The 57671-nt window shown below is 37.5% G+C and carries 62 protein-coding genes and 7 pseudogenes (2 of these 69 only partly in view); 13 read left to right on the forward strand and 56 right to left on the reverse strand.

Annotated elements, in window-relative coordinates:
- From RCG17_RS01545 to RCG17_RS01605, 13 genes and pseudogenes are all read right to left on the reverse strand, one after another.
- Positions 1 to 497, reverse strand: the 5' portion of a protein-coding gene (locus RCG17_RS01545; RefSeq protein ID WP_308173545.1) for a beta-keto acid cleavage family enzyme. It extends 337 nt beyond the left edge of the window; only the first 497 of its 834 coding nucleotides appear in the window; the start codon lies at positions 495 to 497; its stop codon lies beyond the left edge, outside the window.
- On the reverse strand, positions 485 to 688 hold the full coding sequence (locus RCG17_RS01550) for a hypothetical protein (RefSeq protein WP_308173546.1): 204 nt from the start codon (positions 686 to 688) through the stop codon (positions 485 to 487). The genes RCG17_RS01545 and RCG17_RS01550 overlap by 13 nt, the downstream gene beginning before the upstream one ends.
- Positions 689 to 958: 270 nt before the next feature.
- A pseudogene (locus tag RCG17_RS01555) lies at positions 959 to 1087 on the reverse strand (malonate transporter subunit MadM); the annotation flags it as partial.
- A 122-nt stretch (positions 1088 to 1209) separates the two neighbouring features.
- Positions 1210 to 1515 (reverse strand): thiolase C-terminal domain-containing protein, encoded by a 306-nt coding sequence (locus tag RCG17_RS01560; RefSeq protein WP_308173547.1) that lies wholly within the window; start codon positions 1513 to 1515, stop codon positions 1210 to 1212.
- Between the two features lie 44 nt (positions 1516 to 1559).
- Entirely contained in the window at positions 1560 to 2450 is an 891-nt protein-coding gene (locus RCG17_RS01565; RefSeq protein ID WP_308173548.1) for a thiolase family protein, read from the reverse strand.
- A gap of 99 nt (positions 2451 to 2549) precedes the next feature.
- Positions 2550 to 4106 carry a long-chain-fatty-acid--CoA ligase gene (locus RCG17_RS01570; RefSeq protein ID WP_308173549.1) on the reverse strand — a complete coding sequence of 519 codons (1557 nt, stop codon included), beginning with the start codon at positions 4104 to 4106 and terminating at the stop codon, positions 2550 to 2552.
- Between the two features lie 54 nt (positions 4107 to 4160).
- Complete coding sequence (locus RCG17_RS01575; protein ID WP_308173550.1) at positions 4161 to 4391, reverse strand: hypothetical protein; 231 nt, start codon at positions 4389 to 4391, stop codon at positions 4161 to 4163.
- On the reverse strand, positions 4388 to 4873 hold the full coding sequence (locus RCG17_RS01580; RefSeq protein WP_308173551.1) for a hypothetical protein: 486 nt from the start codon (positions 4871 to 4873) through the stop codon (positions 4388 to 4390). The genes RCG17_RS01575 and RCG17_RS01580 overlap by 4 nt, the downstream gene beginning before the upstream one ends.
- A gap of 137 nt (positions 4874 to 5010) precedes the next feature.
- Positions 5011 to 5145 carry a hypothetical protein gene (locus RCG17_RS01585; protein ID WP_308173552.1) on the reverse strand — a complete coding sequence of 45 codons (135 nt, stop codon included), beginning with the start codon at positions 5143 to 5145 and terminating at the stop codon, positions 5011 to 5013.
- Positions 5146 to 5156: 11 nt separating this feature from the next.
- The gene (locus RCG17_RS01590; protein WP_308173553.1) at positions 5157 to 7379 is read right to left on the reverse strand and encodes a hydantoinase B/oxoprolinase family protein; all 2223 of its coding nucleotides are present in this window, start codon (positions 7377 to 7379) and stop codon (positions 5157 to 5159) included.
- A 19-nt stretch (positions 7380 to 7398) separates the two neighbouring features.
- A complete protein-coding gene (locus tag RCG17_RS01595) occupies positions 7399 to 9576 on the reverse strand; it encodes a hydantoinase/oxoprolinase family protein (protein WP_308173554.1) in 2178 nt (725 codons plus the stop codon).
- A 4-nt stretch (positions 9577 to 9580) separates the two neighbouring features.
- Positions 9581 to 9928: an acetone carboxylase subunit gamma gene (locus tag RCG17_RS01600; protein ID WP_308173555.1), complete on the reverse strand. Its 348-nt coding sequence runs from the start codon at positions 9926 to 9928 to the stop codon at positions 9581 to 9583.
- A 96-nt stretch (positions 9929 to 10024) separates the two neighbouring features.
- The gene (locus tag RCG17_RS01605) at positions 10025 to 11866 is read right to left on the reverse strand and encodes a hydantoinase/oxoprolinase family protein (RefSeq protein ID WP_308173556.1); all 1842 of its coding nucleotides are present in this window, start codon (positions 11864 to 11866) and stop codon (positions 10025 to 10027) included.
- Between the two features lie 878 nt (positions 11867 to 12744).
- On the opposite strand from RCG17_RS01605, the gene RCG17_RS01610 reads away from it, so the two are divergent.
- A complete protein-coding gene (locus RCG17_RS01610; protein WP_308173557.1) occupies positions 12745 to 13002 on the forward strand; it encodes a helix-turn-helix domain-containing protein in 258 nt (85 codons plus the stop codon).
- 89 nt (positions 13003 to 13091) lie between these two features.
- Here RCG17_RS01610 and RCG17_RS01615 read toward each other — a convergent pair whose 3' ends face one another.
- The 16 genes and pseudogenes from RCG17_RS01615 to RCG17_RS01685 form a co-directional block, all read right to left on the reverse strand.
- Entirely contained in the window at positions 13092 to 13352 is a 261-nt protein-coding gene (locus RCG17_RS01615; protein ID WP_308173558.1) for a DUF5348 domain-containing protein, read from the reverse strand.
- A 214-nt stretch (positions 13353 to 13566) separates the two neighbouring features.
- The gene (locus RCG17_RS01620) at positions 13567 to 13824 is read right to left on the reverse strand and encodes an HPr family phosphocarrier protein (RefSeq protein ID WP_308173559.1); all 258 of its coding nucleotides are present in this window, start codon (positions 13822 to 13824) and stop codon (positions 13567 to 13569) included.
- Between the two features lie 230 nt (positions 13825 to 14054).
- Entirely contained in the window at positions 14055 to 14228 is a 174-nt protein-coding gene (locus RCG17_RS01625; RefSeq protein ID WP_308173560.1) for a hypothetical protein, read from the reverse strand.
- A 328-nt stretch (positions 14229 to 14556) separates the two neighbouring features.
- Positions 14557 to 16641, reverse strand: a pseudogene (locus tag RCG17_RS01630) (heterodisulfide reductase-related iron-sulfur binding cluster).
- Between the two features lie 212 nt (positions 16642 to 16853).
- A complete protein-coding gene (locus tag RCG17_RS01635) occupies positions 16854 to 17237 on the reverse strand; it encodes a MaoC/PaaZ C-terminal domain-containing protein (protein WP_308173561.1) in 384 nt (127 codons plus the stop codon).
- Positions 17238 to 17247: 10 nt separating this feature from the next.
- Entirely contained in the window at positions 17248 to 17655 is a 408-nt protein-coding gene (locus RCG17_RS01640) for an FAS1-like dehydratase domain-containing protein (protein ID WP_308173562.1), read from the reverse strand.
- Between the two features lie 99 nt (positions 17656 to 17754).
- On the reverse strand, positions 17755 to 17976 hold the full coding sequence (gene yhfH, locus RCG17_RS28215; RefSeq protein ID WP_374120889.1) for a protein YhfH: 222 nt from the start codon (positions 17974 to 17976) through the stop codon (positions 17755 to 17757).
- Positions 17977 to 18104: 128 nt separating this feature from the next.
- Positions 18105 to 18658: pseudogene (locus RCG17_RS01650) on the reverse strand (acyl-CoA dehydrogenase family protein); the annotation flags it as partial.
- A complete protein-coding gene (locus RCG17_RS01655) occupies positions 18648 to 18917 on the reverse strand; it encodes a hypothetical protein (protein WP_308175744.1) in 270 nt (89 codons plus the stop codon). The gene RCG17_RS01655 and the pseudogene RCG17_RS01650, both read right to left, overlap by 11 nt.
- Positions 18918 to 18952: 35 nt before the next feature.
- Positions 18953 to 19272 (reverse strand): annotated as a pseudogene (locus RCG17_RS01660) (acetyl-CoA C-acyltransferase); the annotation flags it as partial.
- A 491-nt stretch (positions 19273 to 19763) separates the two neighbouring features.
- Positions 19764 to 21323 (reverse strand): sigma-54-dependent Fis family transcriptional regulator, encoded by a 1560-nt coding sequence (locus RCG17_RS01665; RefSeq protein WP_308173563.1) that lies wholly within the window; start codon positions 21321 to 21323, stop codon positions 19764 to 19766.
- Positions 21287 to 21727, reverse strand: coding sequence for a hypothetical protein (locus RCG17_RS01670; RefSeq protein ID WP_308173564.1), 441 nt, complete (start codon positions 21725 to 21727; stop codon positions 21287 to 21289). The genes RCG17_RS01665 and RCG17_RS01670 overlap by 37 nt, the downstream gene beginning before the upstream one ends.
- A 741-nt stretch (positions 21728 to 22468) precedes the next feature.
- Positions 22469 to 23028, reverse strand: a pseudogene (locus RCG17_RS01675) (transposase); the annotation flags it as partial.
- Positions 22989 to 23132, reverse strand: a complete 144-nt coding sequence (gene tnpB / locus RCG17_RS28220) for an IS66 family insertion sequence element accessory protein TnpB (protein WP_374120890.1) — start codon at positions 23130 to 23132, stop codon at positions 22989 to 22991. The gene tnpB and the pseudogene RCG17_RS01675, both read right to left, overlap by 40 nt.
- The gene (locus RCG17_RS01680) at positions 23126 to 23350 is read right to left on the reverse strand and encodes a hypothetical protein (protein ID WP_308173565.1); all 225 of its coding nucleotides are present in this window, start codon (positions 23348 to 23350) and stop codon (positions 23126 to 23128) included. Before RCG17_RS01680 ends, tnpB begins: the two co-directional genes overlap by 7 nt.
- A gap of 719 nt (positions 23351 to 24069) precedes the next feature.
- Positions 24070 to 25755, reverse strand: coding sequence for an SWIM zinc finger family protein (locus RCG17_RS01685; protein ID WP_308173566.1), 1686 nt, complete (start codon positions 25753 to 25755; stop codon positions 24070 to 24072).
- Between the two features lie 886 nt (positions 25756 to 26641).
- Between RCG17_RS01685 and RCG17_RS01690 the strand changes: the two genes are divergently transcribed.
- Positions 26642 to 27358 carry a hypothetical protein gene (locus RCG17_RS01690; protein WP_308173567.1) on the forward strand — a complete coding sequence of 239 codons (717 nt, stop codon included), beginning with the start codon at positions 26642 to 26644 and terminating at the stop codon, positions 27356 to 27358.
- Between the two features lie 169 nt (positions 27359 to 27527).
- On the opposite strand, the gene RCG17_RS01695 is transcribed toward RCG17_RS01690, so the two are convergent.
- The 4 genes from RCG17_RS01695 to RCG17_RS01710 form a co-directional block, all read right to left on the reverse strand.
- Positions 27528 to 28079, reverse strand: a complete 552-nt coding sequence (locus tag RCG17_RS01695) for a CBO0543 family protein (protein WP_308173568.1) — start codon at positions 28077 to 28079, stop codon at positions 27528 to 27530.
- A 76-nt stretch (positions 28080 to 28155) separates the two neighbouring features.
- A complete protein-coding gene (locus RCG17_RS01700) occupies positions 28156 to 28698 on the reverse strand; it encodes a MarR family transcriptional regulator (protein WP_308173569.1) in 543 nt (180 codons plus the stop codon).
- A 215-nt stretch (positions 28699 to 28913) separates the two neighbouring features.
- The gene (locus RCG17_RS01705) at positions 28914 to 29675 is read right to left on the reverse strand and encodes an ABC transporter permease (RefSeq protein WP_308173570.1); all 762 of its coding nucleotides are present in this window, start codon (positions 29673 to 29675) and stop codon (positions 28914 to 28916) included.
- Positions 29672 to 30523, reverse strand: a complete 852-nt coding sequence (locus RCG17_RS01710) for an ABC transporter ATP-binding protein (RefSeq protein ID WP_308175745.1) — start codon at positions 30521 to 30523, stop codon at positions 29672 to 29674. The genes RCG17_RS01705 and RCG17_RS01710 overlap by 4 nt, the downstream gene beginning before the upstream one ends.
- Before the next feature lie 358 nt (positions 30524 to 30881).
- Here RCG17_RS01710 and RCG17_RS01715 point away from each other — a divergent pair, with 358 nt between their 5' ends.
- Positions 30882 to 32264, forward strand: coding sequence for an L-cystine transporter (locus RCG17_RS01715; protein ID WP_308173571.1), 1383 nt, complete (start codon positions 30882 to 30884; stop codon positions 32262 to 32264).
- Between the two features lie 140 nt (positions 32265 to 32404).
- Here RCG17_RS01715 and RCG17_RS01720 read toward each other — a convergent pair whose 3' ends face one another.
- A complete protein-coding gene (locus RCG17_RS01720; protein ID WP_308173572.1) occupies positions 32405 to 33073 on the reverse strand; it encodes a hypothetical protein in 669 nt (222 codons plus the stop codon).
- Positions 33074 to 33309: 236 nt separating this feature from the next.
- On the opposite strand from RCG17_RS01720, the gene RCG17_RS01725 reads away from it, so the two are divergent.
- Both RCG17_RS01725 and RCG17_RS01730 read left to right on the forward strand, forming a co-directional pair.
- Complete coding sequence (locus RCG17_RS01725) at positions 33310 to 34053, forward strand: metallophosphoesterase family protein (RefSeq protein WP_308173573.1); 744 nt, start codon at positions 33310 to 33312, stop codon at positions 34051 to 34053.
- Between the two features lie 92 nt (positions 34054 to 34145).
- The gene (locus RCG17_RS01730; RefSeq protein WP_308173574.1) at positions 34146 to 34427 is read left to right on the forward strand and encodes a YggT family protein; all 282 of its coding nucleotides are present in this window, start codon (positions 34146 to 34148) and stop codon (positions 34425 to 34427) included.
- Positions 34428 to 34633: 206 nt separating this feature from the next.
- Here RCG17_RS01730 and RCG17_RS01735 read toward each other — a convergent pair whose 3' ends face one another.
- The gene (locus RCG17_RS01735; protein ID WP_308173575.1) at positions 34634 to 35041 is read right to left on the reverse strand and encodes a hypothetical protein; all 408 of its coding nucleotides are present in this window, start codon (positions 35039 to 35041) and stop codon (positions 34634 to 34636) included.
- A 389-nt stretch (positions 35042 to 35430) separates the two neighbouring features.
- Here RCG17_RS01735 and RCG17_RS01740 point away from each other — a divergent pair, with 389 nt between their 5' ends.
- Positions 35431 to 35913 (forward strand): CBO0543 family protein, encoded by a 483-nt coding sequence (locus tag RCG17_RS01740; protein ID WP_308173576.1) that lies wholly within the window; start codon positions 35431 to 35433, stop codon positions 35911 to 35913.
- Positions 35914 to 36350: 437 nt separating this feature from the next.
- On the opposite strand, the gene RCG17_RS01745 is transcribed toward RCG17_RS01740, so the two are convergent.
- Complete coding sequence (locus RCG17_RS01745; protein ID WP_308173577.1) at positions 36351 to 37436, reverse strand: patatin-like phospholipase family protein; 1086 nt, start codon at positions 37434 to 37436, stop codon at positions 36351 to 36353.
- Positions 37437 to 37820: 384 nt separating this feature from the next.
- On the opposite strand from RCG17_RS01745, the gene RCG17_RS01750 reads away from it, so the two are divergent.
- Both RCG17_RS01750 and RCG17_RS01755 read left to right on the forward strand, forming a co-directional pair.
- Positions 37821 to 37988, forward strand: a complete 168-nt coding sequence (locus tag RCG17_RS01750; protein ID WP_308173578.1) for a hypothetical protein — start codon at positions 37821 to 37823, stop codon at positions 37986 to 37988.
- Between the two features lie 450 nt (positions 37989 to 38438).
- A complete protein-coding gene (locus RCG17_RS01755; RefSeq protein ID WP_308173579.1) occupies positions 38439 to 38852 on the forward strand; it encodes a VOC family protein in 414 nt (137 codons plus the stop codon).
- 128 nt (positions 38853 to 38980) lie between these two features.
- Here RCG17_RS01755 and RCG17_RS01760 read toward each other — a convergent pair whose 3' ends face one another.
- Complete coding sequence (locus RCG17_RS01760) at positions 38981 to 40186, reverse strand: multidrug efflux MFS transporter (protein ID WP_308173580.1); 1206 nt, start codon at positions 40184 to 40186, stop codon at positions 38981 to 38983.
- A gap of 139 nt (positions 40187 to 40325) precedes the next feature.
- Complete coding sequence (locus RCG17_RS01765) at positions 40326 to 40898, reverse strand: cysteine hydrolase family protein (RefSeq protein WP_308173581.1); 573 nt, start codon at positions 40896 to 40898, stop codon at positions 40326 to 40328.
- A 110-nt stretch (positions 40899 to 41008) separates the two neighbouring features.
- On the opposite strand from RCG17_RS01765, the gene RCG17_RS01770 reads away from it, so the two are divergent.
- Positions 41009 to 41617 (forward strand): TetR/AcrR family transcriptional regulator, encoded by a 609-nt coding sequence (locus RCG17_RS01770; RefSeq protein WP_308173582.1) that lies wholly within the window; start codon positions 41009 to 41011, stop codon positions 41615 to 41617.
- Between the two features lie 340 nt (positions 41618 to 41957).
- Here the strand turns inward: RCG17_RS01770 and RCG17_RS01775 are convergent, their stop codons facing one another.
- From RCG17_RS01775 to RCG17_RS01825, 11 genes and pseudogenes are all read right to left on the reverse strand, one after another.
- Positions 41958 to 42854, reverse strand: a complete 897-nt coding sequence (locus RCG17_RS01775; protein ID WP_308173583.1) for a GNAT family N-acetyltransferase — start codon at positions 42852 to 42854, stop codon at positions 41958 to 41960.
- Between the two features lie 130 nt (positions 42855 to 42984).
- Positions 42985 to 43143, reverse strand: a pseudogene (locus RCG17_RS01780) (MerR family transcriptional regulator); the annotation flags it as partial.
- A 19-nt stretch (positions 43144 to 43162) separates the two neighbouring features.
- Positions 43163 to 43315 (reverse strand): annotated as a pseudogene (locus RCG17_RS01785) (short-chain dehydrogenase); the annotation flags it as partial.
- A gap of 20 nt (positions 43316 to 43335) precedes the next feature.
- Positions 43336 to 43857, reverse strand: coding sequence for an NAD(P)H-dependent oxidoreductase (locus RCG17_RS01790; protein ID WP_308173584.1), 522 nt, complete (start codon positions 43855 to 43857; stop codon positions 43336 to 43338).
- A 166-nt stretch (positions 43858 to 44023) separates the two neighbouring features.
- Positions 44024 to 44671, reverse strand: coding sequence for an SDR family oxidoreductase (locus tag RCG17_RS01795; RefSeq protein ID WP_308173585.1), 648 nt, complete (start codon positions 44669 to 44671; stop codon positions 44024 to 44026).
- A gap of 50 nt (positions 44672 to 44721) precedes the next feature.
- Positions 44722 to 45156: a MarR family winged helix-turn-helix transcriptional regulator gene (locus tag RCG17_RS01800; protein ID WP_308173586.1), complete on the reverse strand. Its 435-nt coding sequence runs from the start codon at positions 45154 to 45156 to the stop codon at positions 44722 to 44724.
- Between the two features lie 248 nt (positions 45157 to 45404).
- Entirely contained in the window at positions 45405 to 45830 is a 426-nt protein-coding gene (locus RCG17_RS01805; protein WP_308173587.1) for a hypothetical protein, read from the reverse strand.
- 13 nt (positions 45831 to 45843) lie between these two features.
- Positions 45844 to 46272, reverse strand: coding sequence for an EndoU domain-containing protein (locus RCG17_RS01810; protein WP_308173588.1), 429 nt, complete (start codon positions 46270 to 46272; stop codon positions 45844 to 45846).
- 87 nt (positions 46273 to 46359) lie between these two features.
- The gene (locus RCG17_RS01815) at positions 46360 to 46866 is read right to left on the reverse strand and encodes a hypothetical protein (protein ID WP_308173589.1); all 507 of its coding nucleotides are present in this window, start codon (positions 46864 to 46866) and stop codon (positions 46360 to 46362) included.
- Positions 46867 to 47121: 255 nt separating this feature from the next.
- Positions 47122 to 47658: a YczE/YyaS/YitT family protein gene (locus RCG17_RS01820; protein ID WP_308173590.1), complete on the reverse strand. Its 537-nt coding sequence runs from the start codon at positions 47656 to 47658 to the stop codon at positions 47122 to 47124.
- A gap of 117 nt (positions 47659 to 47775) precedes the next feature.
- Positions 47776 to 48258, reverse strand: coding sequence for a helix-turn-helix domain-containing protein (locus RCG17_RS01825; RefSeq protein WP_308175746.1), 483 nt, complete (start codon positions 48256 to 48258; stop codon positions 47776 to 47778).
- A gap of 255 nt (positions 48259 to 48513) precedes the next feature.
- Here RCG17_RS01825 and RCG17_RS01830 point away from each other — a divergent pair, with 255 nt between their 5' ends.
- A complete protein-coding gene (locus RCG17_RS01830) occupies positions 48514 to 49287 on the forward strand; it encodes an alpha/beta hydrolase (protein WP_308173591.1) in 774 nt (257 codons plus the stop codon).
- Between the two features lie 249 nt (positions 49288 to 49536).
- On the opposite strand, the gene RCG17_RS01835 is transcribed toward RCG17_RS01830, so the two are convergent.
- Positions 49537 to 50541 carry a DUF3231 family protein gene (locus RCG17_RS01835; protein WP_308173592.1) on the reverse strand — a complete coding sequence of 335 codons (1005 nt, stop codon included), beginning with the start codon at positions 50539 to 50541 and terminating at the stop codon, positions 49537 to 49539.
- A 428-nt stretch (positions 50542 to 50969) separates the two neighbouring features.
- Here RCG17_RS01835 and RCG17_RS01840 point away from each other — a divergent pair, with 428 nt between their 5' ends.
- Positions 50970 to 51392, forward strand: coding sequence for a CBS domain-containing protein (locus RCG17_RS01840; protein WP_308173593.1), 423 nt, complete (start codon positions 50970 to 50972; stop codon positions 51390 to 51392).
- Between the two features lie 93 nt (positions 51393 to 51485).
- Here the strand turns inward: RCG17_RS01840 and RCG17_RS01845 are convergent, their stop codons facing one another.
- Both RCG17_RS01845 and RCG17_RS01850 read right to left on the reverse strand, forming a co-directional pair.
- On the reverse strand, positions 51486 to 51932 hold the full coding sequence (locus RCG17_RS01845) for a hypothetical protein (RefSeq protein ID WP_308173594.1): 447 nt from the start codon (positions 51930 to 51932) through the stop codon (positions 51486 to 51488).
- 33 nt (positions 51933 to 51965) lie between these two features.
- Positions 51966 to 52991: a DUF3231 family protein gene (locus RCG17_RS01850; RefSeq protein ID WP_308173595.1), complete on the reverse strand. Its 1026-nt coding sequence runs from the start codon at positions 52989 to 52991 to the stop codon at positions 51966 to 51968.
- Between the two features lie 421 nt (positions 52992 to 53412).
- Between RCG17_RS01850 and RCG17_RS01855 the strand changes: the two genes are divergently transcribed.
- Together RCG17_RS01855 and RCG17_RS01860 are read left to right on the forward strand one after the other, a co-directional pair.
- Positions 53413 to 53628, forward strand: coding sequence for a hypothetical protein (locus RCG17_RS01855; RefSeq protein WP_308173596.1), 216 nt, complete (start codon positions 53413 to 53415; stop codon positions 53626 to 53628).
- 325 nt (positions 53629 to 53953) lie between these two features.
- On the forward strand, positions 53954 to 54331 hold the full coding sequence (locus tag RCG17_RS01860; RefSeq protein ID WP_308173597.1) for a DUF2179 domain-containing protein: 378 nt from the start codon (positions 53954 to 53956) through the stop codon (positions 54329 to 54331).
- 23 nt (positions 54332 to 54354) lie between these two features.
- Here RCG17_RS01860 and RCG17_RS01865 read toward each other — a convergent pair whose 3' ends face one another.
- The 4 genes from RCG17_RS01865 to RCG17_RS01880 all read right to left on the reverse strand — a co-directional run.
- Positions 54355 to 55125 carry a TatD family hydrolase gene (locus RCG17_RS01865; RefSeq protein WP_308173598.1) on the reverse strand — a complete coding sequence of 257 codons (771 nt, stop codon included), beginning with the start codon at positions 55123 to 55125 and terminating at the stop codon, positions 54355 to 54357.
- 233 nt (positions 55126 to 55358) lie between these two features.
- Positions 55359 to 55925 (reverse strand): hypothetical protein, encoded by a 567-nt coding sequence (locus RCG17_RS01870; protein ID WP_308173599.1) that lies wholly within the window; start codon positions 55923 to 55925, stop codon positions 55359 to 55361.
- Positions 55926 to 56043: 118 nt separating this feature from the next.
- Positions 56044 to 56862 carry a gamma-glutamylcyclotransferase family protein gene (locus RCG17_RS01875; RefSeq protein WP_308173600.1) on the reverse strand — a complete coding sequence of 273 codons (819 nt, stop codon included), beginning with the start codon at positions 56860 to 56862 and terminating at the stop codon, positions 56044 to 56046.
- A 71-nt stretch (positions 56863 to 56933) separates the two neighbouring features.
- Positions 56934 to 57671 carry the 3' portion of a tetratricopeptide repeat protein gene (locus tag RCG17_RS01880; protein WP_308173601.1) on the reverse strand. 279 nt of this gene lie beyond the right edge of the window, so only the last 738 of its 1017 coding nucleotides appear in the window; the start codon falls outside the window, past its right edge; it ends in the stop codon at positions 56934 to 56936.

Here is a 57671-nt window from a genome sequence, read left to right on the forward strand (position 1 = left end):
AAATATGGTGGTTTAATTAATTCTTTTTTTGCAACATCTAAGGCATTGTGAATCATCCCAATATCAAACACTTCAATTTCCGGTTTTACTTGATATTCCTGCATTTTACTGGCCAATCTCTCTAGCATTTGAGGAGAGTTCTCAAATACCGCAGATCCAAAGTTCATGGAACCTGCATCGTATGAAGCAAGCTCAGGGCTTAGTTCACACACCCGGATCCGATCCTCTTCATGAAGATCCAGTCCTCCTGCCGTAGTTAAATTGAGAATGATATCGCATTTGTCTTGTATTCGTTTGACTACTTCACGATAGGTATTTAAATCCAGGGTTGGGTTTCCTTCTTTATCCCTCACATGTATATGAGCGATAGCTGCCCCTGCTTGCCACGCTTCATATACAGAGTCTGCAATTTCTTCTGGAGTTATCGGTACATAAGGAGTATGCTCGCGGCTAGTAAAAGCCCCTGTTGTAGCAACAGAAATAATTAATTTTTCCAAAACAATCCCACCTTGTTATTATTGTTGATGTTTAAAAAACGAAGGTATGGCCCGTCCATAGAAGATACTGCAGGTCCATTGAGATAAAGGATGATCCCACCAATAATTGGACCAATTATCGAGTTAGCCTTCCCTAAAGCCCAACCTACACCAGCAGAACGGACACCTGTCGGATAGATAGGCAAGGCCATTTAGTAAAACCTTTTAAGCTGTAACGTAGATCGTAGTGGGACACCACTACGAGGCCTCTTTTTTTCGAATGGGTTTAATAGATATACTTGCTCTCCCCCTGTATTTTCATCTACTACGATATAAAGGATTTCATGAGAATCACCATCTAGATTATCTAGGGTCGGAATAAACAGTTTTAAAGAATAAAAGAGCAAAAGAGTAAAAGATCTTAACAATGTTTTTATTAGCTTTTTCATATCCTTTATTATTTGGTTTGCGAAGCTGACTAATTATCCCAATAAAAGCTTTGTTTCCAAGAATAATATGGATGGACAAAGCAGACATCCTACATAAGTTTGAAAAGTAGCCTCCATAGCGCCAGATGGCACCATTTTAGTATTTTTTGCAGCTAGTTCACCTGCAACTCCTCTAGTTTAATGTTTCTAAATCTAACATTAGCTTTTAATACCATTTGGACAAAAGAATCTTCTAAAGGGCTCTAAAAGTGGTGGCATGCACGTCATTAATTTTGGTATGCTTTTTATTTCGATAGAATCGTAATACTGCAAACAGCTTCTTCAATACCATACAGTCCGCCACCATTTTCAGCAATTGCTAATGATGCATTTTCCACCTGTCTTGCTCCTGCTTCCCCACGAAGCTGTCCGACCAGTTCATAGACCTGCGCCAGTCCTGTTGCACCTAGGGGATGCCCTTTTGACTCCAATCCACCAGATGGATTGACAGGAATGCGACCACCTATCTTGGTATCTCCCCGAATTGCTAAGACCCCTCCTTCACCAAACTCACAAAACCCGAGATTTTCTACTTGAATAATTTCGCCCACTGCCGTAGCATCGTGAACTTCCGCAACAGATATATCTTTTGGTCCTACACGGCCCTCTCATATGCTTTTTTGGCTGCAAGACGACTAATATGGCGACCTACATCTTCCGGATTCCGCTCACTTCCTGACTGGATCACGCTGGCAAGTACTTCCACTGCTCGATTCCTATTTAGTCCATAGCGCTTTATCGCACCTTCTGTACAGAGGATTACAGCTGATGCCCCGTCACTCACTGGTGAACACATAGGAATTGTTAGAGGGTAAGCAATGGGTGGCGCTGCCAAAATCTCATCAATGGTAAAAGCCCTTTGATACTGGGCAAGTGAATTATAAACGGAATGTTGATGGTTTTTAGCTGCAACAGCTGCAATTTGCTCTTGAGTAGTACCATATTTTTGCATATGGAAACGGGCAAATGCAGCATACACATCCATAAATGCGCTATAAGGTTCGTTAGATGTTGTTCCCACAGGCACTTCCACTCCTTGAACAAGGTTTAGGAGCGCATTCTTGTTTTCTTCAACCGTATGAATATCCCATGCTGAATCAAAAATACCAAAGGTTTTTAGTTTATCTTTCGAGTACATTTTATCCGTTCCCACAGCCAGGGCTATCTCCCCTTCGCCAGCACGTAAAAATTGGACAGCTAAATTCAGAGCTGTACTACCGCTGGCACAAGCATTTTCGACCGTAATGATTGGAATTTCCTGAAAGCCCATGGCTCTTAGAGCAATCGGGCCCCGAATAAAATGTTGTCCCTCTAGATACCCCTGCGTCGTGTTCGAATAAAACGCTGCATGAATATCATTCAATTTACAGCCTGCATCCACTAGCGCACCACTAATAGCTTGACGCGTAAGATCTTTTACGGTTAAACTTTGATGTCGTCCGAATGGTGTCATGCTGACACCCACAATATATACTTTTTCCGCCACGAAAACGCCTCCCAAACAAAATCTAAATATTGAAACTCCTGTACAACCAACATTCTCATCATAAAAGGGAAAAATATATTATTTTATAATTATAAAAATTCAGTTTACTTGGCGGATAAGGTTAGCCCAGAATGGTGCCCGAAGAGCCTTTTTATCAATTTTCCCATACGCGGTTACAGGGAGTGAATCCACAAACTCCACCGACTTAGGTACTTCGTATTTAGCCAGGCGGCTTTTGCAGAACTGAATGAGTTCATCTTCGTTTGGCTGGTTACTTGGATCTGCCACCACAAAGGCTTTAACCGCTTCCCCCATCTTTCGTTCCGGAACTCCAATCACCGTTGCCTGACGTATTGCTGGATGCTCGAATAAAGCCTTCTCCACCATGGTCGTGTAAATATTGAAGCCCCCACTAATTACCATATCTTTTTGACGGTCTACCATATAAATGTAACCCAACTTATCCTGGTAGGCTATGTCCCCCGTATGCAGCCAACCGTTTTTGATCGTATTGCAAGTTTCCTTTTCCATCCGCCAATACCCTTTCATCATGTGCGGCCCTCGAGTAATGATTTCTCCAACTTCTCCCTGGGGAACCTCTTTGCCTTCATCATCCACGATTTTTATCTGAGACATGATGATTGCACAGCCGCAGGAGGACAATCTTTTTTCATCGTCCTCCGCAGCCCTAATTTGATGATCTTCCTTAGATAAAATTGTCGATTGATTGGCCACTTCCATCTGCGAATAGACCTGTATCAAAATCGGTCCCCAAGTTTCTAAAGCCTGTTTAATCCTTGCTGGAGCCATCGGGGCTGCTCCGTATGTCAAAGTTCGAAGGCTAGACAAATCATACATATGAAGATCAGGTAAGTCCAAGAGAGCATAAATCATAGTAGGAACAAGGAAAGTAAAAGTTATCTTTTCACGCTCCACCGTCTCACAGAACGTTTTTGGAAGAAAAACTTGCTCAAGTATATGACAACCTCCACGAAGCAAACCGGGCAAAATCATGAAACCGGCTGCATGCGGCAGTGGTGCCACATGCAGCATCACCACTCCACGTTCTATTTCAAATTCGATAATTTCACTATACATTAAGGAAATTATTGATTTGTGGGTATGCATAACCCCCTTAGAACGACCGGTCGTTCCCCCTGTATACATAATCGCTGCCAGATCTTCATACCCAGCCACAACCTGAGGAGAATCGGGAGAGGACTTCTGGATCAAAGACTCCAAGCTGTTTTCCTCTTCACCTCTCACCGTTATCACCAGAGGTTGGATAGAAATCTGCTGTAAGGTATTTCGCACAGAATCAAGATATTCTTTCCCGCATATCACCGCTTTGACTTCGGCATCCTCCAGACGATAAGCCACTTCCGCTTCACTCAGAAAGGTATTCATCGGGACGCGGACTGCCCCAAGTTTGGCAATAGCAAATTCACAAACAATGTATTCAATGCAGTTTTGCATCCACAAGGATATACAGTCTCCGGGCTGTATCCCTAGTTGAAAAAGGGCGTTTGCGCATCGATTGACTTCTTCCCCCAATTTCGCATATGTGATGCTTCGGCGGTAGTCTTTTACTGCAATCTTGTCTGCATACTGATTAACCGCTTTATCGAATAATTCACCAAGAGTTGTTTCAAGCATTTTTATCCCTCCACAGCCTAATTGATATGGCGGCCTGCATTTTCCCAATATGGTTTACGCAAGACTTAAAAAGAGGTTTGACCCCACGGACCATTCCACCGTGAGGGCATTCCACCTACAACATTTATTTCCCTTTAATGTGCGGCTACTTGGCGCAGTTCCTTCAAATGCTCCAGCACCATTTCCGGAATTAGCTTCTTCTGGAATAGTGCCGAATAAGAGAGCTTCAAGAGGAAGTTTAAATCCAGCCACTTTCTCATTGCTCATCCAAAACGCTTGGTTCAACCCTCCGCCAATTGCCTTCCCTTGTTGCCAATATGGAAACAAGGGGGGATTGTGCTTTCGCCGAAAAGGGTGAAATCGACATGCTCGTTTATCCCGGTCCATTGATTTGATTCTCCCGTCAAGGAAAGTCCAACAGACCACTGGTAATGACCAGCCAAATTCAGGATAGGTTGATAAAGTTCTATCGCTTCAGCCAAACCAATAGGTGGATGAACGGCCTCTTCCAGTACAATGGCGGATATGCCTGTCGTGGAGTAAGTGCGCAGATAATCCGCAAGATACATCGACGCACTGTCCACATCATCATGACTGATGGATGGATCCTCTCCAGGACGAACTATTTCGCTCATCCATTGCAGCCATTTCTGGGGAGACCCAAGACTCAGGACCAAGGGTTTGGAATCGCGATTCACAATCGTCATCCCTTTTAACACATCAATAACAATGTTCCGCGTTACCTCTGAAGCCAGCAGTTTTTTCAAAGCAAAAGTGGGTCTCTTACCTATCCATCGCTCTACTTCCTGTGATTGAGTTTCGACCCAGGCAGCGTAGACCTGATGCAGAGGAAAGTGGATGACATCCGATTGGAGCAACCCTTGAGCCTGACTTAAAACGGAGATTAGGGATGTAGGATCCCGCCAAAGCTCCTGCTTTCCCCGGCAAACAAACGGTTTGCATACGCGATTGAATCCAACCAAATCCTAGGTATATTCCTGTTTCCAGATTGAAACAAAGTTTGGAACTGGCTGTTCATGTTCCCCCTCCTTATTTCCTTGTTACTTGCTTTAACTGAGCTTCTAATTGGGCGATTCGGACATCCTTCGGATCAGGAAGAATGACGGATTCAAGATTATCAGAAGGCATTTTAGTATACGGCGATCCTGCATAGACCACATTGGTGTCTCCCCAGCAACCATACCATGGCAGATGGGCAGGTGGCTCGCTGGTAACCCATTGCTTTACGAATTCCTTGTAAGAAACCCCCCTCTTTTTGCGAGCTTCCTTTTCCTTTCGACGTTTCTCTTCTGTCGCTTTCTTGTCTAGTACCAAGGTCTCCGGATTATACACCACGTGATAAATGTTCTGAGCGACATAATCTGAGATCAATTCATCTTCCAAGTCCTTCATTACCAGTTGCGGATCGCGGTCCAATACATCTCCGTAACCGCCACCGGTCCCTTGTGTAACAATGTATAGTTCTCCCTCTTTCACAGGCTCAAACTGAAGCCCACGATGGTGTGTGGTATAACTGGCTCCTTCAAACGGACGATTGTTCATAACTTCTTCCATTGTGTATTGGAATTGCTCCGGATTTTCTTCAAGGGTTTTAAACACATTTATTCCCTTCACTTTAGCAAGAGGGTACGATGGGCTACCATATCCTCCAAACAGACCGTAAACGGTTGGGTATTTGGAGCCGATAGTTGTTGCCATTAGGCCCCAGAAAGGACTGTCCTTAACAGCCACCATCATTTGATAGCCCTGACCTCCACGGAATTTCCCAAATCCTTGATTGTCTTTCACAAGCCTGCGCGAAAGGTGCATCATCGGAACTTCTTCTTCTAAGAGCTCTTGTTCCCCTTGTTCCGCCATAGCAGCAAAGATTGGAGCGATAGCATGCTCTCCGTCCATATCCTCACGGGCTCCACCAGGCATTCCGTTTAAATCGGTTCCGATGTTCCCCACGGTCTCCCCGTTCTGGGTAATCCCCCCATAAAGGAAAGTAGCAATCATGTTGTACCAGGGTGCCAGAATCTTGGTATGACGTTCGGGCGCACTATATAGAAATTTAGTAATAGCCATTTGTGCAGCTGTAAACAACGGGAAGATCGTCATCATACCTTGAGCATTCGGTGTCTCATAGGCTGGATCAAAGATTGATTTGTGTGTCACAGAAAACTTCATTGGCGCTACCACCGCCTGATTACGAGGCATGTCCGGCCAGATGAACTGCAGGAACAATTGGGAAATCATCCCTTTAAACGCAACGTTGGTGCAATTGTTGGAGCGATTCGCAAACTCGGGCGAGGACCCACTCAAATCGAAATGAAGTTCATCCCCTTTTTTGGTCACTTCCAACTGCGTTTTGATCAAAATATTTTCCCGTAATGTCCCATCTGCTACCGCTATCGTCCGGACAGTCCCATCCTGCCACTTAGAGATTCTGCGCTTGACTTCCGATACTGTACCGTCAAGTGTTTTTCGCAGTGTGGCAACGACTGCATCTACACCAAATTCTTCAAGGGCTTCTTCAATCCGCTCCTTCATCCTTATGGCGCCGAAAAGCTTAGCCTTCATATCCTGAAGTTGAAGTTTTGGCTCTCGAACAGAGTTCTGCATAAAAGTAAGCAAATCTTTCTTGAGCGTATAATTCTCCGCTACCTTAATCGGAGACAACATTAACCCTTCCATAAACTTAGACTCAGCAGCAGAAGGAATACCTCCTGGCTCGACGGCACCGTTTTCACCTTCATGAACAACAGTTACTACCCAGGAAATCAATTTTCCATCATGGAAAATCGGGAGCATCATGCTGTGATCGGCATTATGAATACCGCCATAGCGGGCATCGTTGTGCATAAAAACATCTCCAGGATTTACACCAACCGTTGGTTCATCTACCCAGTGTTTTCTGGTAAACTTTACGGCATATTGTGCTGTGGTAGAGAAGAGCAGTACACCGCCGGAGCAGGCCAGAGACAAATCTCCACTAGCGGTATAATACCCGGTAATCAGGTCACCCCATTTGGCTCCTGGAGCCGACCCAATTTGTTCCAGCATCTCAAAGGCTTCCGTCGCAGCTGCCTGCAGCTTATTCCGGACTAAACTGATCGTGGTATTGGAAACAATATCAATCGCTTCCTTCTCTACCTCCGTAATAGGCGCCAATCCATGGTCATGCATCATCTCCGGTTCCGGACCAAGGAAAAGCGTTGTATCCTCTAAAAACTTATCCACTAGCTCTTTTTCACGCTGACTTTGTCCCATTTTGATATCTTCACTCCCTTTATCGTTTACTACTAGCAACCGTATCTAGTTCATACTCGGCTTGAAGTTTGCTTGAATTTCGAGTGATCCAGGCAGATCTCTGAGAACCCATCGTCAACTTCCAACCCGGCTCAATCAAGTAAGACGTGCGCGGGGATTCGACCAAAGCTGGACCTTCAATCACAGAACCGACCGGGATAGCATCCGCTTCGTAAACTTTAGTCAACATCGGATTCTCAAAGCCTACAAAGTAACAGTTGCGCTCTCTAACAGGTACTGCTTGATTACCATTTTCCTGTAGTTCTTTTTCAAATTGAATGGATTCAAGTTCAACATAGGATATCACTCGAATCGTGTTGATACGGATTCCGGCTTCTGGAGATTGGCTTCCTTCTCCAAACCGCTCACCATAGTTATTACTAAAAGCAGCAATCAGGGTAAACACATCTTCTACATTTGTAATCCGGTTAGTTGGACAAATCACTGATGTCTCGGTAAGCTGATTTCCATAGCGCATATCAAGCTCCAAGCGGAATTGAATATCTTTTTCCAGCTTGCCCTGACGCATCAGATCCTCCCTTCCAGCACCTTCTAGTTCAACGACTATCGAATTAAAGGCATCATAGTCGCTGAAAAGCCTCCGGTTGTTAGAATCATAGATATTTAGAAACACATTCTTTTCGTGAATATGAAGTTGGTTCATAATCCCCGCTCCAAGTGCCGAGAAAATCGGGCTGAATGGAGGGACAAAAATCCGCTCAATATCTAGTTCATTGGCAATCCCACAACTATGCAAAGGTCCGTTTCCTCCATAGGCCAAGAGGGTAAAATTTTTCGGATTATATCCTTTTACTCCAAGTTCCTGGGCGATGGCGAAGGCCATGTTGCTATCTACCTTCTGCTTGATTTGGAGAGCTGCCTCCACAATGGAAATGTCGAGTTCATCACAGATATTCTCACGAATTGCAAATTCTGCACGTTTCCGATTCAGTTTAATGCTTCCTTCCGCATAATAATCCGGATCTAGATAACCTAATATGAGATCGGCATCGGTCACCGTTGGATTTACTCCCCCACGGTCATAGCAGGCTGGCCCTGGATCAGATCCCGCACTTTGCGGCCCCACCTCAATCGTATTAAACATCTGGTCATAGCGGGCGATCGATCCTCCGCCTGCTCCTATAATTTTTAGATGTAACATAGGATGATTGACCAACCATCTATCAATCGTCGGGTTGAAATCATAGAAGCGAATTCCGCCGCCCACGGCCAAACCGATATCGCAGCTCGTTCCACCGATGTCCATGGCGATTAATTTACCGGTATTAAATTGTTCTGCTACATACTCGGTGGCATTAATTCCTGAAGTTGGACCCGAGTGAATCGTCTGGAGTGCATGGGTTGAATTCAACTGGGCCATCCCGCCAGTATTGTGTACCACGAGCATTGGCTTGGTGTAACCGTATTCCTTTAATGTCATTTCCAATGAACTTAGCGCATGATACATCTGGCCATGTAAATAGGCATCAAGGATAACAGAATTGGCTCGACCGTATTCTCCCTTGCGTCCAACTACCTGATGGGAAAGGATGACCGGCATGGATCCCAGCATATGAGATGGATATTCTTCAATAATAATTTCCTCGACTCTTTTTTCATGAACTGGATTGACAACCGAATTCAGGAGATTGACCACAAATGCTTGTGCACCACGGTCAACCAGTAAACGAATTTGACGGCGCAACTGCTCTTCATCAAGGGGCATGACCACCTTCCCTTTAAAGTCGACCCGCTCACGGACCCCAGCGATCATCCGGATTGGTACCAACGGTTCTGGACGTCTTGCAGCAGCGAGATCTTGCTGCTCCAGTGGCGCAATACCCTCTCCATATCCGCGTCCGCGACTTAACGGAACTGAATGCTCGTACCCTGCTGTAATTAGAAGTCCTACCGCTGGACCTTTCCGCTCGATCAATGCATTGGTTCCCAATGTGGTTGCATAACGGACGGAGTCCACCTGAGAGAGCACGTCCCTTACATCGAGATCAAGCTTACGGGAGCCTTGTTCTAGTGCATCCATAAATCCCATAGCTAAATTATGGTGTGTAGTCAATGCCTTGGTCTCCAAATAGTGGTCATCCCAGACAAGAAAACAATCAGTAAAGGTTCCTCCGATATCTACACTTATTCGCTTCATTTCCTTACCCCCTTCTCTTTACCAGATACCGTTTTTTCATGGCATCAATGTCAAATTCCATGTCATGAAGCGGCGGATGCCCTGGCGGTAAATAATCGACTTCCACCATGGTTGCACACTCTGGGCAATAATACTCCACAATCTGTACCCAAGTAGGATCCGGTGCAAACGTATATTCATACAAATCTGTGTCCAAAATCGGACGGTGAATTTCCCGTGGATCCCTTGCATGTACCAGCAATCCTTCCTTGTAGTTGCTTCGTGCCGATCCGATTACATGATTACACTTTCGGCAGCACCACGTTTCATCTTCTAAGTTGATTTCTAAATATTCAGTCATCTCTATCTTCATTCAGGCTACCTCCTCTCATCGCGCATAAATATGTCTTTGTTTTCATTTATGTTAAATGTCCACCCTTCCAATACACGGCAACTGAAGAGTTGGTCTTCAATTAATGCTGGTCCAGGATCCCATTGCACCGGGAGCCATATCTTCAAATCTGTAAACCGGGACATCCTTCCACTCACCATATGGTTGCAGAATCCGTTGGTGGCGAGCCGGTTTTGGTTTAACTTCCGTAAGAGCTATTTTCTTTTCTAAGTTATAGTGAGCTATCGGTTTGATTACCTTTAAATTGACCTGTCCATTAATCCCCTCAAATCCTTTTGGAAGCTCTCCGTTTTCAGCTAGCCGAATAACTTCTACTTCACCTCTTCGGTCTAAACTGAGATAGGTTTCAACCTGACACTCGGAAATGTTAAAGCCCTCTGAAAACATATCCCGTTCTGCCCGATTTTTTAATTGATTAATTTTTTCTAAGAGTGTTTCCTGATTCAACTCTTTCAAACTCGCCTGGTATTCATGAGCAATATCACTAAAGCTAATACCAAAAGCGCTAAATATTGCTGCCAATCGGGGAACTACTATGTCATCCATTTTTGCTGCACCCGCAACTCCACACGCACTCATTGGTCCTGCACCACCAAAGGCAAGTAGAGTGGCTTTATCTGCTTGATCCTGATAAATGGCAAGACCTTCGGCAATTTTTTGTTCGTACGCTTTTTCCATGGCAAGTAAGGCCTCATTCAGGCTTACCCCAAGCGGTTCAGCGATTTTTTCCTCGATAGCAGCACTTGCTCTGGATTCGTCCAGCATCATGCTTCCACCGAGATAGGTGCGAGAGTCCAGAATTCCCATTAAAAGATAGGCGTCCGTAATGGTTGGTTGCTGGCCTCCTCGTCCAAAACAAGCAGGGCCTGGTGCTGCCCCAACGCTCTCCGGTCCGACAATCACTTTCCCGTTCTCCACGCGGAAAATAGAGCTTCCTCCCGCACCAACACTGATCAAATCACTCAATCGGAAGGAGGTTGGAATTCCTTCAATTTCTCCATGAATTTTTTCAAGAATATTCTCCTCTTTAACAAGACCGATATCCGATGTGGTTCCCCCTATATCAAGGGTTAACAGGGCTGGGATTTTATAATGTGCTGCAAGTGCCTTAGTCCCCTCCATTCCCCCTCGTGGACCCGATCCATATGTTTTGATAGCAGTGGTTTTGGCCACCCGCGCTGAATTTCCATCATTATGGAAAATGAGCAGAGGATTTTTGGTACGATACTCGCGCAAAACATTTTCTGCATTATAGAGGAATCGTTCCATTCCAGGATGTAGGAAAGAGTTGATCAGGGCTCCCCATGTCCTTTTTGCGTCATCCTGATCTTCTATAATTTCATGGGAGAAAAGAACAGGAACCGCTCCCAACAAGTGACGAGGATACTTGCGCAGTATTATATTGCGAATCCTCGTCTCATCTTCCACCATGGTAGGCCCGCCTATACTAACGACAAGACGGTTGGCTCCTTGAGATAACAAACGGTTTATCGTCTCCACTACCTTTAATTCCAATTTGCTTTGCTCTTCGTTTACATTGATTCCCGCGAATCGGTCTTCTACCATGGCTGAGAACATTTCCTTTTCTTCCATACCTTCCAAAAGGAAATTTGGATCCACACCCTCACGCAAAATCAAGCCTAGACGAGATCCTTTTTTCTGTACAATAGCATTGGTTCCTGCTGTTGTGGAATAACGGATATAGTCCGTTTCTCCCAACAGTTTTTGCAGGTTTTCTTGACCATACAATTCCTTTGAACCCGCTTTCAAAACTTCAATAAAACATTTGGTTAAATCAAATGGTGTTGTCAATGTCTTAGTGCGGAAAACTTGTTCCTCATCTATAACACAAACATCTGTGAAGGTTCCGCCATTGTCGATGTTAATTAATAGACCCACATTTAATTCTCCTTTCCTTACCTGGTTTTCTTGGACTGAATGAGTTTGGTGCTTACTATCTCCTGATCCCCCCTTATGGCCGTCTATGCTCTTTTATATTGCAAAAATCGTGCCAACCTCGAATCTAAAGGGGAAATAGAGATGAAATAAGGTAAATCGGGAATAAAGCTTAATCAATCACTCGCTTCCTTCTATAAACCATAAGGTATTCATTCGTAGGTAAGTGACAAATGTGACAAATGTTAAATAAAAATGTTACACATGTGAAAATTTTTACTAATGTGACATAACTAAATAACCAATTGATCCACTTCCAGTCTAATATTCTATGTATTCACACTAAAAGGTATCGCACCCATAAGTAAAGGCAGGAGAGACCTGAACATTTTAAAAAGAGTATACCAATCTGTACTTAGAAAAGCTTAGGGACAATGATGTGGGTACGTTATTGAATGGGGGAACTAGTTTTCATCGTTTTGCCCATGAGAAAAGGTGTTAATATCTAGATCCGTAATATATGAGGCTAAAAAGATACTAGTTAATAATTAACATATCCATTTTTGTTCTACCTCGGCTATAGATGTTGCTGAACTGGTTAAACAGGATATAATATTCTCCTGTTCTATAGCATTTTCAACTAACACAACATACCCACCAGATCGTCATATGTATTCATTTTAGCGAAGTAAACCTGCATTCGTCGGTGTATCTTCTTTATACTATGGAAAAAATCGGTCCAAATCGTTATTCGTTCTCGGTAGATAATCGTTAGTCATAGTAAGAAAATAACCCGTTCCAACAGCTGCTTGAATAACGATAAAGAAGCATTAGCAGTGAAGTGAACCCCCTAAGTTGGACTCTTAGGGGTTTTTTTATGTATGGTTAAATTTTCAAATGAATTTAGGGAAAAAGTTGTTTTAGAGTATTTGTCAGGGGGAGGAGGATCAAAATTATTAGCAAAGAAATATGGTATTGGTAGCCATCAAACGATTCTAGATTGGGTGAACCGATATCAAAAATATGGGGATAAAGCGTTCAATGTTTGTAGTAATAAGGAATTTTATGATGGTAGTGTAAACGGGCACACTATTTCAGACTCTCTTTTTCACATTAATCCGGAAAAATATCTGAAATAATGTGCTTATTTTTTTACTTTATTTCAGAATGTGCAAAATCTCTTTCAAATTACTTCAGTTGAATAATAGAGAAGAGTAAATAAAAACCCCTATAAAGGGGCTCCAACCTGAATATAATCATTTATATTTATCCGGATCTTGTAAACTTCTTGTGAATGAAGGACGAAAATTGTATCATTCTCCAGCGTTACGAACCAATCTAAATCTTTCTCTAAGTAGGCAGTAAAATATCTATTTTGAATTCGCAACTCAAATGTGTAACCTTGGTCAATCCAAAAGGATGTTTGGCCAATCCAAACTCTCCACTCCTGATCCCGATGATCAAAAACTAAGATTCCTCTCTTAATCACAGTCTGCTGTCCTCTATGGCTAATCTTACGATTTCTTCATCAATCTGTTCTTTCTTTACCTGAAAACCAAATAATAAGCTATTCACCGTTAATGTATTGATAACACGAGGCCAGCCTTGGGATCGTAATGCAATAGGATTTATGCGCTCCTGTCCGATTTGGTAATAACCCCACTCAGACTTTCACCTACTGCCTTTACGGCATCCTCTTTTTATTACCCTTCTTTTTGTATAAATTCAGAAAGGAAAGAAATCGCATTTTCTTCATCATCACCATCAGCAATAATGTTGATTTCAGTTCCTGGACTTACAGCCTGGCTCATTAGTCCCATAATACTTTTTGCATTTACTTTTTTTCCGTCTTTCTCAAGAAGAATTTCCGAAGAAAAGCGGTTTGCTTCCTGAACGAAAAGCGCAGCAGGACGCGCCTGAAGCCCTGTTTTTAATTTTACCTCCACTTGTTTTATTAGCATCACACAAACCTCCTTAAAAGTTTAGTCTCCATTTTTCGGAGCAATTTCCCGGCTCGCAATTTTTTAGTAATTTCATTATTTTTTTGTAGGCAGTGGTTAGTTCCTTGCTTGCGAACACACCACCTTATACCCTTACTGCTGATTTCTTTATGGTAACGTAAGTAGTTTACAAAATCGATAATTTACCAGATATTATCTATCTCCTAAAGACTCTTTAGTTTCTTATTTTTCTAAAAGGAGGGGGGAGTAACAATCTTTTCCCAATTTCTTAGCCACTGGTTCTGGTAGTTATCCTCAATAACTTTAACCAATTCCTCAATAATATCGTTTAGCTTAATCTGGCTAGTATCTTTTCCAAGAATAAAAGAAGTTTTACACATCAAAATTTCTTCATACTCACTCACAGAAAGGCCTCCGTTCTTAATTATATACACGAAATTACCGTACCTAACGTCTAACGTTCATTGATTATTGGATTTACATTATGAAAAGTAATATTAAAATTGTGATTTAAAAAGTTCTCTTAAATTCCTAGTCTTTGTGAATCGAGATTAACAAACTTACTATGGTGGAGAAGCCTCCCTTATGATTGCGTGATTTCAAGAAACAAATCCCCTGTCTGAATAGAAATTACCATTATCCTTTTCGAAAGTTAGGGAGGAAATCATAAACTATCACCTTTCTTTAAGAAACCACAAACATACTATTTACTATTAAAAGTACCTTGTTCTTTTAAATTAACGATTTTTCAAGGATTTCCACCACATCTAATGTTTGAACTTTATCTTCAACTTCCTTTGCTTTCATTCCATCGCTGATCATCGTTAAACAATATGGACAGCCTGTACTAATCATCGTTCCATTCGTTTCAAGAAGCTGCTCTGTTCTTGCCACATTGATGCGGGTACCGGTATTTTCCTCCATCCACATAAGTCCCCCGCCGGCACCACAGCACATGGCAGTTTCACGTTTCCGTTCGGGTTCTTTAAGTTTGACCCCGGGGATGGATTTTAAGATTTCACGAGGCGCATCATACACATTGTTGTACCTCCCTAAATAACAGGAATCGTGGTACGTAATCGTTTCATCCACATGATTCTTTGGAGATAATTTTCCTTCTTTAATTAATTTTGCCAACAGTTCGGTATGGTGATAAACTTCTGCTTCTAAACCAAACTCAGGATACTCATTTTTTAGTGTGTTAAAAGCATGGGGATCGATCGTTACAATTTTCTTAACACCATACTTTTTAAAGGTTTCAATATTGGCATTTGCTAACTCTTGGAATAAAAACTCATTTCCAATCCGCGTGCGGAGTATCTCCGGAGTTCTTTTCTTCATTACCAAGGATCGCAAGCTTTACTCGGCCTTGTTCATCACTCGGGCGAAGGATTGGGAAATTTTTCGGCTTCGGTTATCATAGGAGCCCATGGATCCAACAAAGAATAAGTATTCAAACTCTTCTTCTGCTTTTTTCAGTTCTTTTACGGTCAGGACCTTTACATCTTCTAACGCATCTCTCCAATTAGCCCGTTCCTTACGATTCATTCCCCATGGATTTCCCTGCCGTTCAATATTGGTAATCGCACACTGAGCATCTGGATTCATTCTTCCTTCTGTCAGAACAAGGTAACGGCGCAAATCAATGATTTTATCCACATGCTCGTTCATCACAGGGCATTGATCTTCACAGTTCCGGCATGTCGTACACGCCCATATTTCTTCTTCGGTAATTACATCACCAATTAAACTAACATTTTCGATTGAGGCGGCTGCTTCTTGTGCACCGGCCATTCTGCTCGCTAATGCTAGTTGGTTCCCTCTTGTATGGTTAAAAGCAAATGCTGGCATCCACGGCGTTCTAGAGGTAACAGCGGCACCTTTTTCCGTTAAATGATCTCTCAATTTTAAAATTAAATCCTTTGGTGAGAGCATTTTTCCTGTTCTCGTTGCCGGGCACATATTGGTGCATCGTCCACACTCTACACAGGCATATAGATCTAACAGCTGTTTTTGGTTAAAATCTTCTATTTTACTAACACCAAAAGTTTCCTGTGATTCATCTTCGAAATTAATCGTCGTTAGTTTGCCGACTTTATGGGTACGGCCTAACCAAACGTTTGCAATCCCAGCAATTAAATGAGCATGCTTTCCTTGTGGTACATACACTAAAAACCCTAGTAAAAATAAAAGATGTCCCCACCAAAAGACAAAGAATAGGGCACCGGCAACACTTTGCGGCAGCCAGTTAAATACGATGGAAACTAGCGAAGCAATTGGTTCCGCCCAACTAGGTTCATCCCCGAACCAAATTAGGTCCATCCCATTAGCCAATAACGTACATAACATAAGTCCAGTAAGAAAAAAATAAACAAGCCCAGCTTTAAATCCACGTTTTAAACGAACAAGTTTTTCAATGTAACGTCGGTAGAAGCCCCATGCTGTCGCGAATAAAATCATGAAGACAACAATTTCCTGAAAGAAAGTGAAATATGGATAAATGGAACCCAGTGGAAGATGGGATCCCAGGGCAAGTCCTCTCCAAATGAGATCAATCGCTCCGAATTGAACAAGCAAGAATCCATAGAAATACATAACATGCATGGTTCCGCTCTTTTTATCCTTCAAGAGCTTTTTTTGTCCCAATACATTTATGAGAATGGCATCGATTCTCTGTTTTGCTGTTCGATTAAATTCAGCCCTTTTTCCCAACTTGATATACCGATAGCGGGTTTTAACCAGGGCTGCAAATAAGTAAACAGCATAGCCTGTAACTAATAGGAATAGAAGTATATTCAGAATTTGTAAAGTACTCATCCTAACTCTCCTTTTAGAATTTATCATTAATGGAATCTCATAACGAATCCAAAGACAAATTTTTTGTTAGTAACTAGTAAACAGTTACACTCTTAAACTCTTCTTTTTTTATTTAAATAAGCCCATCCCCTACCCATTAGTCACTAATGTAAAAAATGGGCAAATAGATCAGCCTTTATGATTCTGGAACTTTAAGTGTTTTAAAGATGCCTTTATGCGATTTTAATTTCAAAAAGACCTTTTACTTTCACTTCTCCACTTTCATTAATAGCTTCCGCTTCACAAACCAAGCGATCTGTAAGTTTATCGACAACGCTTCCTCTAACCGTTATCTGTTCCCCTGGTTTTGTCATCGCTTTAAATCGAACAGAAAACTTGACTAAATCGTCAATTGAAAACCATTGACCGATAGCTTCCCCAATAAATCCCATAATCAGCATGCCATGTGCTATGACTCCGCCAAGGCCCGCTTCTTCCGCAAATGGCACAACCGTATGAATTGGATTAAAATCCCCCGATGCTCCAGCGTATCTAACTAATTGTGTATGAGTAATTTTTTCTTTTTTGATTGGTTCAAATCGAAAACCGATATTCATCTTGATCCTCCTAGTGTCGTTCAATTACAGTTGAACGTGAAATTAATACCTTTTCACCCTTTTCGTTAAAATATTCTCTTTTAACTACAAAGAAATCCATGGAGGCTTTAGTGAACGCATTTTCTAATACACTTTGTACTGTTATCAAATCACCGGGTTTTATTTCTATTAGATATTCATATTCTTGCTCTCCATGGAGTACCTTTTTCTTGTTTAAACTCAGTAGTTCCATGGTGGATTTTCCCCCATCCCAAAAATCAATGACAGTGGGGAAAGTCGGTAATATTTTTTTCCCATTTAAATATTCATCTTTCAAATCCCCAATTGCCAGTGCTAACTCCCTTATTTTTCCTGATTCAACTTTAAACATATAGTTTTCCAGAGTTATCCCGATTTTTTCTTGTAATGTATTAATCAAATTCTCCACTCCTTTTAATACTTTTTTAATAAATTAATTTTTTCTACAATTTGAAATGAAAGATACACATTGCAATTGGTGTCCCACCGAGAGTATGGGTCAAGCTAATTTTTGTAAGATAAACATTCCGTTTTTTTGGTGGAGACGATATCGGGATTTAATTACTTCCTCCGGCTTTTTATTAGATTTTGGATTAAGGATTTCTAAACACTCATTACACGTATTGACATAACATTCATGTTGTTCTTTAAATTCCATTCCGCACTTGGAACATTTGTTATCAGGTAAATTCATATAGAACTCTGTCATTGTAATGAGCATATTTGTTACCTCCCATTTTTCCGAACAAATTAAAACATAAATTCTCTCTTCCTATTAAAATATTAGGTATTTACAGTTGGCGTAGTTTTTAAATATTCTTTATGAAGCTGTGCAGAAATAATATTTTTCTAAATTTCTGATGTTCCTTCATAAATTTTCGTTATTCTGGCATCAGGATAATACCTTTCGATCGTACTCTCTCATATTACCAATCCCCCCGTGAATTTGGACGGCTTTGTCTGCAAACATGATTGAAAACCTCTGATCCAAGCAGTTTAGCCATGGATGCTTCTTTAATCACGTTCATTCCTTGATCCACCATCCAGGCGCTACACGGTACGTAACCGAACGCAATGTTTCGACATCTACTGCTATCTTTGCTAAATAGTGCCGAATAATTTGTTGTTCAAAGATTGGTTTTCCGAACTGTTCACGCTCATGAGCATATTTGATAGATTACTCTAATAATTTTTGGGGAGATCCCAAGTTACGGGCTGCTAGTAGCTAGTCCTGCACGGCCGTTAGCGAGAATTTTTAATGCGTTAACATAACCTAAACCTTCTGATCCGAGTACATTTTCTATTGGAACTTCACAATTTTCAAAAAAGATTTCACAGGTATGGGAACCGCGTAGACCCATTTTTTCTTCCTTTTTTCCAACTACAAATCCCTTAAAATCCTTTCAACGATAAAACGCTATCGGCAATCTTTCCAAGCTCCACTTGAATCGTGGCTTTATCAGGAATAAGCTCTGCTACGAAGCTGCCTATTTTCATTTCCAGTTCTGAGGGTGATTCACTTGGAATTGTGAGTAATGGGCGATTCGATACCACAAAATGATCAATCTCAGAAACATGTACCAGAGTGTCTCCATATGTGTACGGAAGCTCATTATTAACCTGTGCTATAATTGCTTTTGCGTTTTTAATAAGAGATTTCACGACATCAACTGACAACCCCAAGTTGCAATACCCTTCATTAGCAAAACTACTCCTGCGCCATCATTACGTCCACTGGAATTCCCAGCCGTAACGGTACCGTTTTCTTTAAACACTGGTTTTAGCTTAGATAACGCTTCCATATTTGTTTCCCTCGGGTGCTCGTCTACTTTGAATTCCACAACACCTTTTTTTATCTTTATTTCAATAGGTACAATTTGCTCTTCAAACAACACGGAAGTAATGGCGCGTTTGGCATTTCTTGGTTCCGTAAAGCAAATTCATCCTGTTCTGTCTGTGCAATCGAATATTTTTCAGCCAAATTTTCAGCTGTAATCCCCATTACTAAATTCCCATAACCTTTGTGCCCATTTGCAGTGAATAAGTTCTTCCTGCTTTAGTTGGAATGAACCAACTTTATGCTTACGGTCTTGATTCCCCCTTTTTTCGTTTCGATACTTTAATTTATGCATGAATTATGCCAATACTAAGAAAAAATTGAGGATGCGAAATAAACTACGGCGGAATAACCGGCATATTAAGGAAATGAACACCTAATTTGGTATAATTACTTGGATGGAAGTTTCCGAAGGAAAGTTAGGAGTTCCGTTAGCATTCTCGGGAATATGCGAGGAGAAATTGAAATAATCCACTTCTATTCATTTGCTAATTATTCCTCCGTAGAAAAAAAGGGAAAAAGGTGGAACAAACACCTTTTTCCCTTCAATGATAAGTATTTGATTTTTATGCATGTCACAAATGTCACAAATGTCACAAATATTAACAACGTGTTACACATGTGAATATTGTTACGACAAGAATGGAAATAAAAATTATCTGTTCTTTCCGCTAATCTAATTGAAGCTCCTTTAGTTTCCGATATATGGTCATACGGGAAACATTGAGAAGTTTTGCGGTTTCCGCTACACTTCCATTAGTGTTCTGTAACACTTCAATCAATATATCCCTGTTTAGATTCTTCCTTCTCACCCCTGTCCATTTACTAGTCACAATAACCTCGTTGACTGGGGGAGGTGAATTTATCTCCGATAACATTTCCTTAGGAAGGTGTTCTTTTCGAATAATTCCATCCTCTGAACGGAATAGAGCTTGATCGACGACATTTTTTAATTGTCTGATATTTCCAGGCCACGAGTAGGTATTAAATATCTTCCAAACCTCTTCCACAACATGTGGGCTTACCTCTTCTTCCCATTCGTCCTGAAAAAAGGAAGATACCAACAAAGGAATGTCTTCCTTTCGCTCTCTTAGCGGTGGAACCGACAAGGGAATCACATTCAAGCGATGGAAGAGGTCTTCTCGGAAATTTCCATTTTTAATCTCTTGTTTTAAATCCTTATGTGTAGCAGCGATGATCCTGACATCAATCGGGATTGACTCTGATCCCCCAACTCGAGTTATCACCCGCTCTTCTAGTACTCGAAGCAGGTAGACTTGAGCATCCATTGGAAGTTCTCCGATTTCATCAAGAAATATGGTTCCTTTATCAGCCAAAAGAAACTTTCCCTTTTTACCTTGTGATTTCGCCCCTGTGAACGCCCCACCTTCGTAACCGAACAATTCACTAGCCAGCAATTCCTTCGGAATAGCCCCGCAGTTAACACCAACAAATACTCCCCGCTGCCTTGAACCATGGCAGTGAATAGACTGGGCCAAAACCTCCTTTCCGGTTCCTGTTTCTCCAGTGATTAAAACGGTTTTATCACTAAAAGAAGCCTTTTGGGCCAATTTTGTCAACCGTATCATATCAAGATTCTTGGTCAGAAGATGGTCAAACCGGTATCTCGTCCCATTTTCCTTTTGCCGAGCCGACACCCTATTGTGGCTACCCATCTTCTGAAAAATGGCCATCCCGCCAAATACTTGGGTCCCCATCTGATAGGGCTTAACGGACAAGCGCCATTCACTTCCATCTTTTTTCCTAAAAACCGAATGCAACCCTTTCTTAGACATATCCATTAAATCCCGATGATTAATGGAAGGGGCAATAAACTTAAATATGGATTGTCCAGTACTGATCTGTAGCAAATACTGGGCTGCTTCATTGTACCGTGTAATTTGCCCATCCATGTCAAACATAACAAAAGGGTCCTGAAAGCTATCCAGTACAGATGCGAAGGAGAAGATATTTTGCTGCATCAAACGCGATCCAAGTGCTTGCTCGATTCTTTTTACCTGATTATCTACGAGAAAAATGTTATGTGCTTGGACTATCCTTTTTTCTGCGGTTATATTTAACACACCAATGATTTGGTTCGAAAAAGGATCACGGATAGGAGCGGCTGAACATATCCAAGGATGCCATCCTTGACAGTAGTGTTCTGCTGAAAAAACCTGAACAGGCCTTCCCTCTATAAGTGCGGTACCAATGGCATTAGTTCCAGCCACTTCTTCGCTCCAATCTGCCCCGGTTCAAAACGGAGGTTCTTGAGTTTTTTCCATGTATTATCGTTGGCTATCCCCTCATATATCACGCCTTTATGATCACTCAGTGTGACAGCCATGTATTCAGAGAAATAATTGAAAATTTCTTCCATATAAGGTTTAACAATACTAAGAAGGTATTCATGTTGTTCCTTCTTTTCATCAAGAGAACAGTCTGAATAGATAATCTGTGTCTCTTTCATCAAAGGGTTCAGTTGATTCCCCTTGCATCTTTCCCAAGAGGTAGATATGATGGTACGTTGATCTTCTGGTACGATACCCTCTGCAAGAAAGCGCTTCCAAATGGATTCAAGTTTTTTTTCTATACTAAAAATGTTATCAAACCTGCTAACCAATATTTTTGTCATACTGAACCTCCAAAATGCTAAATGTAATTATTATATAATTATTAAATATATTTAGAATATTTAGATATATATATATTATTTCATATAAAAAGAGTTAAATCAACCATACTTTGAGCTGCGTCTTCTTTAGTATTTTTTACCTACTTTCAGAATTTAATTTTCATGGTAGACTGATACACAACGACCAGGTACACCACAAATTGTCGCTCTCTTTAAGAGAAACACGCAGGATAGATTAATCTTTGTATGGTTGCTGCACCAGCCTCAATTTATTGCTAAAAAGTGGTGGCATAATTTGCTGCACAATCAAACTGCTCTGTTGATTCGATTATGGTTATATAGACATAAAGATGTTGTTATTACAGCAGTTCCTTATCATTTAAGGAAATAACTCATAAAGGCATGGGATCTCTCATGCCTTTATGAGTTATAAATTCAATCGTTTTTTTCGTTATCTTTACGATTTTCTGCAGTGAACAATAATTCATACTATCGATGCGTTATCAGTAAGAAATTCAAGAAAACACACATATTATAAAGAGATGGGATTGTGAAGGAATCTACTCAAGTTACGGGTGCGTTTGTTGAACAAGAATTAAAATGGGTAATACATATTAAAAATAAAAAACGTAAGTTTTTCAGTGCCCTCCTTGCTCTAGAGGGGCTTTTCTTATTTATTTTATTGTTTTGACACCAATCTAATTCCAAAACTCCTGTTATACTAATAAAACCCAATATAATGGCATGCAATATATCAAGTTTCAAAAGAAGTTGATGCATTCGATCATATAGCACATTCAACCACCGGTCTACCCCCAGGATCATCCAATTGGCAATTGTTTGTCGAGACAAAGCGAGCCACATCCGATTAAATTGTTTTTCCTGGCGATATAAAGGCAGTCCTTCCACATATTTTTGAGTTTATGATATACGCCATAATAGAAGGTGACGATAGACTTCCTGAAATGACAGGCTTGGCGACAAGAGTAAACATAGCGAACATGTTTCACTACTTTCTATTCCACAGGAATAAATTTTAGTTCTTGGCGTACTTCCGTACTCATTTCATGTTATGCTCCACCGCAACACGAAAAATCCTATTCCTCAGAGGATAAACGATATTCAATCGTTTCCACAGGCAGGTTTTCTAACATAATTTCACGATGACTAGGTTTTTTACGGCGTCGTTGATAAGAGATGGAGTCTAAAGTAAGTTCAGGCAGATCAAGATTTGCTTCTTTTTCAACTTCATTGAAAAGTTCTAGTTGATCTGGATGAGTTTTTTCGCTAGAGGATCCAAATCAAATTCTTCTTTTACGAGAACAGCTAAGCAATCAATAGATTTTCGTAAATCTGTGCTACCTCGAGCGAGGTAGACACGATCCACGGCAGCTTCAATTAGCATAAGGATTTGAGCTTCCTTACAACATCAAGAAATAGTACTGGATCATATCCAGGCTTTACTTCAATGGTAACTTCTCCTACTTTCACAAGTAAGTTAGTATTTCCAACGACCTGATCATCAACATCAATAGATAGCCACTTTGAATCTTTTAAACTCCTGGAATCAGGAATTTCAGCGGAATTAAATTTCTTTAACCAGTAAAAATGGTCTATTTTCATTGATATAAAGCTGTTTTCAAGGTTTTTATGCGAAAAATTGCGGAGGTTCCAGTATTAGAAAAATAATGTACAATGATTTATGTTCTTGCTGATTGAGGTGCGATTTTATTGTCTAAACCTACTGTTAAAATTGTGCTATTTTTCAGTTTAAAGCTCTGTTAATTATTCATTATTTATTTACGTGTATGAAAATTCATAGGTGGAGAATTTCCGTCTAATGTATATAGAGGAAGCTTAAGAAGTAGATATAAGCGGAGAATTCCGATTAACTGCTCTAAAATAAGACAAAATCCAAAGATTTGGTAAATATAAATGGAAAAATCCCCTTTATTTTTAAGGAAATATAGGTATTTCCCAATTTAAACGGAATTATACTGTTTATTTTTCAAACACAGTGAAATCAACATTCAGCGAAATTGAAATTAAGTTTATAGAGGGTAAAGAATCATAAAATGGTGATTTGCAAGATTTATTCTTGGCGTATGATGAAGAAAATAGATGAATAGAAAAGAGCATCCAATGATGCTCTTTTCTTTTTAAAATAATGTTATTTTTGGAGTGGATTTAATTACCGAAATAGATGCGAAATACTGTGTTTTTTTTACAAAACTCCCCATCAAGAGAACCCATTACTTGACCCCCCCCCCTCCCTTTTTAGCCGAAAGGAGGGTTTTCAGGGTAGAGCCAAATATAAAAATGCCTGGCACAATGCCCAAAATCTATTTAAATGTTCTTTCAAATTTTTCAAGTTCGTCAAGAAACGCTGGCCTTTTTTTGTTCTTTTCTTTTAATTCATTCACTAGTTTAAGTGCACTGCTGTTGTCAAAGGCCTTCTTATATATTTTTATGATCGAACATACTTGTTTGTATTTTTTTCTGTCATTTGCCCGTTCGGAAGCTATTTCAATATATGTTTTAAAAATGGCATTTACCTCATCTTGGTAATTGTTTATGAGATAAGAGTAAAGGCTTTGGATCGATGATGGCTCCATGCTGCAATATTTAAGCAGTTTTTCTGAAAGATTCTCTGTTTTTAGTATTTCTACATAAGTTGAAGGTACATGCTTTCTGTTTTCAAAACTTTGTAGAATTGTTTGTAAGACAGTCGGCCATTCAGCTGAAGTGTATCGTTCTTTCAATTTACTATAATAATTAAATTCATTTTCAAGAACAAAATCGAGCAGCAGTTTCCGCTGGCTTTCCTTGTCGCCCAATCCTTCATATCCTTGCAGCCTGTATTGCTTCCATTTATGAACGAGCCCACGATAGTTTTTATCCGTTTCTTCCCCATCCGTGCAGAGACGAATAACTTCCAGATAATTTTCTTTCCGTAATTGATGAATAATCGCTTTTTCTCTAAAATCGCTATAGCGAATATTATCATGAATAAATTGAAGTGCCTTTTCTTCCCCATCGAAACGTTCCAATAGCTCAAGTTGAAGCAGTTTGACCTCTCCCATCAAATAACCTGTACTCCAGGAATCATCTTTTTTGGAACTTTCGATCATCCGGGCAAGCTCTGTTTCTAGCTTTTGTCTGATGATAGGATTAAAAGCTAAATATACACAGGATTGGAAAAGATTCAGCTTCCAATCTGTCCAGTCTTCATAGCGTTGACCGAGAGCTTCTTTCATGATGATTTCATAAAGCTTCTGCTGCTGATGCTCGTCCAATTGATGCACATGACTCAAAACGACATCATTGATGATATCGAAACTTTCATTCATAACCATGCTTACTTCTCCGTTGGAATCATCACAAAATCCTAACATATCCATTACGGAAGATTGAGCGAGAAGGCAGAGTGAAACAGCGTTTTCCGTCTCGCCTGTTTCAACCCTTTCACGTGCTTTTTCAAGGGTCATATAAACCCCAATTAGAGCATCACTAACCCGATTCCATGCGATAAAACCACGAGATGTAGCTTTACGAATATAGTCTTTGATCAACTTTTTGCCTTCGGCCATTTCATTCTTTACAGGAGCATATTGAAAGAGCAGTCGCTTTTCAATTTCCGGATATTCCTGTGAAAGATCAATAATGATATTTTGAAGTTTCTCTTTTGAAAAATTGGAAAGGAGGGTTGGCAAATTGAGCTTCTTTTCCTTTAATTGTTTCGGCCTTTTGCTTTCGCTGACGACATCATTTTCCAAGGCAAAAAAAGCTGCAACTTGGTGTTTACAATACTCTCCAAAGTCATAAGGACAGTCGCAACTTGTCTCCATAATATTTTTATGATTATCTATGATAATTTCAACCGTGTAGTTCTCTGAGCCTTCTACCCCCACTATATAATGGTTTGACCCAATTTCTTCAATCTTTTCTACATGACCTTTTTTAAAGTAGTCCTTGCCACGTTTTAAAATCACATCATCTATTAACTCTTGAAAATTATTAAGATTCATTGCTAGCACCCTTTGAGTAATTTTCCGATTTTTGATGTTTACTGGATCCCTAAAAAGACATGGTTTTTTCAATTAAACTTTTAATAATCATTATTATAATGGATTCCGCCGTTGGTAACCATAAAAATAGTCGGTTACGAGATTGCGTAACCGACTTTTCTCAATTAGGTGACACTTAAAACTTAGAGAGATTAACCACTATCATATATTACTTGATTGCACTACAGCTATAACTATATAGGTATAATTTAATCGGCAATTAGCCAAGGTTTATGAAAGATCAGTCCATTATAAATGTGCTTTTTGCTTTAGTAATCTTAACTTCTGGTTCTTAGTTAATCTTCTCCAAAAACTTACTTTGAATTTCATTGTAAGCCCTCCAATCAGGTTTCACCATCATTCAACATTACTATTGTGTTTTCTATTTTAGCAAACAAAATTATTTTAATCAGATATAATTACCGACTTTTTTTTACTAGAATTAACAAAATTTACTGTAAATATAACCTATGAAATAGGCTTGGAAAAAGAAAAACAATAAAACTTGCTATTTATGTCGAAATAATAATTAAATTTTTTGAAAAAATGTGTCATTAATGTGAACAGATACTGACCTTTTTAATCGGATCAGTTCTTTTCACATACATTAATAAGCTCGTTTTTCCCAGGTGTATATCCTACAGTATTTACATACAACCAAAGTCTCAGATTTAAAAATTTATCTTCTACAAAAAATGGTATGAGGTCCTATGATTGGCCACTCTCTTACCTATATAGTCGCCTTTTTCTGAAAACGGAAGGAATTCTCCATATTTTATCTAATAATCATAGGAAGCAAGATTCTTTATTTTTCAGGTTGATACTATTAAAAAAGGTGGGATGAGAATTGGCTTTTTCTAAGGTATTGAAATTTGGAGGTAAAGTAATTAAGGTAGTAGCAGACTTTCAAGAAACGGATAAAATCGGAAAGGAAAATTTGGATGCGATTAAAACGGCAGTAGATGAAGTTGGATATGTCCGAGACGAAGGTAAGAACCCTTTACATTCAACAATGCGAAAGTTTACACATAAAAAGCGGAAAGGTCATTTAAGTTTTCCCCCTATTCCACAACCAGAAACTGAAAATAATGAGGAACTATTTGAATGGATCTATAAAGAATCTATGAATATTTTTTCCCAATTACGTGAAAACATTAAAGAAACCTGTGAACTCAATCCACAATATAGGAGAATTAAATTTAGGATCTATGATGACATGCTGATCTTTCATGTTCCAAGTGATTTAGGGGATGACTGGGGATATTTCAAGGATAACGTACTATTAGAGTCCTTTGCTTTACAGTCCCGTCTCGAAAAATTAAACAGATATCATTTCAATAATGAGGAACTAAATAGAATAACTGAGGCCAAAGAAAAAGTAAAATCCTTAAGTCATCCGCCTTCCAATTTTTCTTTAGCCAATCGATTTTATAAAACAGATAAATTACTTGCAGCCTATTTTTCCAGGGAATCGTTGATGAAACTTTTATTCAAATTTACAACTGAAGAAGAATATGAAAAAGTAATAATCAATCAAAGACAAATAGACTTAAAAAAGCCTTGATGATGGATCGTATCTTTTCTATATCAAATATTTTGCATTTGTGATTAGACAGTCATTCGTAATTTTCAATCACATATCATCTAAAAACCGACATTTCTTGTGTAGGAAACGTCGGTTTTCTTTGTATTTTCTCATTACCACTAGTTATGTAAAAAATGAATTAATTAAATTAAGATTTATTAATTAAATTTACTCTTTGAACCAGCCATTTTACAAACATTGCTTTTGCGACGTAAATTGGAAGTGAATAAATATATTTCCAATTTTCTAATTTGTAAATACCTAACCAAACTGTCAAAGGTTCAAATATAAAAGTAAAAATTATTGCCATTATTAAATTAGCAATGATAAATGATTTCCACTTTTTAAAGAATTGATAAATCGTCATATGTGCAACAATAAGTATTCCATTATCAACTGCGATTAATCGTGGCATTACTTGTAATAAATTATAGGGATACGACCAAAGATGAGTACTAACACCTATATCATCCAAAAGTCCAACCAAAATCATTAATATGGCCCCAAAAAGTAAAATTTCCTTTAATCTATTTTTATCAACATATTTCCACCATACAAACCAAGGAAAAATAAAAATAAACAAAAGTAACCACCATTGAAATGTAAACAAGTCGTGATGGAGCCAATATTCATTTTTCATTTCTGTTAATTTATATTCGATTTTTTGTATTTTTTCATAACTTGGGTAGGATGATTTCAATTTTTCCACTCTCTTAAATACTTATTATTATCTTACGACAACTTTTTTAGCATAAAAGTTACTTCTCCATAACACATTAATTATAATCTACGCCTGGAATTTTGGCGTTTATCACCCTACTCCCATAACTTTCTCCTTTCATGACATCAAGAAAGCTTTGTCCATATTCTAAAAAGCCTAGTAGTTCATTGTCTGATAAATGGTTTACTGGAAAAGGGAAGTGTTCCATCTCTTGAACCGACTCGACTAATTTTTGAAATAATTGTTCCCCCTCTTTTGTAATGGATACTTTTTTATATTTCCGTTGTTCCGTATCAGGAGAAACATAAACCAAACCCTTGAACTCTAAAGGTTTTAGTAATCTTGTCACAGTAGAAATATGCCAGCACCCTAATTCACTTATTTGTGTTGGGGTAAGTGATGGGTTTACAGAAAGTAAAAATAAAATGTGCTGTTGTGCAGGGGAAATACGATGCTCCTTACCTAACTCCGACCATTGTTCTTCCATACAGAAATATAATGCTCTAATCACTAATAACATTTTTTGCTTCATCAAAAATTTCATTTTTAGCTCCCTACTTGCAGATACAATTGTAAATACAAGTATTATTTTTTTCAAAAAGATGTGATATTATCCATTTTTATATTTTAAAATAGGTAAAAAAAATAAGAGCCAAAATACGCAAGAAATGCAAACCTTGCATATTTTATGCTCTTTAACACCCATTTCCTTTAGCCTTGTGAACAATCTAAACCTTTACCAAAGAAAGAGTGCACAATTCTTGTGGAAGAATTGCGAACCTCGTAGTAAAAAGAAGGGGCTATTATCTCGTCTTAACCTGAAATATCCTTTCTTTGAAAAAAAATCCATGCACTCCCTAAATAGATTGATAAATATAAAATCAGTATAATAAGTGAAAACAGAAGTGACATTCCATTGAACGGTGGTTTACTAATAAAATATTGTCCAAGATCTGTATTGGCAAAAACTATATATTTTCCTAATTCTAGCTTATAAGAAGATAGTAGTTGTACCATAGTGTTTCCGCCAAACAAGAGTAGCATGGTAAAACCAATTGCTATTCCACTATTCTTTGCAATTGTTGAAATAGCAAACGCCAAGGTTGAGACCATTAGAACTTCAACCATGCAATTAGCATAATTAATTGAAACTTTTTGAATTAATCCATTCACTGCTCCCATGTCTGTAAAACCAAGCAGTGTGATCCCAATCAAGAATGATAGGATAAAATATATACCAATTGAGTACAATCCAAATAATAGTGTAGTGATATATTTTGATAATAATATTTTTGAACGCTTTGCTGGTCTTATTAATAGAAATGTAGCTGTTCCTTGCTCAAATTCGCTTGACACAATGGTTCCTGCAATCGGGATGATGAATAGCTGGAGTAGGGATAAATGGTCTGAATTAGATTTCAATATATCCCAAAAATTGACCTTGTCTCCCGAAACAATCACCCAAGCTTTTTCCAAAAAACCTCCCAATAATGCAGCAACAATTATAGCTCCAAAAACAAAATACGTGCTTCTTTTATAAAGGATCTTTATATGCTCGACCTTGATCAATCTCATATGCGTTCACCTGTAATTTCCAAAAAAGAATCCTCAAGAGATTTATGCATTACTTGGATTTGAAACACTGAAATATTGTTTTGAACCAAGAGACTATTAATGAGAGGAATTTCTGATTTAGCGATGTTCAATTTTAAAATTGAAGGATCCAAATAGACACGGAAACCATTTGTTTTCGCTATATCATAAGCTTTAGCTTGATCATCCACTTCAAATAGTACATCAAGTAAATCGCTCATTTTCTCTGGCTTAACATTTGATAAATGCACCAATTCACCTTGTTGGATAATCGCTATTCGATCACAAAGATCTTCAATCTCTTTTAGTAAGTGTGTGGCAATAATAATTGCGACATTTTCATTTTTACTTATACTCCGCAAATGTCCCCATAATTCGTTTATCCCGTAAGGATCTAACCCATTTGTTGGTTCATCCAACAATAGAAGCCTTGGACGGTGCAATAATGCCTGAGCAATTCCCAATCTTTGCCTCATGCCAAGTGAATAGGTTCCAACTTTTTTATGTATATTGTCTTTCAAATTTACAAGCTCTACCACTTCTTCGATTCTTTTAGTTGAGATATTATCGTACATATATGAAAATATCTCAAGATTTTGATATCCTGACATATAGTCATAAAACTTTGGATTTTCAACAATTGCACCGACAGAACGAATTGCCTCTTCAAAATTTGTGTCTAAATCATAATTGTTTATTAGGACCTTTCCTGAATTCTTTTTTACTAAACCAAGGATCGAACGTATAATGGTCGTTTTTCCTGATCCATTTGGACCTAACAAGCCAAAAAGCTCTCCTTCTTTTACATCAAATGTAATATCAGATAGAATTTGTTTCTTTCCTACTTTCTTATTTGGTGATCAATACGCAACATTTGTTTATTCATAAAGGCACTCCACTTTTTTTATAACAAATCATGTACAAAATACTTTTAAATAAGACAACGATAAACTAATTTCCCCTCATATATTTGAATAGATAATACCACAATAGCAAAGAACTATTGAACTATCTTTTTTGAAAATCCTTGTTAAACTAACTGTCCTATAGTTAAGTTTCATCTTTATTAGGTTTTCAATTTAATAAAGCCGACAATAATCCCTCAAAAATTCCCCGATTTCACTAGTATGTTGTTTGGAATAGCATTCATATCTGAATCATAAATTGATATCAAAAGGAGGGAAGAAGATGACCGTATTTTTGATTATCGTCAATATCGTTGTCCTTTTACTGTTGATTCTTGGACTGTTTTGGATGCAAAAAAAGCATGTTTCTTTTTCAAAACGGGTTTTTTCAGCTTTAGGTTTGGGAATTATTTTTGGATTACTTATTCATTTGATTTATGGGACTGCTTCCAAAGTTACAACAGGGTCCGTCGATTGGTTTAATATTGTTGGAAATGGCTATGTTAAACTGCTCCAAATGGTTGTCATGCCACTTGTGTTCATTTCAATTGTCGGTGCTTTTACCAGATTGAAACTCACCAAGAATATTGGGAAAATAAGTTTCCTTGTCATTGGAATTCTTCTTGGTACCGCTGCTGTTTCAGCAGCTGTTGGGATTGCCTCTGCACTCGGCTTTGGCCTTGATGGCATCCATTTGGATCAAGGAACGGCTGAGGCAGTACGAAATCAACAGCTTCAACAAGCAGTTATTAGTGTAAAAGATGCGACACTTCCACAGCAAATCCTCCAGCTAATACCAAGCAATCCATTTCAAGATTTAACAGGAGCTCGTCCAACCTCAACAATAGCGGTCGTCATTTTTGCAGCATTTGTAGGTATTGCCTATCTTGGGGTAAAACGGAAGGATCCTGAAACAGGAGAGTTTTTCGCCAAAGTCATTGATATGGTTTACTCCGTAACCATGAGAATTGTTACCCTCATTCTTCGTCTTACTCCATATGGGGTTCTTGCTATCATTACAAGAGTAGCTGCTACAAGTGATTATGCAGCGATCGCAAAATTAGGGAAGTTTGTCATTGCTTCCTATGTTGCACTTATCGTGATGTTCATTATTCATTTATTACTTTTAACGTTTGCAAAACTTAATCCTGCCAGATATGTGAAAAAAGCTTTACCTACATTAACCTTTGCCTTTACGTCACGTACAAGTGCAGGTACATTGCCTTTAACCATTAAAACACAAACAAAGGATTTGGGTGTTTCGGAAGGAATCGCAAACTTCGCTGGTTCGTTTGGATTGACCATTGGGCAAAACGGCTGTGCCGGCATCTATCCAGCGATGCTGGCCATCATGGTCGCTCCAACTGCCGGCATTAATCCTTTCAGTCCATCTTTTATTATCACCCTGATTTTAGTTGTTGCGATCAGCTCGTTAGGTGTTGCCGGAGTCGGTGGCGGTGCAACTTTTGCAGCACTTATTGTTCTATCGGTACTAAACCTCCCGATTGCCATTGTTGGTCTGCTCATCTCTGTGGAACCATTAATTGATATGGGCCGAACTGCCCTAAACGTCAGCGATGCCATGATCGCCGGCATTTTAACCAGCAAAGTGACAGGTGAATTTCAAAGTGATGTTTACCAGCAAAAGGATATTGTAGAAGCATAAACAGCAGCATCATACATGAACCTTTCACAATAGATCCATTCTAAAGGACAGGAAACCCTATACTATTGATGCGGATACAAATGTTATCCGCATTTTTTTGTGTTTTTGGTCAAGTTGCAAAGAATCGCCATATGGGCTCTTTATTGATGTTCTTGGCGAAGAGATTTTATTATTTCAAAATATTGTGTATCTCCTAACCCATAATGTTTAAATTTTTCAAGTAAGGCTAACATAAGTTCTTCTTCTGGAACATCTTTATTTTTGTGAATATACATCATAAGATCACTGTCTTTATTAAGGTAATTCAAATATAGCTCAACCCCCTTCTTTAAAGGGTCTGGATAAATATGTTCGGGCATCTTTTTATCAATCAACACTTGTTTGTAAATAGCAGAATAACCTTTCGCTTTAAAGGTAAAATGGCTCAAAGGCTCAAATTGATCACCCACTATATTAAGATCAATAGTATCTGTATGCTCTGCCTGGTCTAACCAAGCTAAAAGGGTAAGAATATTGATTTGACAAAACATATCAGCATCAAACCATAAAGCTATATGAGTAAATTTTTTACTAAAAAGAGGCTCCAATGGTTTTAGTATGTGTTCACTATATTGCACTAGCGTTACCTGATGGACTTTAGCACGTATTTCAGTGAACTCATTTGAAAATAGATCATTACACGTTTTTCCATAACACATAGCCTCGTTAAATGGGATCATCAATTCGTGTTCAAGAAAATTTGTCCTTTTAAAAAAATTATACATAGCTTGCCCATTTAAAATATGTAAAGTTCTTATTCGATTCATCATTTACACCCCCTGACTCATTTAATTTATTTTACTATTATAGTTCAACTTTCACACTGTTCCTTAAATAATGAAATATAAAAAAATAACTCATCTAGCCCCCTCCATCATTTATTATCCAAACAGTGATACAATGAGACTAAATTTTTATTCTTCTATATTTTGGTATAAACTAAATTAGTATACGAGGAGACTTGTCGAGAATGATCCTCACATAAATCGTTAGGAGTATTAAAAAAATGGAAAAAATCGCTGTTATTTCAGACATTCATGGAAATATCCCTGCACTGGAGTCAGTGCTTGCTGATATCGATTCCAGAAATATTAAGAGAATCATTTGCCTCGGTGATTTAGTTGGTAAGGGACCACAATCAAGCATGGCCATAGAAATGATCCAAAAGTGTTGTGAAACTGTGATTAGGGGCAATTGGGATGATTTTTTTCCAAAACCTCAAGAATCGAAGACGATCCAATGGCATCAAAACCAATTAACGAAACAACAACTGAATTATTTAAAGGAACTGCCTTTTTCTGTAGAGTTTATAATGAGCGGAAAACTAGTCAGAATGTTTCATGCCTCACCGCGAAGTGTGTATGAAAGAGTCCAACCGTGGGACTCACTTGAAAAGCGATTAGGTATGTTCGAAAACACAGATTCAACTGAAAATATAGCAGGAAATCGGGAACCGGATGTCGTCTGCTATGGAGATGTACATAATGCATACCAACAAATCATTAATGGTAAAATATTATGTAACATAGGCAGCGTTGGAAATCCGCTTGATCTCACTCAAGCTTCCTATGCAATTCTTGAAGGAGAATACGGAAATTCCGAAAATGGCGTTTTTTCGTTTCAGCTTGTTCGCGTACCATATGATATTGAATTATCCATACAACTAGCCAGAGAAGCGGAAATGCCTGAGCTTGAGGAATATATGCAAGAGTTAACAACTGCCAAATATAGAGGTTCCAAATCCATCTAACTTGAAACCTTTTTGATTCTTATTCGTATATTTAATTACCGAACAAAGTTTGTACGGTGTTAACAAAATAAAAAAAGAATGGAAGATTTAAATTGGCACTTTACATTTTACAATTTGGAGAGTACATTTTTGAGCTGTATTATTGGTTAATCTTGATTTCCATTTTTGGTTCCTGGTTTCCCCGCTTTCAATCATCAAAATTTGGAATTTGGATTAGTAAGCTTGTTGAACCTTATTTAGGTATCTTTAGAAGGTTTATTCCACCTCTTGGTCCGATTGATATTTCACCAATTATTGCTTTATTTATTTTTAGATATTTAAGGACTTTTGCTATGGAAGGTTTGCGTCAATCTTTAAATGTCATAAGTGCATAGTTCAAATATAAAAAGAAGAGCGATGAATACTCCCTGTCATCGCTCTTCTTTTTGCTGTTCATTCATTTCTTCATTCAGCTGACCATCTGTCCAGCGGCCTCATACCTAATTAAGAATTTTTAGTTCAAAAATACTTTTCCAAGTCTGTAAACATCAAACAGCAGGAAAAAAGAAAAAACAATAATGAATAAATATAAAATTGACTTTTAAACCTCATCTTTAATTCTATTAATCGATCTTTCCACTATGTACTGATACCCATAAATAATAATTGCTAATGACACACATATAAAAAACCATATAATATGATTCAACTTTTTAAATTTAAAAACTCCTATCTTTTCCCATATTTGAGCAAAAGGATAAGCATTAATAGCATCTATTACTATATTTGTCATTAAATATTTTAGAAAATTGCCGTATGTTAGTTTAAATACCCATAGTGTGGCTACAAAAAAAGGACCTAATATATATGTAAAATCCACAAAACCAGGAGATATAGAGTTTTTATTTACCCACCATTTTTTCTTATTCGCAATTACAGCTAACACACTTAAAAATAAATTAACAAAACTTGCTACAGGTAAAAACCTAAAAAATGATTTTTTCCCCATGAAGGGAACAGTTAGCCAAGGAACGATTAACATCGTTAAAGCGAAAGTCTTTTTTTATCCATATAAATCAACTTCCTTTTAAATATGTTTTTTATAAAGTTTCTCAAACTAAATTTTATTATTCTTATTATAGTTAAACCTTCCTGTCCTTTAGTTGAAGAACGAAATAAGGATTGCCGCAGGAACCCTATTGTTCAACATAAGCACCCATTACTTAAATAAGCAACAGACTTTTATTGCTTAAAATCATCGTATTGTATTGTGAATAAACACACTTTGTGTTTTTATTGTGTTATTCGTGCGTTAGTCGAATTATAATTTTATCCTCAAACTAAAATTGCATTAATCAATTCAAGAAGTAAAGACTATTTAATAAAGGAGGAAAATTAATGAAATACAAAGCAGAGAAAACGATCGAAATTTCATCCTGGATAATTGTGTTACTATTATTAATAAAATTGACACCAAAAAATAAAATTCGTGAATTAATAGTTGTATTTTTATTTAAACAAGCACTAACATGGATTTTTGGATTACTAGTGGTACAAAAAAACTTAATTTCCTATCCATATCGCTCATTGTTCAAAAAGGCAAATAAATCCAATTTTTCATTCGAATACTTTATATATCCTGGACTGTGTGCTTTATTTAGTTTGTTCTACCCCAAAAATAAATCTAACCTTTTAAAAACCCTACATTACTTTATTAGTACTTCAGTAATAGTCATCTTTGAAATTATTGCAGTTAAATATACAAAATTAATTAAATATAAAAAATGGGCTTGGTATTGGAGCTTTTTAACAATTTGGATAACAGATTACTTAACACAAGCTTTTCACAACTGGTTTTTTAAAACTAAATTTCAGGAATAAAAAGGGGCAGGTAGACTGCCTCTTTTTGTATTAATTTAAATACACGATAAGAGTCAAAAACGACGTTAGTCTTGTTAAACTAATGGGGTCATAGCTCAATTAGAAAACGGGATCGCCGCAGCCATCCCGTCTTTAAAATAAGCACCCGATTGTTTAAGTATATTTTTTCACAATCGTGTCGAGCGTATCGGACCATCCGTCGTACAAGTACTTATCTGCGCATCAAAACCAATTAACGATACAACAAATGAATTATAGAGGTGACAAAAAGTAGAGAAAATTTAAATTTGGGTTAAGGAACGCTGTATGGGGTTATCACAATACAGCGGCCTCACTTAATCGAATGAAAAAAGTTACTGGGTTCAATCATACTGTTTTGCTTTAATTAATAATATGTCCCCTTATCAATTCTCAAGTTAGAGAATTCTTTATGTAACTTAATGGAAAAAGCAATCAAAAGGTCGAACTTTTTCCCTGCCAGGGAATTTTACCAGGGGTTCAGGGGAATCCGAGCCAAAAAATGTTTCCACATCAAATGTTGACTGGACGCCAATCTTATCGTAATTTTCCTTGAGCCACGAATCAGCATTTTTTCTGCCGAAGTCACGCAAATAGCTGAGAAAATCCCAAGAAACATTCAATTTACTTGAACCATCAAAATTGTTCAAACCCTCACCTGTATTAATAAAGTGAATATTGACTTTTTCTAATTGACCATCATAATCAAATCCATGATCGACAAGTCTATTTAATGAGTTAATGACGCGTATTTCACGCATTAAACTAGTGTTAAAACTGATATCGTAGGCACGATCCATTATTTCATGTGCATTTGTCGGCAGCTTGGGGTAATTGGTCGTGTTCAGTTGAACAACCATTAAATCATTACAATCATGCTCCCATAGCAGTGGGAATAGAGAAGGATTCCCTACATAACCGCCATCCCAATAATGCTCCCCGCAGATTTCAACTGCCTTATACATTTGTGGAACGCACGCTGATGCCAAGACGGTATCCACTGTAATTTCATGGGTATCAAACACTCTCAGTTGCGAGGTTCTCACATTCGTAGCAGATAAGAAAAGCTTTATTGTCTGATTGCTGCGGATTTTCTCAAAATCAATCGTCTCATTCAGGATATTCTTAAGTGGGTTAAGATCGAAAGGATTGAGCTGATATGGGGAGAGGAATGAAGAGAGGATTCCCCATGATTCATAGAACGGGTTATAATCCATATTGCCTTGACTCACCATTTTGTCCATCCATGTCGGTTGAAAAAGGGAAAACGATCCCCAGTCAGCCATTTTACGCCAAAATAAACCGAGCTTCTCTCGTGCCGTTTGCCTGTCACCAATCGTCAATCCATAGGCCAACAGGCTAGCGTTAACCGCCCCTGCACTCGTCCCTGATACAGCCGCAACTTCCAAGTTTTCTTCTTCAAGTAAGCGATCGAGAACTCCCCAGGTAAAAGCCCCAAATGCCCCTCCGCCCTGTAAGGCTAAAAGAATCTTCTTTTTTTTCATATTTTTCCCCCTCGTAATCATTAGATATTTACCATTATAGCTCCCAACAATTTACATTAAAAGACTAGATTACTATCTTTGTTATGGTTTTCAGAAAGTTACTAGTCTCTTTCTTTAGTTCCTGTGCTTCCTCTTTTTCGCTGAGCATGGGCACTAGTCATCCTCTCTAGTTCCCGCACTCCCTCTTTTTCACTGAGCTCGGGCACTAGTCGGCCTCTTTGGTTCCCCTGCTCCCGCTTTTTCGCTGAGCTCGGGCACTAGTCGCCCTCTTTGGTTCCCGCGCTCCCTCTTTGATTATGGATTGAACTTTATAACTAAATGTATATTTTTCAAATTTAAACAAAACAATAAAAGATGTTAGAAAACGATAGGAGACATCTGATTATGAATGAAAAGTATCTATATGAAAATGATCACGAAAAAAAAGGATATGGAAATATCCATCATTCAGCTTTAAACTACGTTCAACCAGCGATTGAAAATGCTTTTGATTTTTCACGAGATGCAACACAAATTTTAATTAACAACATTATGAATAAGCAGAGAAAGTAATGGATGAAGTCAATCTTTTTCGGATTGACTCCATCCATTTTTATTTGCTTCCCTCGGGAACATTGCACGTTTTTACAAGGGGCTTGCACGATTTTCAACAAGCTTTGCACATATTCATGGGAGGTTTGCACGTTTTCAGCCGGCTTTACACATTTTGCCATTTTCTGTAATCAATAACCTATTTAGGCTCACTGCTTCAGCCCTACCCGTTTAAAGCGTTGATATCATGGGTGACTGATTCGTAGATGGATTTGGCACGGATGGTTTGGAGGATACCCTTTGGATAACTCCATCAACGTTAGTGAAAAAAGAAAAAGGAGCCGCTGTTCACCAACATTTCGACTTCATAAAACCCATGATTGTATAGGCATTCATATATCACTAGTATATACTGAATGATAAGATATTTTTCAAGACTAACAACCAAAATGTAAAAGGAGTGATTATTCAATGAAGCTCGATATCTATGTCAACTATCGAGGAGTGTGCGAACAGGCTTTTCGGTTCTATGAACAGCATCTCGGAGGCAGAATCACATCGATGATGGCTTTCAAACAACTGCCAGATCCGACGAACGTTCCGGAAGGTCGGGAAAACGACATTCTGCATGCTACCATCGAGATTGGGGACACGGTGCTAAGGGGAGCCGACATCCCCCACGCTGAGCCTATGCGGAGTGTTTATCTGACACTCAGGGTATACAGTGCAGAAGAAGCGGAGAGGCTTTATACCTTGCTTTCTGATGGAGGGGAAATCTTTATGCCCATGGAAGAAACCTTTTTCGCTTTGCGTTTTGCTCAGCTGAGAGATAGGTTTGGAACGTCATGGATGATTCTTTGTGAGCATCCATCCATAGAAGCCTAGTCTATTCGGGTGAAGTTCACTACTTTCCTTTCTTTGGTTTACCTCACCCGATCAACACAATATCGACTATTTTTTTGAGCTGACTAACGAAATGCCATCGTTTTTTAACTCCCCTTATGATTTTACGTTTAGTACGATGGTTTTTCTCTCATACTCATTTTCTTATAAACTTTAAAATAAACCCAAACAGCATTAATTAGCAATAATGCACCCGTAATAATAAACACAGATCTGATTCCAAAATATGCTGCTATCTGGCCGCCTAAAGTTGAACCTGCAAAGACCCCTAAATACCCAGCTGACATTGTAATGCCAAATACTCTACCCGTAAGGAAATCTGGTGTAATTTTCTTAAGCAAAGTATTGATAGAAGGCATTAGTCCTGCTGATGCCAATCCTAATATGAATCGTAACGCCATTAACTGCCAGGGATTTTTAACAAAGGCCTGCGGGATAAACATAATTCCTGCTACTATGAGTGCGGCAAGGATGACTTTTTGTGTTCCAAATTTATCAGACAATTTGCCAAGTCTTGGAGCTGCAATAATGCTTGCCAGTCCTGAAACTGCGAATGTGATTCCAGCTAACAATGCAACATGGCTAGAGTTCTTTGTTAATTGTGATATATAAACGGTTATAATCGGTTCCATCGTGTAAACGGCTAAACTTAGTACAAAAAAGGTGACAAAAAGAGTAATGGTTAAACTTTTTTCCGGAACCTGTCCCCATATCTCCTTAATAGGATCCACTTTCTTATGCTGACGGGTAAAGGATTCCTTTACGAATAAAGCAGTTGCAATAAATGAACAAATTAACAAGGCACCAGTAATGAAAAATACATTCTGCAGACCGGTGCTCTCTTCCAAATAGCCACCAATCATTGGACCTATCAAAGAACCTGCCGTGCTAGCAGTTGATAGTGTTCCTAGGGCATATCCTGCATTTTCTTTATCAGTTTGAGTCGCGATCAAAGCCGTACAGGCTGAACCATAGCCAGTAATCACGCCCTGAAGTAATCTTAATCCAATCAGTTCGTACACATTGTGCGCAAATCCCATACATCCGATAACAATTCCCATACCGAGACTTGCCCGCAGCAGCATCGGTTTTCTTCCGTATTTATCAGCAGCACTCCCCCAAATTGGTGAAAAAATAGCTGATATGATAAACGTAGCCCCAAAGGCAAATCCCGAAATTTGAGCAATTGAAGCGGTATTATGAACGCCGAGATGGTTAATATAAAGTGGTAATACTGGTGCTATTTGGCTCAATCCTACACTGGACATAAACATCCCGAACCAACAGACAATTAAGTTCCTTTTCCAGATCGGCATGAATGTAAACTCTCCTTTCACCTGTTGTTATTGGAACCTGTTTGTTTCATAAAAACGAACAAGCATCGCTTAAAGAGCCTGCCTTTTAGCGATGCTTATTGGTACCAATCCGATATTTTCTAAGGGATTGAGATCGTCACTATTCATTTAAAGTTTCAATCCAAGCATCTACAGTCTGCACTTCTGCTTGGCGTGGAAATACTTTTTCCATGAGAACGCGGTGAACTTCCGAATCAAGATCTATACATGCGTCCGATAGCACCGTAATGGAAAAGTCCTTATCAGCCGCTTCTCTTAATGTTGATAAAACGACTCCACTTGTGGAAATACCGCTGAGAATCAGTGTGTTAATTTGTTGTGATCGAAGGATGACTTCTAGATTACTGCCAGCAAATGCACTAACACGATACTTGGTTATGACTGGTTCATTTGGTTGGGGTTGAACAAGTTCATGAATTTGTGTAGCTGAATCAACTACTGTCATTCCACCGTATTTAGAAATGGCGGAAAATGCCTTATTTTGCGGGCTAACCTCTGGATATCCCTCACTAAACCCGACTCGAACAAAAATGACTTGGATATTGTTTTGGCGAGCAGCTTCAATCGCTTTTTGGAACGGTAATATGATCTCTTTATTTCCTGCGAAACGGGAAACAATACCATTTTGTAGATCCATTACTAATAACGCAGTATTTCCATTAGATTTGAGCATCAGTTGTAATCTCCTTTTCATTGGGTTATTATAAAGCGGAGAGCTCTCCTATTATGATAAATGGAGATATCTCCGTTTGTCAATATATTAGTCATTTTGGGAGTGAGAATATGAGCAATGACGAAAAAATATTCCATACACGTACAGAACGGCGAGACGCTGCCGAGAATCGCCAACGAATATTAGACGCTGCATTTAAACTTTTTGAACAAAATGGCGTTGAGCAAGTTAGTATGAATCAAATTGCAACTGAAGCGCAAATTGGTCCCGGTACGTTATATCGCAGGTATAGAAACAAAGGAGAAATATGTCTCGATTTAATAAAAGATAATATCGTCCTGTTTTTTGAGGATATTGAAAGCTATTTAGAAGAAACACGTGGTGAGTCTCCAAGTATACGATTTAAAGAAGTCCTCGGCTTATTTATCCGTTTTAGAGAAAATAAAGCTCAATTGCTTAAAGGTGTTGAAGACTCTGAATCAAGCCATACAGGTAAACAGTTAAAGATAAGCCCTATGTTTCAAGAATTGCATCAAATATTTCTTGGCCTATTTGAAGAGATGAGAGTAAACGAATCATCAAGAATTAACATTGTTTTTAAAACCGATATGTTACTTCAAGCTTTAAGGAGCGATTTTTACTTATTTCAAAGAGAAGTACGCGGATATTCTCCTGAAATGATTTTGGATCAAATCTACTCAACGTTTATATCTTACTAATAAAATATTACAAGCTAAAAAGGCTCCCTAATGAGGAACCTTTTAATCATTTATTTCACTTTTGTTCTTTGACTAAACTGAGGGAGCATATTCATAAAAAAGCCACCATCACAGTATTCCTTTAGTTATTGATCTATCAACTTGTTCTCTAAGAATTGTGTATTTACCCACTAAGTAGATATATCTTCAGGTATCTTCTTTCTTAACGATTATTGATGCAGTCCCAGCCACTTCATGAAATACGGGCGGTCATTATTAGCTGGAACTTCAAACCATTCAGAACATATAAAATACTTTTCGCCATAGGCTTCAATAGGGGCCACCCAAAACCGTTTCTATATTAAATGAGGCAATACATCTCATATTGTGCCAATGAACCTTTTGTAAAGCCATGTTTTTTGAAAAATCCTTCAAGTAAACTATTATTGGGAAATCCTGAAGATAATCTTCTTAATCGTAAATTCTTATATGCTGTTTGCAAAAGCAGAGTTCCAATACCATTATTCCTGTATTCTTTATCAACCATTAAAAAGCGAATTGTCCCATTTGTATGGACGGATAGGCATCCAACCAAATCATTTTGTTTATAAGCACCATAATAGTTGTTATTGTTTTCTTTTGCTAAAAAGTCAATATCATTTTGCCAATTAATATGATAGTTCCATTGGTGGATCCTCTTTTTGAAAACCGCCAAATCAATTTTTTTAATCTCAAACTCCATGTTTTTACTAACATTTTTTAGTTTGGACAGATCATCATTTGAAAAATAAACAATATCGTAAATCTTTTCATAGCCCATTTTTTTATAAAAATGAATTGCCCGTTCGTTTCCAACGATCACTTCAAGAAAAAGCTGTTTACAGCCATGTTTCTTCGCCTCGGTTTTATGCAATTCAAATAGCTTTTGGCTGATTCCACTTCCTCTATAATTCGGACTGATGGCCAACGTTCCACACCGCATGGTTTTTATAGTATCATAATTTTTTATTCCACCAAGAATGATACCAACTAGCTCTTCTTCATAAAAGGCAATAAAGGAATTCTCCTTTTCATTCCCTTCAGGTCCAAAAAATCGATTTAGAAAATCTTCTTTTGTGAACTCAAACTTTACGATATAGTCTGAAAAACCAACTTGAAATGCTTGGTAGATAAAACTCTCATCCACATTGGAGCATCGCTCGTACCTAATTTTTGTTTCATCAAACGTAATGGTTTGTTTTTCATTTATTTTTTCCATTAACAACCTCCTTCTTATTTCTTTTTGACATATGCTCCTGAAAACAATATCATTACTATTATTCTTAATAATCAGATAATATCCTTCAGAAATTGAGTGGTTATTTTTATGTATGAGAAACAAACTCGGTTAAAATAATCTCCAGAAATTTAAGTGCATCTCCGTCAAAAACTTGTTCCCCTTTTTCAGTTCTTTTAAGAAAGGGGAACAGTCCTTGATTATCATAGTAGCGTCATTGAGAAATGGATAAATGATTAATTTTTGCAACGTGTCGGATCGTATAATTCATAAGAAATCCATTATAGTGTTTACCAAGGAATAATCCCATTGTTATTAAGGATTTTACCATTATAATTTGTTTGGCTTAAAGCATATTTAACAATGATTTGCGCACCTTCCACAGGTATTTTGCCTCCAGGAGCATTGCCATTAAGGTCGGTAGTGGTAAAACCAGGTGTAACTCTTCCAATGTTTATTTTGATTAGTTTTTTTTCAGATGATGAACCAATTCTTCAGCACTTTCGAGGACTTGTTCGTTCGTTAAGAGGCGTACTCCCTGTTTCGTAAAAGTAGGCAAGAACCGCATTCCGGTCAAGTTAGCTGTTCCCTGAAATGGTTTGGTTAATTCGCTCATGCTGAAATGATTATATCCGCCAGCTTGATAGGCAGCCTCAGGTCCGCCTGTTGAAATAGCTAACATAAACTCTTTGCCGCGCAATTTCGTTCCTCCAGACCCATATGCCCAATCGTAAATAAGAACCATATCCTGCCATTGTTTTAACAAAGCGGGTGAACTGTACCAGTAGAATGGGAATTGCAAAACGATACGATCATGCTCCAATAGAAGCTGCTGTTCTTTTTCCACATCAATTTCAAATGTTGGGTAATGTGCATATAGATTATGGACCGTAATATTTTCTTCTTGTTGAAGCCGATTCAACCACGTTCTATTTATCCTCGATTGTTCCAAGTTTGGATGGGCAACAATAACTAATGTTTTCATCTTAATCACCTTTCAATTGGTTATTCACGCAAATAAAAAAATTAAAAGGTATTTCACTGGAAGAAATACCTTTATTCATTACAACTGAGAATTTATTGACTCCCGCTTATGGTTGCTTTCAGAGCAAATTTTATATTTGTACATACAAATGTAATTTTAAAAAATTTTACTTTTCTTCAAATATCATTTCTGTTTCCGTTTGACTTTCATACATGCTATAAAATGCCTTTGCAATATTTTCAGCTGAGTAATAGGTTCCTTCTTGTACAAAACCGTTAATCGTTAATGTTCCAACATAAATTCCTTTAGGGCTCAATTCTTGGTGCAAGCTGTATGCTAAATTGCGAATACCTGCTTTTCCAATTGCTAATGAAGCATAATCTGCATATGGGTGAAGAGCAAGTCCGCCTCCGGTTAACAAAATGGTTCCATTTTGCATATATGGGATCACTTCTTTTACACTCGTAAGAGCTCCAGCTACACTGATTTTAAAATCTTCTACTAATTGGTCAACTCTTAATGTTGTTGGTTTGCCTGGTCTTCCTGCAGCGGCATTGTATAAAAGTACATCAATTTTTCCATAAGTTTTAATTACCTTATCAATGGCTGCTTTCAAAGATTCTAATGAAGAGACATCCCCTGGAAATCCTTTTGCTTCGATCTCCTCATTTTTGAGTTCATATTCATACTTCTGTAATGACTCCATACTTCGGGATATCAAAGTAACTTTAAAGCCCTCTTTTCCGAATTTCCTTGCTGTATTTAAGCTAATGCCTGGCCCCGCACCGACAATCAGCAATATCTTTTCTGACATAACAACTACCTCCTAGTATATTTGTATATGCAAATGAAAGGGTAAAAAAATTATTGATCTCTTTCAAGCTTATTGCTTGCTTCGTGAAGCATTTTACTTAAATCTTTACTAAACTCGTTTCCCAAGACTTTGGAATAGCTGTTAAAAAATTCTTTTAACGAAGCTCGAAATTGTTGGTACACTTTTTCTCCTTCTTCTGTTAGTGAGATCAACGTTTGTTTTCCATCCATTTTTCTGGTGACCAGTTTTAATTTTTCAAGTTTATCAATAAACCTCGTACTGGTCGAAGGAGCAATGGATAATTTTTGGCATAGTTCCTTCTGTGTGATTTCCGGATGGAACTTCACTATCATAATCATGTAAAGATAGGAAGGAGCAAGGTCACCAAAATCAAATGTTTTTTCGGCTAATTTTGTAATGTTGCGAGCAAATCGGCTGGCTGTAAAGTAAAGACAATGAATTAATACCTGTTCTTCTTCAGTCATTTGATCAAATCCTTTTATTCATTTGCATATACAAATTAACACGAAATGACGATAAGGTCAACTGAACCATTTTTCTTGTTCCCATCAGAAATGATGAAGATACATAACAACGGTAAACGGTCCCAATGTACAAATTCTTCAAAGTTCAGGTGCTTTTTCAAAAAATACTTTTACCAGCTGGGCTGTGGAATTTGCAAATGAAAAGAAAAAATCGTGTGGAAGGTTTTATATCCACACGATTTTGAGCATTATATTATTTTATCCTGTTGCAAATCCTCTCTTAATTTAAGGAAATCAGAAATACTCGTAGCTAATTTTGCCTTCTCGTAAATATTTTGTTTTTTCTTTATGTCTCTTTCGATTAATAGAAGGATATTTTCCTTTAAATATAACTTTATTATTTCTTTAAATTCCTGAGTATCAAGTGTGCATTCTTGGTCTAAAGCAGTATTATAAACCACTGTCTTATCCTTGGTTATACTTAACGCCGTCGTGTTCCCTGTTACTTGCTGTAATGCTCCATGTTGAGAATCCTCTATTTTATATAAATATTCCAAAACATTCATAATATTTAGGTCAATAATCATAAAATCCTCTAATAGTGTTAACTCTTCAGGCATTCGTAAATAAAGCACGCCACCATCAGTTACTCTAACAGGATATGTATGATTCATAAAGAACCACTCCTCATATTTGATACTTAGGATATGCGGTAGTTATTTTTCCTGAATCCGTGTCATCATTTTGATAAAAATGTATAAGTATTCCGTTTTCTAGACTTGCTTCATACAATCTCATTTTTACCTTTTTCTTATTATTATAAGCGACTTCTATTAAATTTAGAACTTGTTCTGGTGAGTAATCAATAGGAAAAAAAGATGATAATCCATTCTTTCTTATTTTACGAATGATCACATTTGCCTCATAAACTCCTTGAGAATCCGTTTTTCTTCTTGTTTCTTCTATCACTTTGGATGTTCCAATGGAAAGTTCTCCCTCGTGATGAAAACCAACGGCTAAACCTCTAGTACTAATCTCACCAATGAATATATGTTCTACTGTAGAGAAATCTACTAGAATAGTTTTAAATTCTTCATAAAGAGAATATATTGTCATAATGTTCACCTCAATTTTAATTTAACAAAAAGAAAATGAATATCGGGAATTGAAGGATTTATATATGAAAGAAATAATTAATGTGGGTTAACGAGAATAATGGTAGATCAAGTAGTGGGTTTCAAAATTGAAGTTTTTCAGGAGATTCTCCAGTACTTTTACGGTCTCTTGAATTTTATCGTAATAAAAGTCAGTACAAACGTAGCCCCAAAAACATCTTGGTCGTGGCGGTATTACATCACCAGGTTCTGGAAATCTTCTTATTAGTTCATCTAAGCAATCAATGTAAAGATTGTCAAGATCATCTTTTGTTACTTCCACGCTAAAACCATTTCTATCAAAACCGTTATGAAGATTTTCTACAAACCAATTGTGAATTTGGCTAGCATTTTCCAAGTAACCAATTTCCTGCTCCAGACCGATCCATGTTATCCCAAATTGCTCAAAGTACAAAATATAGGGTCTTACTTTTTCATAAAGTTCCTTTTGCTGTTCTTCAAGTTCATTTAAGCAGGCATTTACAAATTTAACTTCTTCATAATCCAAACCATCAATCTTAGGCAAGGATGATAATAAGTACATATCTAGTTCCATCTTCATTTTCCTCTTTTCTTATGTTTTACTTTCTCCCTAGAAGGAAGCTTCATCAATACTATCCTACCATTTTACACTTAGTTAAAATAAATCAATTTTGACAATATTCCGAATCGAAGGCTGGCACAAATACTCCAAAAAAAATGCCTAGTCATTATGACTGGCACATTTTAATCCTTCTATAATTAGCATATTAACAAACTATAATTTAGAACGCACTCGTAGGATCATGCGAAACAATTATTTTGGCTTCGATTACATTGCTTTTACTGTATCAGCTACACTCTCATGCTTAATATTTTTTACATCGAAGTGTAGTAATTTAAAAGTGAATTGCAAAATAAATCCAATACCAAATACAGATATTACTGTGCCAATGCCAACCTTTGCACCTAACATCCAGCCAATAATAAGAACGCTACCTTCTATTAAACCTCGTATTGCTCCTATGGGTACTTTTGGCATACGCTTTCCAAGTGCAACCATGAGTGCATCACGGGGTCCACAACCGAGGGATGCACCAATATAAAAATAGCTTCCAACGCAGATAGCAACTTGTCCTAACAGGAGCATGAGTAGGCCAAGCCAAAAATTGGACATCATGGGAACAATATTGGCAAATTGAATTAAATCCACAAACTTTCCTATCAGTATAGCATTAAGAATTGTACCAAATCCAATTTTTTCTTTAAACGCAAAATCGATTGCAATAATCACAAAGCCAGAAAGGACAACGATGTTGCCATACGATAAATGGGTCAGATAAGCCCCCCCATACTGAATGCTTCCCAAGGGGCTAAGCCTATGTTAGCCTGTATGCTTAAAAAAGAGCCGAGTGCGTATAAAAAAAGTCCAAATATCAGCCTAATTGTTCTCTTCACATAGTTATTTATAGTAGAATCCCCCTTTCTATTCATGATAGAGAAGCATGACAATATTTACATCTTGATTTGTTAAGTTCAAATATTTATGTTTGCAATTTGCAAGAAACTGTATGGCTTCACCTTCTTGTAAATGGAACGTTTTGTCTTCAACTTGTACACTAAAAACGCCCTTTGTACAGAGAATATATTCCCTGATACCTGATTCATGGCGCTCGGACATACGTTCAGAATTGGGGGCGATTTCATGACGAAATATTTCGAATTTTTTGTTTGGGTCAAATTCAAATAAAACAAATAATTCAAATCCATCCCATGCAGAATAATGTTTAACGGTATCATTTGTAGAAATAGATATTTGAGGCGTTTCGGTATGCGTAAGTTGAGCGAGTGGAACATTAATCCCATCACATACTTTTTCAAGCACAGATATTGTAGGACTTTTTGTGCAACGTTCAATTTCACTCAACATACTCTTGCTGACTCCAGTTAATATAGCTAAATATCTAATGTAAGATTTCTTTCTTGTCGAATTCTTTTTATATTTCTACTAATCGTTTCGCTTGCTGAAATCATATGTACCTCCAAAACACTATAGTAGATTATGTTCACTATAGCGGAAAGATTACGGTGCTTTTAGTTGTTTGTCAAGTGTTTCTTTTGATATCATATGAAAGAGCAAAGCTGTCATTACTGGAAGCTTTTTTGGTTAGTTTAACAAAGAAGTATTTTGATAGATGAAATTTATGGTAAAGGAGAGATTTTCTTGCTTGAAATATTCCCTATTTATATGACTTCCTTCAAACAAGATAGACTGATTAGAGTATATCTACCTAAGAATTACAACGAAGGAAGAAAAAAATACCCTGTCCTTTATATGCACGATGGACAAAATACTTTTAATGATGACGATGCAATTGGCGGCACATCTTTAGAACTTGAAAACTACTTAGATGAAAATGGATTAGAAGTTATTGTTGTCGGAATAGACCAACATCCCAAAGATCGAATAAACGAATATTGTCCTTGGGTAAATGGGGAATATTGCAAAAAAATATTAGGACACGCTAGTACATCTGGTGGAAAAGGAATAGAATATGTTGACTTTATCGTGAATGAACTAAAACCATTTATAGACAATAAATACCGTACATTAAAGGACAATACCGCAATGGCAGGTATCTCTTTAGGGGGACTTATAACCATATATGCAATGTGTAGTTATCCTCAAGTATTTAAAAATATAGCTGTATTATCCTCTGCTTTTTACCGAAACCAAGAGGAAATTGAAAAACTAATAAAGGATACTGATTTGTCTTTAATTGAAAGGATATACTTTGACTGCGGGGATAAGGAAGCTGGAAATGAAGAATTCATAAACAAAGAAGTTTTAGCTTCAAATAAAGCCATTTATGATATTTTAAAAGAGAAAGTAACAAATATAGAGTTTGCAATTATTAACGATGCTGAACATAACTATCCATTTTTTAGAGAAAGAGTACCTAAAATTTTTTCTTTTTTAAGAAATAATATAAATTAACGTGAAAAAGGGATTGAAACGTTTCAATCCCTTTTTTGTTGCAGCTATAATTTTATTTTTTTCAGGGTCCATTTCTAGAACTTTTTTAGGAAATAAACGGAAAGGCTACCTATATTTTTAAGGAAATATGGGTATTTCCCAATTTAAACGGAACTATACCGTTTATTTTTCAAACACAGTGGAATCAACATTCAGTTATAACAGAGCAAAAAAAATAAAATGCCCGACACATTGGAAGGGCAATTTTAGTTATTTTCGATTTGCGATTTCTGTTCTATTAGGTGCAAGTGGAGGCTGTTCCAACCAATTATTTTTTACCATAACATTAAACCAGTTTTTCGTAACCATAAGATTCTGTATGATCGTTCCCTCATAAGTAGTAACAAGGTCTGTTCGCATGGCTGTTGCAAGACCTGCCCCATGATAAGTTTGTGCAACTTGAAACAAAAATCCCATTTGATACATTAATAACCGATCAGAAAATGGAGAGTCAGTTGATATGGTCACTTCAGTTTCCAATGATTTTGGAACGGGTAAGTTATCAGCTTGAAGTATTTTTGCAAATGCTTTTATTTGTCCATCAGCTGTTTTCTCAGATTCAGTTAAAAATTTTCGTACTTCTTTTGATTCTGCCACCTGACTGAATGCAATAGAAAGGGTTTTTGCCATAATACTTTTTTTCAGATTTAATGAAATACTAATGATTTCTGTCGCAGTGAGAGTTCTGCCCTTTCCCAACAAACCATCTTTGAAATCAGGGCTTGAAACAAATTGAGGATGGTCATAGGGATAATATAATGGGTCTCTTTGAAAAAGCCCTTTTTCAAGCAATAACTCAATTGTTTGATGATACATCCTTTTTGCATCGTTATCGCATGAGTCGTAAAAATCCCTCAAGTCTTTTCTTACGGAAACACTGAATGATGTGCTATGCCCTAATAATCCATGTACAGTCATGATGTGTAAATAATTAAGGCAGAATGCATCTGAAAATAATCTCTGCTTGCCTAAAAATAGGTCGGATTCATTAAATCCAATCGGAACAGGAAACCCTTCCTTCTCAAAAAAGGTGACAAGTTGGTTCTTTTGTTTTTCAAACGTTTTGATTGCATCATTAAAAATTGCTTTTATTGCTCCATCTTCAATAATGGAATACATATATCTATTTACTACATTTATTGCTGTTCCGTTTACATATTCACCCCATAAGGTACCTATTTCAGATGATGTTAGTTTTAATTTCTCCGTATCCATATCTATTCACCTCCCAAATAGTATTTCCCTATTTCCAAAGTGATATGTTTTTTCTTGAGTTTAATGTGAAAAGATTAAAAATAAGCTAAACAATAAGTTGTTAAGCCTCTAATTCATTTTTTCAATTTTACCTATCGATTTGTAATATGCCAATAAAATTAAAAATAAAAAAGGGTCGAGTATTGAACAGGTTAGCAAAGAAGAAAAACGATGTCTCTAATTTCAATATTCCCCCACTAACCTGAACTGTTGAACATATAAAGTGAAATCAACGTAATTAGATTTTGTTACATAATCAGATTATGAAAAGTAAATATTATTATTTGTTCCTAATCAAAAAAAGGGTTGTTATCCAATCTAATTGAACATCAATAAGTTGGAATGATCCGGAACAATAAATTTTTAAAAGAAATAGGGAGGAAAACAAAATGACAAAAGTTCAAGACATCATGTCAAAAAATGTACAATGCTGTGCACCTCACGATCCTGTAACTGCTGCAGCAAAAATAATGCGTGAAATCAATTGTGGTTCCGTACCGATTTGCGATGGTAAAAAAGTGGTAGGCATGATTACAGACCGAGATATTGTGATTCATTGTGTGGCGGATGGAAAAGACTGTGGTTCAGTACATTGCCATGATTGTATGACATCGGATGTAATTTCCTGTTCCCCTGATACAGATGCCCATGAATGTGCCCGAATGATGGCTGACCATCAAATTCGCCGTATTCCAGTCGTACAAAATGAAGAAATGGTTGGAATTTGTGCGATTGGTGACATGGCGAGAGTGGACATACATATCGACGAAGCTGGAGATGCGTTAAGTCGGATATCACAACCGCTACAATAAATTAATTCTCACAAAAAGGACCCGATGGAAAAATCCATTGGGTCCTTTTTATGAATCTTCAACCATTTCTGTTTAGACTCCTCTAACAACTCTCTATACATTTCTTAATATTTTTTTCAATAGAATCCCAACAAATATCCCTGGTATTACACATAAGATTGGAAACCAAACTGTTCCCAAACTTATTCCAAATAACTTTACCCTCGCTGAGTACATAAGTCCAACAGTAACAAAACACGCAGACATAGCAAAGGGGAAATAGGAATATGGATCTTTACCTCCGCCTGCATCCTTATAAGCATCCCACATTGAAAAGAAGTAAATACAAGGATAAAACATGAGCCATTGGTATTCGGTATATTCAATGGCTTTACTTATTTCCCCATTAAAACTATAGTAAATGATCTTATTAAAATGGGATTGAACATTAATGATTAATTCCAATAATATAAAAAGTATCCCTTTTAGAAACTTCCCATTAAGTAATTGACCGAAGCCTGGGAAGGCTATGCTCCAGATTAATTTTTCTTTTGGATTCACATTAGTCTAACCTTTTTCTTATGAATTTTGTTACTAATCATTTTCAATCTTATCTCGATTAACTGCATGTGGTGGGCGTTCCATCCAGCCCTTTTCTATATAAATTTTTGCGGCATCTTCGACAAATCTTCCAATTTTCATAAACGACCTAGTATAGAGGAACCCAACATCATGCCTACCGTTTACTGCTACTGAGTTACCAAACGCCCTCATTTTCATTGAAAACATATCCATCTTATGAAATAGCATGATCTTATCCGAAAATGGTGAAAATGTGGATGTCGTCACTAAATCATCCAGAAAAGAAGGGGTTGGCAAATTTTCATCATGTAGCATTTGCATATAATGTTGAACATTTTCAGCCGTCATATCTCTTCCCCATTCAAACAACTTCCGAATCTTTTCATCTTTTACTACTTGGGCAAATGCCATAATCAGCGCTTTACTCGTTACATTATTTTCAATATTATCGTAAAAATGAGCAATTTCTAATGCATGTAAAGGTCGTACATGTCCAAAGTAACCATTCAAAAAATCATCATGGACAAATTCCACATTCTCCGGAACCGGAATGATGGGTGGCTTAATGATAAGACCCTTATTCATTAATATTTCTTTGATTTGTTCAATTAACTCCATTGTAGAATTCATACAGTATGTAAAAAATTCTCTTACATCTTTTCTAAAAACAAGTGGTATTGCTACACTATAAATACTCATCCCTGCCTTTGCAGCATATTTTAAATAATGAGGATAGTATTCATCCTGGAATAAACGAGGGGCATTAAGGTTTACATCCTCTTGTCCAAACCCTTTTGGAATAGGGAAGTTATCCTTCGTGAAAATTTCTGTAGTAATCTTTAATAAATCTTCGGTTAATTTCAAAGCATTTTCCAATAACGTTTTTATATCTGGATCTTCAACATGTTGAAGATAATAGTTTAAAATGCATTTAGCCATGCTGTTTCCCATATAGGTAGCCCAAAGCTTGCCCATTTCCGCAGATGTTAATGGTTCTTTAGTGTCTGTTTTATAAGAATCTAAATTAATCGGTTGCATTGTTACTCCCTTCTTTTAATTTTTTGATTAGTTTTCCCTCTATTGTTAATCATATTCTGTACGCCTTTATTTTTGAATATTTGTTAATATTTACCATAAAAGTCCTTTTGTTGGTAAGTATCTAGAAACAGGAGATTGTGAAGTGGAGATTGATTCTTAGCATCAAAAGCCCCTTTTGGTTTTAGTATGCCGAATTTTCATACCTTTTTATGGTTCTTTAGCACGAAATTTCCTTGTTTTTCTATTTTTTAAACAAAATATCGTTGATTTTTCAAACATATAGATGTAAATTACATATAAAAGTATTTTTTATGTAATTGAATAGCACTATTAAGAGGTTTAACCAAAACTGATAAAAATGCTGCAAAAGGTGAAGTTCTTTTATGCATATAACCAAGATTATAATGAAGGGGAAATTGGTTTGAAGGAATTTACAGTTTGCTATACTTTTGATAATGATATTGTCATTGAAAAAATAATTAAAGAATCAGATATTACAATAGGAGATGTTAAACAAGAAGTAATTGAAAAGATGGACCGCTGCAGGTACTTTATTGTTAAAAATGAAAATGAGGTTCATATGATCAACTCATATTTAGTACGTTATGTACAGGTAAATGAAAAGATATTCGTATAATTAATGTTGATTTTCTAGATTGAAAAATAGCTTGGCAGTGCCAAGCTATTTTTTCGTTAAATCTTTATTTTCTACAGGTTTATCTTCATAAGGGATGCCACTTTATTATTTCGTTTTTTCATAAAGAATCCAACTTTCGACACAATTGCGTTTTTATGACAATGATCCTAAGTTTTGTGAAGTCTTAATTTAAGGTATTTTTGACACATACTTGTACATATCCTTATAGAAAAAGATGTCTGTTTCGAAGTTTTGGAGGTGTTCATTTGTCGAGGCTTGAGCCTATCATTTTTACCATTATCGCTTTTAATATCATGTATATGTCGTGCTATACACTTCGAATGTCCTTGAAAACCTTAATAATCCATTTAATATGATCGGATATTGCATCGGCTGGGGAATCGGTGTTTATTTAGGGAGCCGGATTGAGGAGTATCTTGCTCTTGGCTATGTTACAGTACAAGCGATTGTTTCTTCTGTCAATTTCCAGCAGCCAATGGTCCTTCAAATGCTGGGATATGGTGTCACATCCTGGTCGGCTGAAGGGAAAAGTGGAGAGCGTACGGTTATTCAGGTTCTGGCTAAGAGGCGATATGAACAGAGAGTGATCAATTTAATTAATAACATGTCTCCAAATGCCTTCACCATTTCCTATGAATTAAAGAATTTCAAAGAGGGTTTGTGGGGAAAAAGCCTTCTTTAGTGAACGAGGTTAATGGATCCTCCTTATATCCTATAAAATTTTTTCGTGTTTTCTAAAACTCTATTGGAAATTTCTGTTTCTGAGAGTGTTTTTATTTTTGCGATCATACTGATTGATTCTTTCATCATGTCAGGATGCGTCATTTTTCCCAAAAAAGGACCCTCAAAAGGCCATGGGCCGTCTGTTTCAATCATGATTTGCTCTAATGGGTAGGTCTGAACTAGCTTTTGAATTTTGTCCTTATAAACAATCTCAGGTGTAACGGAAATGTAATACCCATTTTGGATCATCCTTGCGATGGTTTTCCCATCCCCTTTAAACCAGTGGAAATGGGCCTTTGTCACGGAATGCTTTTCTAAAAGGTCGCAAACAATCGATGCATCCTCATAGACGGCGTGCAACACAATTGGCTTATCCCATTTCTTTGCCATTTTTATAAATAACTCAAGAAGGTCGATATATTGGCCGTACTGGAACTCGGATACCTTTTGCTCTGCTCTTAAATAGTAGGGTAAACCCACCTCTCCAATGGCAATCATTTCATTCTTTTTTTGAATCAGCCACTCCATCAGCAGCCCAAGCTCATTTTCTGTTGGCAGACTTTGCTCCGGATGAAATCCAAATGCCGGCTTAACCTTATGATGTTTTCTTGCTAAAACGAGGTTCCGCTTACATGAATCGAGATCAGTTGAAACGGAGACCATTGCTTCAATCGAATCAGAATCTTCCAAAATTAGCTGAATATCTTTATTTGTATATTGATCTAGATGAATATGGGCATCAATTATTTTCATTTTTGTGGACACCATCTTAGTCTTTTTATTTTATTTTATCAAAAAGTTCATAAAAATCTCCACATAAGGCAGAACAGATTTTTATAAACTAATCTGACTACCTTAAGGGGAGCATATCAGAAGTCTTGGAAACTAATAATAACTATTTCATTATTAACTCACTCGCTCCCTCTTAATCTGATTTAGTATCATCAACATAAGGAGATAATCGTTCCTTAACCGTTTCTCGTATCCTATTCTCCCTGCCACTCGTCTCCCATCAAGCTCATCTCCTCCGCCAGATTAAGTAGTTCCATTCTATTTAATGGTAATGAAACAGTACAGCTCTGCCCGTGTTCACGACAATGAACCCTTTTTGCTCCTAAAGCCTCTAGTAACTGGACCAGTTCCTTGACACTTTTTCCCTCGTTCGAAATGATCACATGTGCAGCTCTCCGTTCGTGACCATCACAAGAACCAATGGTCTGAAAACCAAGCCATTTTAATTGCCGCACAATCCCGCAGATGTACGTATCGAGTTGCTGTACCTTCGGCTCTTCTTTACCTGTCTGAAACCAAAGGCCTTCTCCGGGCCCACGGTAAAGAAAATCTACCGCTTGAATCCATTCCTGTTCTGAAACTGGCTCACCACGAAGAAATAATTTTCCATCTTCGATCAGCGATTGAACACCTGTGCGCTCCAAACACTCCCGTAAAAAAGCCACATTATACTCCGTTTCTGACCGAATGTTAAAGATATTTTCCTCTAGCTTCTCCAGTTTCCAGCCGTGACGAACGAATAGTTGATTCCATGTTTTCATTCCACATCATCCCTTTCCTTTTTCTTCATGCAGTATCTCAAAAACCGAATGACACCCCTGTCATCCCTGTTGCTTAAACATGAATGTTAAAGTTGTCTCTCAGGTTTGTTTTTACTTTTTACATGTATGAATCACTAAGCAATCCTGTACCTCCCCGAAGGATTTCGTTCACATAATGCATTGGTGGCGCAATTTCTTCTTCTTTGTTAATCACTACAAACGTCAATACATTATTTAGAATCGTGTCATTGCATTCGACGTCGATTAAGGCTGGCCGATAGCAGCCGGCATTCACACCTTCACGTCGGTATAAATACTCCAGTGCAGCTTTAGGAATTTCATAGACCTTGCCTTCGACTGTTCCACCTTTCTCAACGATGTCGGCACGGCCCCCATCCCTTGATTTTCTTGTAAAAGCTAATTGATATCCTTTTAGAATACCTCGCCCTTTTACGTTTTGGAAAAAGCTGCTGACTCCTGCTTCTTCAAAACGTTTTGTGTCCATGCAGCTGCCGTAAGCAAAGTAGAAAAGAGATTGTTTTTGTTGGAGGAGTCTGTCAATGCACCAGTCCCCACTCTTTATTTCCGCCATGCTCTTACTCTGCTTTCCGTTTGGTAAAATATAGACAAACGCCTGATAGATTCCTTTATCTGTGTATACTTTTTGAAGGCTTCGATCATATAGGTTGTTTTTTTCAGGACCATGGTAACCTTCAAGGTGATCCAGTGCCTTCATCTGGGTGTCATTGACTTGAAAGAGTTCACCATATACTCGGCTGCTTTGGGCCTTTGCTAAAAAAGGATAGCCGCAATGGGAATCGTAAAGTCTTCCAGCAGTCCAACATTGGCTTGAGATAAGCTCTGATCCTTTTAGTAAATAGTGATTGCCTTCATGCTTTCGTAATGTTCCATAAACAAAAACGTAGTGTTTTTTCATTGTACCAACACTCCTTTCTCTTCTTGATCTAAGTATATAAAAAGAGCGATGACACCTCTGTCATCGCTCTCTTATTCAATTTCTTCATCAACCCTGTACAATACGTGATAGGAATAAGATTCGTCAAAATAGTAGGCTGTTTCATCCTGATATCTTGTGGTCTGTATCATTGGCGGAAAGCCGTTATCGATTAATTTGTTTCTAAGTCTCCTGGCACTTTGGATATAGGTATTAAGATTAATATTGTGAGTGATTGAAAAAGCTGCCCGAGTTAAAGGGCTTTCCTCCGTACTGTTTAAGATAAATTGCTTGAGCATATTCCCTTGATCGCCGGTAAGAACCGCTTCTTTATCCTCATAAACCGCTACAATGGTTCGATCATTAAAATAAAGAATCATCGTTTTTGGCGGCTGACTTTCAACGAGTTTCTCGCATTCTTTCTTTGAGCATTTTATCTTGCCATTTTTAGTAATGTTATAGAATGCATTCCTCTGCAAATATTTCTCAGTTTCAAATATTTTAGTATAGAGCGAATCTATATCATCATACGAAATTTCCAGATTTTCTTTCGCTGATAATTGATTTAGTTTTTTTGCAGACTCTTGAGCAATGTATAACGCACTATTGGTCAGATACAAATGTGCATTTACTTGTTGCTGGCTATTGAGTTTGTACTTATGGCTTGAATCGTATCTCTGAAAACGTAAGGCGTTTTCGAAATACAGCAGGGCTGAAGAATAGTTTTTTTGCTTATAGGATAAAAATCCCAGCCGGTAAGCCGCTATCGGATTATGTCTGTCATATTTTAA

The sequence above is a fragment of the Neobacillus sp. PS3-12 genome (assembly GCF_030915385.1).
Classification (GTDB): Bacteria; Bacillota; Bacilli; order Bacillales; family Cytobacillaceae; genus JAEVLT01.

Coding starts and splice junctions, on each gene's coding strand:
- RCG17_RS01550 (WP_308173546.1), bottom strand. CDS start 688: ATGGCCTTGCCTATCTATCCGACAGGTGTCCGTTCTGCTGGTGTAGGT.
- RCG17_RS01570 (WP_308173549.1), bottom strand. CDS start 4,106: ATGCTTGAAACAACTCTTGGTGAATTATTCGATAAAGCGGTTAATCAG.
- RCG17_RS01585 (WP_308173552.1), bottom strand. CDS start 5,145: ATGAACAGCCAGTTCCAAACTTTGTTTCAATCTGGAAACAGGAATATA.
- RCG17_RS01590 (WP_308173553.1), bottom strand. CDS start 7,379: ATGGGACAAAGTCAGCGTGAAAAAGAGCTAGTGGATAAGTTTTTAGAG.
- RCG17_RS01595 (WP_308173554.1), bottom strand. CDS start 9,576: ATGAAGCGAATAAGTGTAGATATCGGAGGAACCTTTACTGATTGTTTT.
- RCG17_RS01600 (WP_308173555.1), bottom strand. CDS start 9,928: ATGAAGATAGAGATGACTGAATATTTAGAAATCAACTTAGAAGATGAA.
- RCG17_RS01610 (WP_308173557.1), top strand. CDS start 12,745: ATGGTTAAATTTTCAAATGAATTTAGGGAAAAAGTTGTTTTAGAGTAT.
- RCG17_RS01620 (WP_308173559.1), bottom strand. CDS start 13,824: ATGCTAATAAAACAAGTGGAGGTAAAATTAAAAACAGGGCTTCAGGCG.
- RCG17_RS01635 (WP_308173561.1), bottom strand. CDS start 17,237: ATGAATATCGGTTTTCGATTTGAACCAATCAAAAAAGAAAAAATTACT.
- yhfH (WP_374120889.1), bottom strand. CDS start 17,976: ATGCTCATTACAATGACAGAGTTCTATATGAATTTACCTGATAACAAA.
- RCG17_RS01670 (WP_308173564.1), bottom strand. CDS start 21,727: ATGACAAAAATATTGGTTAGCAGGTTTGATAACATTTTTAGTATAGAA.
- tnpB (WP_374120890.1), bottom strand. CDS start 23,132: ATGCTAATTGAAGCTGCCGTGGATCGTGTCTACCTCGCTCGAGGTAGC.
- RCG17_RS01680 (WP_308173565.1), bottom strand. CDS start 23,350: ATGAAAATAGACCATTTTTACTGGTTAAAGAAATTTAATTCCGCTGAA.
- RCG17_RS01685 (WP_308173566.1), bottom strand. CDS start 25,755: ATGAATCTTAATAATTTTCAAGAGTTAATAGATGATGTGATTTTAAAA.
- RCG17_RS01705 (WP_308173570.1), bottom strand. CDS start 29,675: ATGAGATTGATCAAGGTCGAGCATATAAAGATCCTTTATAAAAGAAGC.
- RCG17_RS01715 (WP_308173571.1), top strand. CDS start 30,882: ATGACCGTATTTTTGATTATCGTCAATATCGTTGTCCTTTTACTGTTG.
- RCG17_RS01720 (WP_308173572.1), bottom strand. CDS start 33,073: ATGATGAATCGAATAAGAACTTTACATATTTTAAATGGGCAAGCTATG.
- RCG17_RS01725 (WP_308173573.1), top strand. CDS start 33,310: ATGGAAAAAATCGCTGTTATTTCAGACATTCATGGAAATATCCCTGCA.
- RCG17_RS01735 (WP_308173575.1), bottom strand. CDS start 35,041: ATGGGGAAAAAATCATTTTTTAGGTTTTTACCTGTAGCAAGTTTTGTT.
- RCG17_RS01740 (WP_308173576.1), top strand. CDS start 35,431: ATGAAATACAAAGCAGAGAAAACGATCGAAATTTCATCCTGGATAATT.
- RCG17_RS01745 (WP_308173577.1), bottom strand. CDS start 37,436: ATGAAAAAAAAGAAGATTCTTTTAGCCTTACAGGGCGGAGGGGCATTT.
- RCG17_RS01750 (WP_308173578.1), top strand. CDS start 37,821: ATGAATGAAAAGTATCTATATGAAAATGATCACGAAAAAAAAGGATAT.
- RCG17_RS01755 (WP_308173579.1), top strand. CDS start 38,439: ATGAAGCTCGATATCTATGTCAACTATCGAGGAGTGTGCGAACAGGCT.
- RCG17_RS01760 (WP_308173580.1), bottom strand. CDS start 40,186: ATGCCGATCTGGAAAAGGAACTTAATTGTCTGTTGGTTCGGGATGTTT.
- RCG17_RS01765 (WP_308173581.1), bottom strand. CDS start 40,898: ATGCTCAAATCTAATGGAAATACTGCGTTATTAGTAATGGATCTACAA.
- RCG17_RS01770 (WP_308173582.1), top strand. CDS start 41,009: ATGAGCAATGACGAAAAAATATTCCATACACGTACAGAACGGCGAGAC.
- RCG17_RS01775 (WP_308173583.1), bottom strand. CDS start 42,854: ATGGAAAAAATAAATGAAAAACAAACCATTACGTTTGATGAAACAAAA.
- RCG17_RS01790 (WP_308173584.1), bottom strand. CDS start 43,857: ATGAAAACATTAGTTATTGTTGCCCATCCAAACTTGGAACAATCGAGG.
- RCG17_RS01795 (WP_308173585.1), bottom strand. CDS start 44,671: ATGTCAGAAAAGATATTGCTGATTGTCGGTGCGGGGCCAGGCATTAGC.
- RCG17_RS01800 (WP_308173586.1), bottom strand. CDS start 45,156: ATGACTGAAGAAGAACAGGTATTAATTCATTGTCTTTACTTTACAGCC.
- RCG17_RS01805 (WP_308173587.1), bottom strand. CDS start 45,830: ATGAATCATACATATCCTGTTAGAGTAACTGATGGTGGCGTGCTTTAT.
- RCG17_RS01810 (WP_308173588.1), bottom strand. CDS start 46,272: ATGACAATATATTCTCTTTATGAAGAATTTAAAACTATTCTAGTAGAT.
- RCG17_RS01815 (WP_308173589.1), bottom strand. CDS start 46,866: ATGGAACTAGATATGTACTTATTATCATCCTTGCCTAAGATTGATGGT.
- RCG17_RS01835 (WP_308173592.1), bottom strand. CDS start 50,541: ATGGATACGGAGAAATTAAAACTAACATCATCTGAAATAGGTACCTTA.
- RCG17_RS01840 (WP_308173593.1), top strand. CDS start 50,970: ATGACAAAAGTTCAAGACATCATGTCAAAAAATGTACAATGCTGTGCA.
- RCG17_RS01850 (WP_308173595.1), bottom strand. CDS start 52,991: ATGCAACCGATTAATTTAGATTCTTATAAAACAGACACTAAAGAACCA.
- RCG17_RS01865 (WP_308173598.1), bottom strand. CDS start 55,125: ATGAAAATAATTGATGCCCATATTCATCTAGATCAATATACAAATAAA.
- RCG17_RS01870 (WP_308173599.1), bottom strand. CDS start 55,925: ATGAAAACATGGAATCAACTATTCGTTCGTCACGGCTGGAAACTGGAG.
- RCG17_RS01875 (WP_308173600.1), bottom strand. CDS start 56,862: ATGAAAAAACACTACGTTTTTGTTTATGGAACATTACGAAAGCATGAA.